54 protein-coding genes (2 of these 54 only partly in view) are annotated in these 54,992 nt (G+C 69.5%); 27 read left to right on the top strand and 27 right to left on the bottom strand.

Annotated features, from left to right (window positions below; translation table 11 throughout):
- From flgH to ACWPN7_RS08635, 7 genes are all read left to right on the top strand, one after another.
- On the top strand, window positions 1-731 hold the 3' portion of the coding sequence (gene flgH, locus ACWPN7_RS08665) for a flagellar basal body L-ring protein FlgH (RefSeq protein ID WP_040138285.1). 13 nt of this gene lie to the left of the window's left edge; the window shows 731 of its 744 coding nt (coding positions 14-744); its start codon lies beyond the left edge, outside the window; the stop codon is at window positions 729-731.
- A 19-nt stretch (window positions 732-750) separates the two neighbouring features.
- Window positions 751-1,245, top strand: a complete 495-nt coding sequence (locus tag ACWPN7_RS08660; protein ID WP_451996394.1) for a hypothetical protein — start codon at window positions 751-753, stop codon at window positions 1,243-1,245.
- Between the two features lie 211 nt (window positions 1,246-1,456).
- Complete coding sequence (locus tag ACWPN7_RS08655; RefSeq protein ID WP_145703307.1) at window positions 1,457-1,633, top strand: periplasmic nitrate reductase, NapE protein; 177 nt, start codon at window positions 1,457-1,459, stop codon at window positions 1,631-1,633.
- 7 nt (window positions 1,634-1,640) lie between these two features.
- A complete protein-coding gene (locus tag ACWPN7_RS08650; RefSeq protein WP_014200145.1) occupies window positions 1,641-1,934 on the top strand; it encodes a chaperone NapD in 294 nt (97 codons plus the stop codon).
- A gap of 44 nt (window positions 1,935-1,978) precedes the next feature.
- Window positions 1,979-4,489: a nitrate reductase catalytic subunit NapA gene (gene napA, locus ACWPN7_RS08645; protein WP_451996391.1), complete on the top strand. Its 2,511-nt coding sequence runs from the start codon at window positions 1,979-1,981 to the stop codon at window positions 4,487-4,489.
- A gap of 11 nt (window positions 4,490-4,500) precedes the next feature.
- Window positions 4,501-4,983 carry a nitrate reductase cytochrome c-type subunit gene (locus tag ACWPN7_RS08640; RefSeq protein ID WP_035682930.1) on the top strand — a complete coding sequence of 161 codons (483 nt, stop codon included), beginning with the start codon at window positions 4,501-4,503 and terminating at the stop codon, window positions 4,981-4,983.
- The gene (locus ACWPN7_RS08635) at window positions 4,980-5,600 is read left to right on the top strand and encodes a NapC/NirT family cytochrome c (protein ID WP_035682928.1); all 621 of its coding nucleotides are present in this window, start codon (window positions 4,980-4,982) and stop codon (window positions 5,598-5,600) included. Before ACWPN7_RS08640 ends, ACWPN7_RS08635 begins: the two co-directional genes overlap by 4 nt.
- A gap of 74 nt (window positions 5,601-5,674) precedes the next feature.
- On the opposite strand, the gene ACWPN7_RS08630 is transcribed toward ACWPN7_RS08635, so the two are convergent.
- The 6 genes from ACWPN7_RS08630 to ACWPN7_RS08605 all read right to left on the bottom strand — a co-directional run bounded on the left by ACWPN7_RS08630 (window position 5,675) and on the right by ACWPN7_RS08605 (window position 10,712).
- On the bottom strand, window positions 5,675-6,337 hold the full coding sequence (locus tag ACWPN7_RS08630) for a flagellar hook assembly protein FlgD (RefSeq protein ID WP_200479721.1): 663 nt from the start codon (window positions 6,335-6,337) through the stop codon (window positions 5,675-5,677).
- A 15-nt stretch (window positions 6,338-6,352) separates the two neighbouring features.
- On the bottom strand, window positions 6,353-6,994 hold the full coding sequence (locus ACWPN7_RS08625) for a flagellar hook-length control protein FliK (RefSeq protein WP_492273252.1): 642 nt from the start codon (window positions 6,992-6,994) through the stop codon (window positions 6,353-6,355).
- 700 nt (window positions 6,995-7,694) lie between these two features.
- Entirely contained in the window at window positions 7,695-8,429 is a 735-nt protein-coding gene (locus tag ACWPN7_RS08620; RefSeq protein WP_407825144.1) for a MotE family protein, read from the bottom strand.
- Between the two features lie 3 nt (window positions 8,430-8,432).
- Window positions 8,433-9,104, bottom strand: a complete 672-nt coding sequence (locus ACWPN7_RS08615; RefSeq protein WP_459197570.1) for a DUF6468 domain-containing protein — start codon at window positions 9,102-9,104, stop codon at window positions 8,433-8,435.
- Complete coding sequence (fliM, locus tag ACWPN7_RS08610) at window positions 9,085-10,194, bottom strand: flagellar motor switch protein FliM (protein WP_459197571.1); 1,110 nt, start codon at window positions 10,192-10,194, stop codon at window positions 9,085-9,087. Before fliM ends, ACWPN7_RS08615 begins: the two co-directional genes overlap by 20 nt.
- 17 nt (window positions 10,195-10,211) lie before the next feature.
- Entirely contained in the window at window positions 10,212-10,712 is a 501-nt protein-coding gene (locus tag ACWPN7_RS08605) for a flagellar basal body-associated FliL family protein (RefSeq protein ID WP_492273251.1), read from the bottom strand.
- 187 nt (window positions 10,713-10,899) lie between these two features.
- On the opposite strand from ACWPN7_RS08605, the gene fliF reads away from it, so the two are divergent.
- Genes fliF through ACWPN7_RS08570 form a run of 7 tightly spaced genes read left to right on the top strand, consistent with a single transcriptional unit; the run spans window position 10,900 to window position 16,496 of the window.
- Window positions 10,900-12,600, top strand: coding sequence for a flagellar basal-body MS-ring/collar protein FliF (fliF, locus tag ACWPN7_RS08600; RefSeq protein WP_459197573.1), 1,701 nt, complete (start codon window positions 10,900-10,902; stop codon window positions 12,598-12,600).
- The gene (locus ACWPN7_RS08595; protein WP_456526589.1) at window positions 12,600-13,331 is read left to right on the top strand and encodes a FliH/SctL family protein; all 732 of its coding nucleotides are present in this window, start codon (window positions 12,600-12,602) and stop codon (window positions 13,329-13,331) included. Before fliF ends, ACWPN7_RS08595 begins: the two co-directional genes overlap by 1 nt.
- A complete protein-coding gene (gene fliN, locus ACWPN7_RS08590) occupies window positions 13,319-13,660 on the top strand; it encodes a flagellar motor switch protein FliN (protein WP_040138274.1) in 342 nt (113 codons plus the stop codon). Before ACWPN7_RS08595 ends, fliN begins: the two co-directional genes overlap by 13 nt.
- A gap of 32 nt (window positions 13,661-13,692) precedes the next feature.
- Entirely contained in the window at window positions 13,693-14,475 is a 783-nt protein-coding gene (gene fliP / locus ACWPN7_RS08585) for a flagellar type III secretion system pore protein FliP (protein ID WP_040138273.1), read from the top strand.
- Window positions 14,476-14,479: 4 nt separating this feature from the next.
- Window positions 14,480-14,803, top strand: coding sequence for a hypothetical protein (locus ACWPN7_RS08580; protein ID WP_051658806.1), 324 nt, complete (start codon window positions 14,480-14,482; stop codon window positions 14,801-14,803).
- A gap of 9 nt (window positions 14,804-14,812) precedes the next feature.
- Window positions 14,813-15,841, top strand: a complete 1,029-nt coding sequence (locus ACWPN7_RS08575; RefSeq protein WP_014200129.1) for a flagellar motor switch protein FliG — start codon at window positions 14,813-14,815, stop codon at window positions 15,839-15,841.
- A gap of 25 nt (window positions 15,842-15,866) precedes the next feature.
- The gene (locus tag ACWPN7_RS08570) at window positions 15,867-16,496 is read left to right on the top strand and encodes a hypothetical protein (RefSeq protein WP_247881804.1); all 630 of its coding nucleotides are present in this window, start codon (window positions 15,867-15,869) and stop codon (window positions 16,494-16,496) included.
- A 146-nt stretch (window positions 16,497-16,642) separates the two neighbouring features.
- Here the strand turns inward: ACWPN7_RS08570 and ACWPN7_RS08565 are convergent, their stop codons facing one another.
- Window positions 16,643-17,422 carry a response regulator transcription factor gene (locus tag ACWPN7_RS08565; RefSeq protein ID WP_492273250.1) on the bottom strand — a complete coding sequence of 260 codons (780 nt, stop codon included), beginning with the start codon at window positions 17,420-17,422 and terminating at the stop codon, window positions 16,643-16,645.
- 354 nt (window positions 17,423-17,776) lie between these two features.
- On the opposite strand from ACWPN7_RS08565, the gene ACWPN7_RS08560 reads away from it, so the two are divergent.
- Window positions 17,777-18,595 carry a coiled-coil domain-containing protein gene (locus tag ACWPN7_RS08560; protein WP_349622029.1) on the top strand — a complete coding sequence of 273 codons (819 nt, stop codon included), beginning with the start codon at window positions 17,777-17,779 and terminating at the stop codon, window positions 18,593-18,595.
- A gap of 17 nt (window positions 18,596-18,612) precedes the next feature.
- Here ACWPN7_RS08560 and ACWPN7_RS08555 read toward each other — a convergent pair whose 3' ends face one another.
- The 3 genes from ACWPN7_RS08555 to ACWPN7_RS08545 all read right to left on the bottom strand — a co-directional run bounded on the left by ACWPN7_RS08555 (window position 18,613) and on the right by ACWPN7_RS08545 (window position 20,716).
- The gene (locus ACWPN7_RS08555; protein WP_451996370.1) at window positions 18,613-18,846 is read right to left on the bottom strand and encodes a hypothetical protein; all 234 of its coding nucleotides are present in this window, start codon (window positions 18,844-18,846) and stop codon (window positions 18,613-18,615) included.
- 123 nt (window positions 18,847-18,969) lie between these two features.
- Complete coding sequence (locus tag ACWPN7_RS08550; protein WP_459197576.1) at window positions 18,970-19,653, bottom strand: class I SAM-dependent methyltransferase; 684 nt, start codon at window positions 19,651-19,653, stop codon at window positions 18,970-18,972.
- A gap of 61 nt (window positions 19,654-19,714) precedes the next feature.
- Window positions 19,715-20,716, bottom strand: coding sequence for an alpha/beta hydrolase family protein (locus tag ACWPN7_RS08545; RefSeq protein ID WP_103041550.1), 1,002 nt, complete (start codon window positions 20,714-20,716; stop codon window positions 19,715-19,717).
- 236 nt (window positions 20,717-20,952) lie between these two features.
- Between ACWPN7_RS08545 and ACWPN7_RS08540 the strand changes: the two genes are divergently transcribed.
- Window positions 20,953-21,618, top strand: coding sequence for a MarC family protein (locus ACWPN7_RS08540; RefSeq protein WP_035682886.1), 666 nt, complete (start codon window positions 20,953-20,955; stop codon window positions 21,616-21,618).
- Between the two features lie 22 nt (window positions 21,619-21,640).
- Here the strand turns inward: ACWPN7_RS08540 and ACWPN7_RS08535 are convergent, their stop codons facing one another.
- The 3 genes from ACWPN7_RS08535 to ACWPN7_RS08525 all read right to left on the bottom strand — a co-directional run bounded on the left by ACWPN7_RS08535 (window position 21,641) and on the right by ACWPN7_RS08525 (window position 25,148).
- A complete protein-coding gene (locus tag ACWPN7_RS08535; RefSeq protein ID WP_459197577.1) occupies window positions 21,641-22,699 on the bottom strand; it encodes a Glu/Leu/Phe/Val dehydrogenase dimerization domain-containing protein in 1,059 nt (352 codons plus the stop codon).
- A 388-nt stretch (window positions 22,700-23,087) separates the two neighbouring features.
- Entirely contained in the window at window positions 23,088-23,702 is a 615-nt protein-coding gene (locus ACWPN7_RS08530) for a DUF2076 domain-containing protein (protein ID WP_040138445.1), read from the bottom strand.
- Window positions 23,703-24,029: 327 nt separating this feature from the next.
- Window positions 24,030-25,148, bottom strand: a complete 1,119-nt coding sequence (locus ACWPN7_RS08525; RefSeq protein WP_459197578.1) for an AI-2E family transporter — start codon at window positions 25,146-25,148, stop codon at window positions 24,030-24,032.
- Between the two features lie 212 nt (window positions 25,149-25,360).
- Between ACWPN7_RS08525 and ACWPN7_RS08520 the strand changes: the two genes are divergently transcribed.
- The 7 genes from ACWPN7_RS08520 (at window position 25,361) to ACWPN7_RS08490 (ending at window position 35,312) form a co-directional block, all read left to right on the top strand.
- Window positions 25,361-26,038, top strand: a complete 678-nt coding sequence (locus ACWPN7_RS08520) for an HAD family hydrolase (protein ID WP_103041554.1) — start codon at window positions 25,361-25,363, stop codon at window positions 26,036-26,038.
- A 159-nt stretch (window positions 26,039-26,197) separates the two neighbouring features.
- On the top strand, window positions 26,198-26,920 hold the full coding sequence (locus ACWPN7_RS08515) for a lipid kinase (RefSeq protein WP_492273249.1): 723 nt from the start codon (window positions 26,198-26,200) through the stop codon (window positions 26,918-26,920).
- A gap of 346 nt (window positions 26,921-27,266) precedes the next feature.
- Window positions 27,267-27,956, top strand: a complete 690-nt coding sequence (locus tag ACWPN7_RS08510) for a GntR family transcriptional regulator (RefSeq protein ID WP_014200112.1) — start codon at window positions 27,267-27,269, stop codon at window positions 27,954-27,956.
- Between the two features lie 41 nt (window positions 27,957-27,997).
- Window positions 27,998-29,755 carry an oxalyl-CoA decarboxylase gene (oxc, locus tag ACWPN7_RS08505; RefSeq protein ID WP_492273248.1) on the top strand — a complete coding sequence of 586 codons (1,758 nt, stop codon included), beginning with the start codon at window positions 27,998-28,000 and terminating at the stop codon, window positions 29,753-29,755.
- A 117-nt stretch (window positions 29,756-29,872) separates the two neighbouring features.
- Window positions 29,873-31,603 (top strand): NAD(P)H-dependent oxidoreductase subunit E, encoded by a 1,731-nt coding sequence (locus ACWPN7_RS08500; protein ID WP_051658802.1) that lies wholly within the window; start codon window positions 29,873-29,875, stop codon window positions 31,601-31,603.
- A gap of 1 nt (window position 31,604) precedes the next feature.
- Entirely contained in the window at window positions 31,605-34,358 is a 2,754-nt protein-coding gene (fdhF, locus tag ACWPN7_RS08495) for a formate dehydrogenase subunit alpha (protein WP_200775754.1), read from the top strand.
- Between the two features lie 108 nt (window positions 34,359-34,466).
- Window positions 34,467-35,312, top strand: coding sequence for an IclR family transcriptional regulator (locus ACWPN7_RS08490; RefSeq protein ID WP_051140212.1), 846 nt, complete (start codon window positions 34,467-34,469; stop codon window positions 35,310-35,312).
- Between the two features lie 437 nt (window positions 35,313-35,749).
- Here the strand turns inward: ACWPN7_RS08490 and soxR are convergent, their stop codons facing one another.
- Window positions 35,750-36,211 (bottom strand): redox-sensitive transcriptional activator SoxR, encoded by a 462-nt coding sequence (soxR, locus tag ACWPN7_RS08485; protein WP_014200107.1) that lies wholly within the window; start codon window positions 36,209-36,211, stop codon window positions 35,750-35,752.
- A gap of 97 nt (window positions 36,212-36,308) precedes the next feature.
- Between soxR and ACWPN7_RS08480 the strand changes: the two genes are divergently transcribed.
- Window positions 36,309-36,569 carry a hypothetical protein gene (locus tag ACWPN7_RS08480; protein ID WP_014200106.1) on the top strand — a complete coding sequence of 87 codons (261 nt, stop codon included), beginning with the start codon at window positions 36,309-36,311 and terminating at the stop codon, window positions 36,567-36,569.
- Between the two features lie 127 nt (window positions 36,570-36,696).
- Here the strand turns inward: ACWPN7_RS08480 and frc are convergent, their stop codons facing one another.
- Together frc and ACWPN7_RS08470 are read right to left on the bottom strand one after the other, a co-directional pair.
- Entirely contained in the window at window positions 36,697-37,947 is a 1,251-nt protein-coding gene (frc, locus tag ACWPN7_RS08475) for a formyl-CoA transferase (protein ID WP_014200103.1), read from the bottom strand.
- Window positions 37,948-38,029: 82 nt separating this feature from the next.
- Entirely contained in the window at window positions 38,030-38,458 is a 429-nt protein-coding gene (locus tag ACWPN7_RS08470) for a PAS domain-containing protein (protein WP_040138264.1), read from the bottom strand.
- A 451-nt stretch (window positions 38,459-38,909) separates the two neighbouring features.
- On the opposite strand from ACWPN7_RS08470, the gene ACWPN7_RS08465 reads away from it, so the two are divergent.
- The gene (locus ACWPN7_RS08465; RefSeq protein ID WP_451996354.1) at window positions 38,910-40,973 is read left to right on the top strand and encodes a methyl-accepting chemotaxis protein; all 2,064 of its coding nucleotides are present in this window, start codon (window positions 38,910-38,912) and stop codon (window positions 40,971-40,973) included.
- Window positions 40,974-41,024: 51 nt separating this feature from the next.
- Here ACWPN7_RS08465 and ACWPN7_RS08460 read toward each other — a convergent pair whose 3' ends face one another.
- The 8 genes from ACWPN7_RS08460 to ACWPN7_RS08425 all read right to left on the bottom strand — a co-directional run bounded on the left by ACWPN7_RS08460 (window position 41,025) and on the right by ACWPN7_RS08425 (window position 50,522).
- Window positions 41,025-42,314: an amidohydrolase family protein gene (locus tag ACWPN7_RS08460; RefSeq protein WP_459198197.1), complete on the bottom strand. Its 1,290-nt coding sequence runs from the start codon at window positions 42,312-42,314 to the stop codon at window positions 41,025-41,027.
- The gene (locus ACWPN7_RS08455; protein WP_459198196.1) at window positions 42,314-43,237 is read right to left on the bottom strand and encodes an ABC transporter permease; all 924 of its coding nucleotides are present in this window, start codon (window positions 43,235-43,237) and stop codon (window positions 42,314-42,316) included. Before ACWPN7_RS08455 ends, ACWPN7_RS08460 begins: the two co-directional genes overlap by 1 nt.
- A 5-nt stretch (window positions 43,238-43,242) precedes the next feature.
- A complete protein-coding gene (locus ACWPN7_RS08450; RefSeq protein WP_014200097.1) occupies window positions 43,243-44,292 on the bottom strand; it encodes an ABC transporter permease in 1,050 nt (349 codons plus the stop codon).
- A 201-nt stretch (window positions 44,293-44,493) separates the two neighbouring features.
- On the bottom strand, window positions 44,494-46,041 hold the full coding sequence (locus tag ACWPN7_RS08445; RefSeq protein WP_349621906.1) for an ABC transporter ATP-binding protein: 1,548 nt from the start codon (window positions 46,039-46,041) through the stop codon (window positions 44,494-44,496).
- A gap of 195 nt (window positions 46,042-46,236) precedes the next feature.
- Window positions 46,237-47,241 carry a BMP family protein gene (locus tag ACWPN7_RS08440; protein WP_149651695.1) on the bottom strand — a complete coding sequence of 335 codons (1,005 nt, stop codon included), beginning with the start codon at window positions 47,239-47,241 and terminating at the stop codon, window positions 46,237-46,239.
- A 148-nt stretch (window positions 47,242-47,389) separates the two neighbouring features.
- Entirely contained in the window at window positions 47,390-48,025 is a 636-nt protein-coding gene (upp, locus tag ACWPN7_RS08435) for a uracil phosphoribosyltransferase (RefSeq protein ID WP_459198195.1), read from the bottom strand.
- Between the two features lie 29 nt (window positions 48,026-48,054).
- Window positions 48,055-49,263, bottom strand: coding sequence for a URC4/urg3 family protein (locus ACWPN7_RS08430; RefSeq protein WP_459198194.1), 1,209 nt, complete (start codon window positions 49,261-49,263; stop codon window positions 48,055-48,057).
- Window positions 49,260-50,522, bottom strand: coding sequence for a GTP cyclohydrolase II (locus tag ACWPN7_RS08425; RefSeq protein WP_040138257.1), 1,263 nt, complete (start codon window positions 50,520-50,522; stop codon window positions 49,260-49,262). The genes ACWPN7_RS08430 and ACWPN7_RS08425 overlap by 4 nt, the downstream gene beginning before the upstream one ends.
- A 251-nt stretch (window positions 50,523-50,773) precedes the next feature.
- Here ACWPN7_RS08425 and ACWPN7_RS08420 point away from each other — a divergent pair, with 251 nt between their 5' ends.
- Window positions 50,774-51,124 (top strand): hypothetical protein, encoded by a 351-nt coding sequence (locus tag ACWPN7_RS08420; RefSeq protein ID WP_040138256.1) that lies wholly within the window; start codon window positions 50,774-50,776, stop codon window positions 51,122-51,124.
- Window positions 51,125-51,180: 56 nt separating this feature from the next.
- Here ACWPN7_RS08420 and ACWPN7_RS08415 read toward each other — a convergent pair whose 3' ends face one another.
- Window positions 51,181-51,591 carry a hypothetical protein gene (locus ACWPN7_RS08415; protein WP_247881803.1) on the bottom strand — a complete coding sequence of 137 codons (411 nt, stop codon included), beginning with the start codon at window positions 51,589-51,591 and terminating at the stop codon, window positions 51,181-51,183.
- Between the two features lie 390 nt (window positions 51,592-51,981).
- Here ACWPN7_RS08415 and ACWPN7_RS08410 point away from each other — a divergent pair, with 390 nt between their 5' ends.
- Window positions 51,982-54,054 carry a cellulase family glycosylhydrolase gene (locus tag ACWPN7_RS08410; protein WP_459198193.1) on the top strand — a complete coding sequence of 691 codons (2,073 nt, stop codon included), beginning with the start codon at window positions 51,982-51,984 and terminating at the stop codon, window positions 54,052-54,054.
- Between the two features lie 81 nt (window positions 54,055-54,135).
- On the opposite strand, the gene ACWPN7_RS08405 is transcribed toward ACWPN7_RS08410, so the two are convergent.
- Complete coding sequence (locus ACWPN7_RS08405) at window positions 54,136-54,480, bottom strand: hypothetical protein (RefSeq protein WP_247875145.1); 345 nt, start codon at window positions 54,478-54,480, stop codon at window positions 54,136-54,138.
- A 138-nt stretch (window positions 54,481-54,618) separates the two neighbouring features.
- A protein-coding gene (locus ACWPN7_RS08400; protein WP_014200085.1) for a hypothetical protein crosses the window boundary here: on the bottom strand, window positions 54,619-54,992 show its 3' portion. The gene runs 52 nt beyond the window's last position; only the last 374 of its 426 coding nucleotides appear in the window; its start codon lies beyond the right edge, outside the window — the gene reads right to left on this strand; its stop codon occupies window positions 54,619-54,621.

Here is a 54,992-nt window from a genome sequence, read left to right as displayed (position 1 = left end):
CGCCCCGCCTCCTGTTTCCGTTCCTCGCCCTGACGGTGGCGCTCGCCGGCTGCGGACGGCTGCTCGACGTGGGGCAGGCGCCGCGCCTGTCGGAAATCTCAAACCCCGCCATGGCGCCGGAGGCGCGCGTCATCTCCATGCCGATGCCGCGTCCCAACACCAACGAGCAGGTGCCGAGTTCGCTGTGGCGCACCGGGTCCCGCGACTTCTTCCGCGACCCGCGGGCCAAGCAGGTGGGCGATCTGCTGACCGTCATCATCAACATCGCCGATCAGGCGCAGCTGCAGAACCAGACGCAGCGCCAGCGCTCCAACGCCGAGTCGGCGGGCGTGCCGAACTTCTTCGGGCTGGAGTCGCGGCTGCCGGCGGTGCTGCCCGACGCGGTGAACCCGTCCAGCCTCGTCGACATGGACAGCTCCTCCTCCTCCTCCGGCACCGGGACGATCCAGCGCAACGAGCGCATCGCCATGCGCGCCGCGGCGGTGGTGACCGAGGTGCTGCCCAACGGCAACTTCGTGATCGCCGGCCGGCAGGAGGTGCGGGTGAACTACGAGCTGCGCGAGATGCGCATCGCCGGGGTCATCCGGCCTGAGGACATCACCAACGTGAACACCATCGACTACGACAAGATCGCCGAGGCGCGGATCACCTACGGCGGGCGCGGCCAGATCACCGACGTCCAGCAGCCGCGCTATGGCCAGCAGGTCTTCGACATCATCATGCCCTTCTGAGCGGCGGGGAGACGCGACCATGGCGGACCGTCCCGGACCCAGCCGATACTCGGTCTTCGTGCTCTGCGCCGCCCTGGCGGCGGCGGTGGGCTACGGCATCGGACGCCTGCAGCTGACGCTCGGCGCCGAGGAGAAGGCCGTAGAGCAGACGGCCGGCGCCGGGCCGGACCTGCCCAGCGATGGCCCCGGCCCCTTCTATGTGGAGGTCGGGCAATTGATGGTGCCGGTGCTGGTGGAGGGCCGCACCAACGCCTTTATCCTGACCCAGATCACCCTGCAGACGGGCAGCGTCGAGCAATCCAACCTGTTGCGCCGCCATCTGCCCCACGCGCGCAACGCCCTGCTGCAGGCCCTGTTCGGCATGGCGGGGGCGGGCGCCTTCGACGGCCCGTCGGTCGATCCCGCCGCCGTCGCCAAATCCCTGAAGCAGGCCGCCGCCGAACAGCTCGGCCCCGACCTCGTGCGGAGCGTGCTGATCGACCGCCTGATGCGCCAGGAAAACACCCGGTTGTAACCCGCCCGATCCCGGTTCGCTCCGTCAGCCCCTCTCTCACGCCCAGCGGGGGAGGGGTTTTGCGTTGGCGTGCGGCAAAACGTCCAAAGCAACGAAAGTACCGGTACTTAGGGATTGAGTCGGTGTCGGCACTTGACCTCGGTCAAGCCACTCATGATGCGAAAGGATGAAGCTCCGCGGCGATACCGTTCGATCAATCCATGGGATCGCCATGAACGCGCCGCCCGCCCGCACCGCCGACACCGCCGCCCCGACCCGCCGCTTCGAGGGGCTGGTCTTCTTCGCTCTCTCCATCCTGATCTGGCCGTTCCTGGCGATCGGGCTGGTCGGGGCCTACGGCTTCTCCGTCTGGATGTACCAGATCCTGTCCCTCTCCAGCGGGATGTGAGGCGGCCATGCCCGAACTGCATATTTCCAGCCTCGTCATCCAGCACGCGCCCGACCGCACCGCCGCCCTGAAGGAGGTGGTCTTGGCGCTCGACGGCGCCGACTGGCACGCGTCGGAGAACGGCAAGACCATCGTCACGCTGGAAACCGCGACGGAGGCCGAGGTCCTGGACCGCATCGCCGACATCAACGCCATGGCGGGCGTCCACACCACCACGCTGGTCTACCACCACTACGAGGATGCCGAGCGCTGCGCGGAGCCGATGCCCGCCGACACCGCTCTCGTCCCCCACGCCCATTGACGTCCGTCCAAGAAAAGACGACCCGCCCCAGGAGGCACCCCCCTATGTCCCTGACCCGCCGTGATTATCTGAAGGTCCAAGCCGCCGTGACAGCGGCGGCGGCGGCCGGTGTGAGCCTGCCGTCCGTCATCCAGCCCGCCGAGGCCGGCACCCTGACGGCCGGCGCCGACGCCAAGCTCACCTGGTCGAAGGCCCCCTGCCGATTCTGCGGCACCGGCTGCGGTGTCATGGTCGGTGTGAAGGAGGGGCGCATCGTCGCCACCCACGGCGACGTGAAGGCCGAGGTCAACCGCGGCCTGAACTGCGTGAAGGGCTATTTCCTGTCCAAGATCATGTACGGCGAGGACCGGCTGACCCAGCCGCTGCTGCGCATGAAGGACGGGCAGTTCCACAAGGAAGGCGAATTCACCCCGATCAGTTGGGACCAAGCCTTCGACATCATGGCCACCAAGTGGAAGGAGACCCTGAAGAAGAAGGGTCCGACCGCGGTGGGCATGTTCGGCTCCGGCCAGTGGACCATCATGGAAGGCTACGCCGCCTCCAAGTTCATGAAGGCGGGCCTGCGCTCCAACAATCTGGACCCCAACGCCCGCCACTGCATGGCGTCGGCGGTGGTCGGCTTCATGCGCACCTTCGGCATGGACGAGCCGATGGGCTGCTACGACGACATGGAGCAGGCCGACGCCTTCGTGCTGTGGGGCTCCAACATGGCGGAGATGCACCCCATCCTTTGGACCCGCGTCACCGACCGCCGGCTGACCCATGAGGGCTGCAAGGTCGCCGTCCTGTCCACCTACGAGCACCGCAGCTTCGACCTCGCCGACATCGGTCTGGTCTTCACGCCGCAGTCCGATCTGGCGATCCTCAACTACATCGCCAACCACATCATCAAGACGGGCCGGGTGAACCAGGAGTTCATCGCCAAGCACGTCAACTTCAAGCGCGGCCGCGACGACATCGGCTACGGCCTGCGGCCCGAGCACCCGCTGGAGCAGAAGGCGAAGAACGTCGCCAAGGCCAACGAGTCCGACCCGATCTCCTTCGAGGAGTTCGCGAAGTTCGTCGAGCCCTACACGCTGGAGAAGGCGCACGAGCTGTCGGGCGTGCCGAAGAACCGGCTGGAGGCGCTGGCCGAGCTGTACGCCGACCCGAAGGTGAAGGTCATGTCCTTCTGGACCATGGGCTTCAACCAGCACACCCGCGGCGTCTGGGCCAACAACCTCGTCTACAACATCCATCTGCTGACCGGGAAGATCAGCCAGCCGGGCTGCGGCCCCTTCTCGCTGACCGGCCAGCCCTCGGCCTGCGGCACGGCGCGCGAGGTCGGCACCTTCTCGCACCGTTTGCCCGCCGACATGGTGGTCACCAACCCGGAACACCGCAAGCACGCCGAGGAGATCTGGAAGCTGCCCGAAGGCACGATCCCGGACAAGGTCGGCTACCACGCCGTCCAGCAGGACCGCATGCTGAAGGACGGCAAGCTCAACGCCTACTGGGTCCAGTGCAACAACAACATGCAGACGGCGCCGAACACGGCGAACGAGACCTACCTGGGCTATCGCAACCCGGAAAACTTCATCGTCGTGTCGGACGCCTATCCGACGGTGACGGCGCTTGCCGCCGATCTGATCCTGCCGACCGCCATGTGGGTGGAGAAGGAAGGCGGCTACGGCAACGCGGAGCGCCGCACCCAGGTTTGGCACCAGCTCGTCGGCGCGCCCGGCGAGGCGCGCTCCGACCTCTGGCAGATCATCGAGTTCTCCAAGCGATTCGCGATCGAGGAGGTGTGGCCGGAGGAACTGATCGCCAAGAAACCCGACGTGCGCGGCAAGACCCTCTACGACGTGCTGTACTGCAACGGTCAGGTCAACGCCTTCCCGCTGTCGGACTGCGACCCGGCCTATGAGAACCGCGAATCGCAGGCCTTCGGCTTCTACGTCCACAAGGGCCTGTTCGAGGAATACGCGACCTTCGGGCGCGGCCATGGCCACGACCTCGCCCCCTACGACATGTACCACCAGGAGCGCGGCCTGCGCTGGCCGGTGGTGAACGGCAAGGAGACGAAGTGGCGCTACCGCGAGGGCTTCGACCCCTACGTTCCGGCGGGCGAGGGCGTGCGCTTCTACGGCAACAAGGACGGCAAGGCGAACATCTTCGCGCTGCCCTATGAGCCGGCGGCGGAATCGCCGGACAAGGACTACCCGTTCTGGCTCTGCACCGGCCGCGTGGTCGAGCATTGGCACTCCGGCTCCATGACGCTGCGCGTTCCGGAGCTGCGCAAGGCCTTCCCCAACGCCGTCGTCTTCATCCACCCCGACGACGCCAAGGACCTGAACCTGCGGCGCGGGCAGGAGGTGCGCATCGCCTCCCGCCGTGGCGAGGTGCGGGTGCGGGTCGAGACGCGGGGCCGCAACAAGCCGCCGCGGGGCCTCGTCTTCGTGCCCTTCTTCGACCACACGGTGCTCATCAACAAGGTGACGCTGGACGCCACCGACCCGCTGAGCAAGCAGACCGACTTCAAGAAATGCGCGGTCAAGATCATTCCTGTCGCGTGAGGAGCCCGTCCATGAAGACCCGCATCACCTTTGCCGCCCTCGCGCTGGCCGCGGCCATGCCGCTCCTGGTGTCCGGCGTGTTCGCCGCGGACGGGGCCGCCCCCGCGAAGGTTCCCTCCGGCCCGCACCCGATCACCCAGGAGATCCCCGCCGACCCGATGGCGAAGGAGATCACCGACGATCACAAGCGGGCGCGGAACTACGCCGACCAGCCGCCGCTGATCCCGCACGCGATCCGCGACTACCAGATCGACCTGAACATCAACAAATGCATGACCTGCCATGACCGCAAGAACACCGAGGGCTCGCAGGCCCCGATGATCTCGGTCACCCACTTCCAGGACCGTGACGGCCAGACGCTGGGCGCGGTCAGCCCGCGGCGCTACTTCTGCACCCAGTGCCACGTGCCGCAGACCGACGCCCAGCCGATCACCGGCAACCGCTTCCGCGACATCGACAGCATTCTGGCCGGTGGAAAGGAAGGCGCCAAATGAAAGGCCTTCTGAGTCTCGCCGGACGCTTCTGGCGCGTCTTCTCGCGGCCCAGCGTGCATTTCAGCCTGGGTTTCCTGACGCTGGGCGGCTTCCTGGCCGGCGTGATGTTCTGGGGCGGCTTCAACACCGCCCTGGAGGTCACCAACAAGGAGGCCTTCTGCATCTCCTGCCACGAGATGAAGAACAACCCCTACGAGGAACTGAAGCAGACCATCCACTTCACCAACCGCTCCGGCGTGCGCGCCACCTGCCCGGACTGCCACGTCCCGCACGACTGGACGCACAAGATCGGGCGCAAGATGCAGGCGTCGAAGGAGGTCTGGGGCAAGATCTTCGGCACCATCGACACCCGCGAGAAGTTCCTCGACAAGCGGCTGGAACTCGCCACCCACGAATGGGACCGGCTGAAATCCAACAACTCCCTGGAATGCCGCAACTGCCACAGCGCGGAATCCATGGACATCACCCGCCAGAACCCGCGGGCGGCCAAGATGCACGAGACCTACCTGTTCACGGGTGAGCGGACCTGCATCGACTGCCACAAGGGCATCGCCCACCGGCTGCCCGACATGAAGGGCGTCGAGCCCGGCTGGACCGGAACCGTGTCGGCGAAGTGACGCGCCGCTTCACAACGAAAAACCCCTTCTTCCGGTCTCGGGAGAAGGGGTTTTTCGTTTGCTGAGGATGGATTTTACGACGCGGACAGGATGTCCGTGCCCTTCACGACGGCGCCGCCCTTCAGGACGAATTCCGTCTCGCCGTTGACGCTGCGCACTTCCTTCACCGTGTCGGTCGTCACGGTGGCGGTGGTCAGCGACGCGCCGGCCTTGTCCTTCGCCGTCACGCGCACGAGGTAGGTGCCGTCCGCGGCGGTGGCCCCGTCGCTGCGCTTGCCGTCCCAGGTGAAGGTCTGACGGCCCGTCTTCGGGCTGCCGGGGGCGCTGTAGATCACCTGTCCGGCGTCGTTCACCACCTCGATCTTCACCGACGCGGCGGCCCCGTCGATGGCGTAGGCCATCTCCGCCTTGCCCTCCGACAGGCTGATGCGGTCCGACGCGGCTTCCACCTTGCGGCCCAGATAGGCCATGTCCAGCCGCATGCCGCTGTTCTTCAGCGTGTCCAGAACCTGCCCCAAAGTCTCGTTCGTGCGCACGCCCTGCTCGACGGTGGAGAGCTGGGCGAGCTGCGTCATGAACTGGGTGGCGTCCATCGGCGACAGCGGGTCCTGGTTGCGCAGCTGCGCGGTCAGCAGCTTCAGGAACGCCTCGTAGTCCACCGTCTGCTTCTTGGCGGCGGCCGAGGGGGGAGTGGTGGGGGTGTTCGAGGCCGTGTTGTTGGCCGCGGTCGTGGTCATGGCGGGTCCTTGCGGCTAGACGGAAATGTCGACGAGGCCGTCGATGGGGCGGGCGGCGCGTTCCGGCGACGGGGCGCCGATGGGATCGGCAGGGCGGAAGACCCGTCCGGGGCCGTCCCCGCGTCCGCCCTCGCCCTGGCCGGAGAAGGCGAAGCCGCGCGGCTCGCCGTCGCCGCGCAGCGAGAAGTTCAGGGTGCCGCCGTCCAGCTCGAACCCGGCGTCGGACAGGGCGCGTTCCAGGTGATGGATGTCCCGGCGCAGCAGGGCCAGCGTTTCCGGGCTTTCGGCCTGGACATGCAGGGCGACGCGGGCGCCGCTCAACTCGGCGACGACGCGGACGGGACCCAGCTCCTCCGGCTTCAGGTCAATGTGGAACTCGCCGCCGCCCGCCTCGACGACGCGCACCAGCTGGCCGGCCACCTGGGCGGCGGGCAGCCGCGCCGCGGCGCTCTCACCGGGGTGCGCCGCGTAGTGGGCCGCCGCGTGGGCCGCCGGCGGGGCGAGGGCGGAGGGCAGCGGCGCGGCGCCGACGGGGTCCGCCGGGGAGGAGAGCGCCGATAAGGCTTCCGGTCCGGCCGGGTTGCCGCGGCCTTGCCCCTGGCCCGGATTCTGGCCGGTGCCGCCGTTGGACGCGGCGTTGCCGCCCGCCTGGGCCATCGCCTGCTGAAGCTGGGGGAGGAAGCCTGCGTCGCGTCGCCCTTGGCGGGCGTCGCGGCGTCCTTGGTTTGGAACAGCGGGGCCGGGTTCGGTTTGGCGCCGGAAGCCGGCAGGGGAACGGGCGGGGTGGCAGATGCCGCGGTGTCGGTCGTGGCCTGCGGCGTCCCGTCCGGTCTGGCGTCCGGGGGTGTCGCGGCGGTGGGCACCATGGGCAGCGGCGCGGTCGGCGGCGGCGAACCGGGTTGCGCCGGAACCGGCGGCTGGGGTGCTGCGGCGTTTTCAGCCGGGGGAGCCGTGACGGGTGGCGTCACGGGCGGGCCGCTGGTCGAAGGCACGGACTCCGGCACAGCGCCGGCCGTTGCGATGCCGGGCGCCGTGGCGGGCGGCGGTGCGGTCAGCAGCGGCAGAAGGGCCGCCAGGGCGGCGTCGGCCCCGGCCGGCGCGCCACCGGTTTGGGTGCCACCGGTTTGGGCGGAGGAGTCCGCTTGCTCCCCGTCCGCCCCGGCGCCGCCGCGTTCCGCCGCGTCGTCCAGCAGGTCGGCGAAGGGCGTGCCGGACGCCTCCCGTTCGCCCGAGGATGGCGCCGCCGTTCCTTCCGCGGAACGGGCGGGGCGGGGCGGCGGGGCGGCGATGATGTCGGGAAGGCTGGGCATGATGTCTCTTGGTGAGAGAACCGCGTGTCTGGCAGCCGGGGCCGGGTTCAGTTCGTCGGCGTCTGCATCAGGCGGACGGGCAGCGGGGCGGGCGGCGGCGGGCGGTCGCCGGGCAGGGCGCGGCGTTGCAGGACGAGGCGGGTGACCTCGCGCGCCTTGCCGTCCTCAAGCTCCGCGATGATCGGGGCGGAGCGGCGCTCGGCCATGCGGTCCAGCACGTCGATGATGATGTCGGTCTCCAGGTCGTTGAAGATGCGCGCGGCGTCGCGCGGCTTCATCGTCTCGTAGATCGTCACCATGCGCTTCAGATCCTCCGCCTGGAGGTTGGAGCGCTGCTGCATCAGCGCCTCCACGTCGCGCTTGATGGCGCTCAGCTTCTGGATCTGGGCGGTGGCGCGGGTCTCGGCGGCGGTCAGCACCGCTTCCGCCTCGCCGAGATGGCGGGTGCGGGCGGTCACGTCGGCCTTCTGCTCCGCGATGGCGGCGCGCAGGGCCGGGTCGGTGCAGCTCGCCGCGGGCAGGGCGGCGTCCGCGGGCGGAGCCGCCGGGGTCGCCGGCAAGGCCGCCATGGCGGGGCCCGCCAGGGTGGACGCTGGCTCCGCCGGGGCGTCCGGAGATGCTTCCGCGCCGCCCTTCAGATCCTTGGCCCAGGGGCGTTCATGCTTGCCGAACTCGCGGTCGAACTGCTGGGCGACGACCGGCAGCCCTTCCATCAGCGAGCCGAGCTTGAGCGGCAGCACCATCAGGATCGCCACCAGCGTGATGGGAAGTACACGCAGCATGGCTCAGCGCTCCGGTCCGATGGCCCGCAGCCGGGCATAGAAGGCATTGGCGGCCTGCTGCCGTGCGCCGCCGGTTTCCACGGTGGATTCGGCGGTCTCAATGGCGGCCTCCTCCGGGGCGGGCGCCATCCCCTCCGCCGGGCGTGCGGCGACCCCGGCCAGCGCGGCGACGCGCATCGGGCGGAAGCCGTCCTCGTCCTCCGGCGCGTCGCTGTCCGGCGCCGAAGCGGCGTTCGCAGGGGCGGGTACCGGTTCCGTGACGGTGGCAGGGGCCGTGGCAGGGGCGGTGGCGGGCGTCGGGACCGGGCGGGGCCGCGGGCGCGGCGCCGGGCCGTCCTCCAGCCGGCGGACCAGGGCGCGGGCCTCCTGCACGGACGCCTCGATGCGCTTGGACGCCCGCTCGCAGGAGCCGAGCACCAGCGCCGCCTCTTCGGTCACGCCCTTGGCGCGGTCGAGCCCGTCGGACAGCTTGGCGGACGCCTCCGTCGCGGCGGCGACCAAGCGCTGCACCGAGGCCTCCGTCTCGTCGATGGTCTTGGAGAAGGTGCCGATCAGCGCGCCGATCTCGGCCTGGCTGGAGCGCATCACCTTCAGCCGCTTGTTGACGATCACCAGGAACACCGTGGCGGTGACGAGCATGACCGCCAGGACGGCGTCAATGAGGAATGAGACCATCGATCAGCTCCTGCTTGGTCTCCAGGTCGGTGTCGATCTTGACGGAGATGTTGCCGTTGCGCTGGCCCATGTGGCCGGCGAAGAGGGGGGTGGTCTTGCTTTGCAGCACCACTGGCGCGTCGGGGTCGATGCGCAGCTTCAGCGAAGTGCCCTTTTCCCAGTTCAGCACCTCGCCCAGCGAGACCTGCGTCTGCTGCAGCACCGCGACGAGGTCCAGCTTGGCGCGCATCAGCTCGGCCTTCAGGTGGCTTTCCCACACCGTGTCGTGGCCGAACTTCTCGCCCATGAAGGTCTGCACCAGCTTGCCGCGCACCGGCTCCAGCGTGGCGTAGGGGATGACCACCTCGGCATGGCCGACGCGGCGCTCCACCTCCACGGCGATGCGCACGCGGATCACCGCGTTGGTGGCGCGGGTGATGGTGGCGAATTGCGGGTTCGTCTCCAACCGGTCGAAGGTGAAGTCGATGGGCGTGATCGGGTCGAAGGACTGGCTGAGGTCCTGGAGGATGACCCGAATGAGCCGCTCGGTGATCTTGCGCTCGATGGAGGTGTAGGTGCGCCCGTCGATGCGCCGGGCGCGGCTGCGCCGTCCGCCCAGCAGCACGTCCATCATGCAGTAGATCAGCGCGCTGTCGACCGACACGACGATGTGGTTGTCCCACTGCTCCGCCCGCGCGACGCCGACCAGGGCCGGAAGCTCGATGGTGTCGAGGAACTCGTTGTAGCGCAGCCAGTCGATGCGCAGCAGGCTGGCCTCCACGCTGGTCGAGGAGAACTGGCGCAGCGACGTGTTCAACAGCCGGACCATGCGGTCGAAGACCACGTCCAGCATCGGCAGCCGGTCCTTGTTGACCGTCGTCGTGCTGATCAGCCGCTCGATGGCGCGGGTCTGCCCGGCGGATTCCGTCTGCGGCCCGACGGCGAAGTTCAGCAGGCGGTCGATCTCCTCCTGGCTCAGCTCCTTGGTGTCGGCCATCAGGGCGGCGGCCTCGGACTCACCGGAGCCGGCGTCCAGGCCCCAGTCGAGATCGTCTCCGGTGCGGCCGTCATGGTCGCCGCCGCCGTCGTCCGTGTCGATGGGAGTGCTCATCCGTTCCTCTGGGTCGGCTATTGGGTGAGAAGGCTGCGCAGCAGGACGTCGGATACCGTGTCCGGGCCGAGGATCAGGTTGAAGCGGCGGCGCAGCTCCCCGCGCAGCCGCAGCAGGCCGGCGGAACCGCGCAGGTCGTGCTGGTCGATGTTGCGCAGGAACTCCTGCTGGGCGTTGACGAGGTGGGGCATCGCCTGCTCCACCCGGCCGCGGTCCTTGGGCACCAGCGCCAGCGTCACCCCGATCTTCATGAAGCGCGACGGCGTGTCGGGGCGCAGGTTCACCAGCAGCTCCGGCATGTCGAGCGTCGCCTGGGCCGGCTCGGCGATGGGCGTGCCCTCGAACAGCCGCGCCACCCCGTCCGGCCCGACGGCCATCCAGTAGCCGCCGAACCCGGCCGCGGCGACGCCGCACAGGGCGGCCGCGCCGATTGCCAGCCGGGCCAGCGGCAGCACGATGACGTACATCCGCTGCCGGCCCGGCGTTCCCGTCCTTGCCTTTCCAGCATCTGTATTCATCGCGGCCGGCGCCTCCAAAATACCGAAAATTTGAGAGACTGTTTTAAACGATCAAGTTTTAGCGACTTCCTTCCGGTCTATCTTCGCGGCTTTTACTCCGCTTAAAAGTCATCCCGGTAGGTTGTGAAGGCTCACGGGGTGAACATTACGGTCCCCGCTTTTCGGAAACTTTAAAGGTGCGGGTGTCGTGACGGGACTGATCGACAATCTGCGGACGCTTGGGCGCACGCGCCTTCTGGTGCTGGCCGGCACGGGTGTCGGCATCGTCCTGGCGGTCGCCACCATGGCGGTTCTGCTGTCGCGGCCGCACATGACGCCGCTCTACACCGGTCTGGAACCGGCGGAGGCCGGGCGCATCGTCAAGGCGGTGGAGGCCATGGGCGTGCCGGTGTCCGCCGCCTTCGACGGCACCGCCGTCCAGGTGCCGGAGGCCGAGGTGCCGAGGCTGCGCATGCTGCTGGCCGAGAAGGGCCTGCCGTCGCGCGGCGGCATCGGCTACGAGCTGTTCGACACCGACAAGCCGCTGGGCATCACCAGTTTCATGCAGCGGATGAACCGGCTGCGTGCCATGGAAGGCGAGCTGGCCCGCACCATCGAGACGCTGTCCGGTATCGAGGCGGCGCGCGTCCATATTGTGCTGCCCGACCGCGAGGAGTTCTCGCGCGCCGCCCCCACCCCAACCGCCTCCATCGTGGTGCGCATGCGCGGCCGGGCGCCGCTGGAGCGGCGGCAGGCGCTGTCGATCCGCCACCTCGTCTCCGCCGCCGTGCCCAACATGAAGCCGAGCGCCGTCACCGTGCTCGACGCCTCCGGCGAGGTGCTGCTGACCGAGGAGGACGGCGACGCCCGCTCTTCGGCGAAGGTCGATGGGCTGCGCGCCGGGCACGAGACGCGCATCTCCCGCGCCATCGAGCAGATGCTGGTGGCGCGGCTGGGGCAGGGGAATGTTCGCGTTCAGGTTGCTGTCGACGTCGAAACCAAGCGCGAGGTCGTGCGCAGCCAGAGCTTCGACCCGAACAGCCAAGTCGTCCGCTCCACCCAGACGGTGCAGGAGCAGGACCGCAGCCTGGACAGCACGGGGGAGCCGCCGGTCACCGCCGAGCAGAACCTGCCGCAGCGCGAGGTCCGCGCCCAGGCCCAGAACAACCGCTCCTCCTCCGACTCCAAGCGCCAGGAGGAGACGGTCAATTACGAGATTTCCAACATCGCCCGCGAAACGGTGATCGAGCCGGGCGACATCCGCCGGGTCAGCGTCGCCGTGCTGGTCAACGGCACCTGGGTGACGGCGCAGGACGGCACGCGCAGCTACGAGGCCCGCGCGCCCGAGGAGTTGCAGCGCATCACTGAGCTGGTGCGCTCCGCCATGGGCTTCAGCGAGGCGCGCGGCGACCGGGTCACCGTCGACAACCTGGAGTTCGTCAATCTCGCCCCCGAGCTGGGCGCCCGCGAGCCGATGGCTGAGATCGTCGACACGCTCAGCCGCAACGTGATGACGCTGATCCAGTGGGTGATCCTGCTGGTGCTCTGTGGGCTGCTGATCGTGCTGGGGCTGCGCCCGCTGATCCGCCGCGTCTTCCCGGCGCCGGAGCCGGTGGCGGCGGAAGCCGCCGCCCCGGCGCTGGCCGCGGGAGCGGCGATGCCGCAGCTCACCGGTCCGGCCATGGGCGGGGATCCCGCCATGCAGGCGGCGCAGCTCACCGACGCGGGCGATCCGGCAACCGCGGCCCTGCCGGGCATCGAGGAGACGATGGACCAGCTCATCGAGCTGCGCACGGTGGAGGGCCGGGTGCGCGCCTCCTCCATCCGCCGGCTGGGCGACATCGTCGACCAGTACCCGGATGAGGCAATCGACATCCTCCGCTCCTGGCTCTACGAGGAGGCGGTCTGATGGGCTACCCGCGCTACCGCTTCGACCTGCGCTTCGACAGCACGGCCCAGGCCGCGGCGCAGGCGGCGGCGGAGTTCGGCGTTGCTCCCGAACCGGACCCCGTCGATCCGCTCGACGAGATCGTCCATTCCGAACGCCACCTCCAGGCCGCCGTCTACGGCGCCGAAGTCCGCGCCTTCGCCGAGGGGGTGGAGCAGGGCCGACGCGAGGGGGCGGCGGAGGCCGCGGCCCGCACCGACTCCGCCCTGGCGCAGGCGCTCTCCCACCTCAACGAGCAATTGGCCGCGCTGGACGGCCGCTTCGCCGACGCCCTGCGCGGGGTGGAGGCGCAAGGGTCGGCGGTGATGCTGGCGCTCGTCCGCCGCCTCGCCCCGGCCCTGCTGGAGCGGATCGGCGCGGCCGAGACCGAACGGCTCGCCATGGACGCCCTGCGGCTGGCCGGCGGGTCACCGCGGCTGCGGCTGCGCGTCCATCCCGATCTGGCGGAACCCGTCCGCGCCAAACTGGCCGACCCGGAATCGCTTGGCTTCAAGGGCGCGCTAGAGGTCGTCGCCGACCCGTCCCTGCCGCCCGGCGGGCTCGACGCCGCTTGGGAAGCCGGGGGACTGCGCTACGACCCCGCCGCGGTGGAGCGCGCCGTCGACGGCCTGTGCGACCGCGCTCTGGCCGCCTTGTCCACCGAACATGACCTCTTCACCGACACGGAAAGCACCGCATCATGGCCCCACTGAACCTCGACGTCCTGGAAGACGACGCCAAGCCCGCCGAGAAGGACGCCGTCGGCATCCCCGCCGCGGCCGTGGCCGGCGGATCGATGAACGCCATCTACAACGTCCCGGTGGACGTGCAGGTGGTGCTCGGCCGCACCAGCATGCTGGTGGCGCAGCTCCTGAAGCTCGGCCGCGGCGCCGTGGTGGAGCTGGAGCGCAAGGTGGACGAGCCGGTGGAGGTCCTGGTGAACCACCGTCTGGTCGCCCGCGGCGAGGTGGTGATCGTCGAGGACCAGCGGCTGGGCGTGACGCTGACCGAGATCGTGCGCACCGATCTGGCGATCGATTGATACCCCTTGTGCCGCACCCACGGGGCTCCGCCATGATCCGACGCCTGCTTCCGCCCGCCCTTGCCCTCGTTCTCGCCGTTCTGCTTCCCGCGGCGGCCTGGGCGCAGAGCAGCGGGCTGGACCTGTCCTCCATCGGCAGCGCGCTCGGCAGCGCCACGGGGGAGAGCGGGTCGCTGTCCGGGCGCGTCATTCAGGGCATCGTCCTGCTGACGGTGCTCAGCGTGGCGCCGGGCCTGCTGGTCATGGCGACCTCCTTCACCCGGATCATCGTCGTGCTGTCGCTGCTGCGCTCGGCGCTCGGGCTTCAGCAGTCGCCGCCGAACATGGTGCTGATCAGCCTCGCCATGTTCCTGACCTTCCACATCATGGGGCCGGTCTTCGACGCGGCGTGGCAGGACGGGCTGCGCCCCATGCTGAACGAGCAGGTGACCCAGGAGCAGGGGCTGGAGCGGATGGTTGAGCCCTTCCGCAACTTCATGGCCTCCCAGGTGCGGGACAAGGATCTCTCGGCCTTCGCCGGCTTCACCGGCAAGCCGGAGGCGGAGCAGCCGAAGACGGCGGCCACCGCCGACCTCCGCGTGCTGGTCCCGGCCTTCCTGCTGTCGGAGCTGCGCCGCGCCTTCGAGATCGGATTCCTGATCTTCCTGCCCTTCCTGGTGATCGACATGGTGGTGGCGGCGGTGCTGATGGCGATGGGCATGATGATGCTGCCGCCGGTGATGATCGCGCTGCCCTTCAAGATCATCTTCTTTGTCCTGACCGACGGCTGGTTCCTGATCGCCAACAGCCTGATCCGCTCCTATGGGGGAACCTGACGCGATGACCGAGCCCCGGCTGCTGCCCGCCGTTCCCTCCGCCGGTCTGTCGGCGCCGCCCGCCGCACCCCCCGCCGGGGCGTCGGGGATGGCCGACAGCGTGACCGCCTTCGCCCGACGGCGGGGCGTCACGGTGGACGACGAGACGGCCGTCGTCACCCTCCTGAACGCGCTCGACCCGAACCCGCTGGTGCCGCACCGCATGGTGCTGGTGGCCGGCAGCGTCCTCGCGAACGTCTTCCGTCACGACCGCCTGCAGGGCGACCGCCCCCTGGAGCGGGATGACGACTCCGACCACTCCACCCTGACCGCCGACCGCTTCTTCTGAGGTGCCAGCATGGGCATGCCGATCAAGATCCGAGACAATTTCAAGAGCCTGAGCGGGTCGGAGAGGACCGCGGTGATCTTCCTGGCGCTGGGCGAGGAGCGCGGCTCCCGCCTGATGGAGAAGCTGGACGACGACGAAATCCGCATGGTCAGCCGCGCCATGGCCAGCCTGGGCAACGTCACCTCCAACCTCGTCGAGGCGCTGCTGCGCAGCTTCACGGAGCGCTTCGCCAACACCGGCTCCGTCGTCGGCTCCTACGACAGCACGGAGCGCATGCTCTCCCGCTTCCTGCCCGACGACCGCGTGTCGGAGATCATGGGCGAGATCCGCGGCCCGGCCGGCCGCACCATGTGGGAGAAGATGTCCAACGTGAACGAGGCCGTGCTCGCCACCTATCTGGCGGGCGAGTACCCGCAGACGGCGGCGGTCATCCTGTCGCGCATGCGCAGCGACCACGCCGCCAAGGTGCTGCCGCTGCTGGCTCCGGCGCTGCGGCTGGAGGTGATCGAGCGGATGATCCAGATCGAATCCGTGCAGCGCGAGGTGCTGCTGGACATCGAATCCATCCTGCACAACGAGTTCATGGCGAATTACGCCCGCACCCACGGCGCCGACACGCACGAGCGGATGGCCGACATCTTCAACCGCATCGACCGCGACACCATGGCGGACATCTTCACCGACCTGGACGCGGTGATGCCGGATTCGACCCACCGCATCCGCCAGCTCATGTTCACCTTCGAGGATCTGCTGCGGCTCGACCGCGTGTCGCTGCAGGCGGTGATCCGGCGCTGCGACACCGGCCAGCTGGCCATCGCGCTGAAGGGGGCGGAGGCGCTGCAGCGCGACCATTTCCTGTCGGTCCTGTCCGAGCGTGCCCGCATGATCCTCCAGGACGAGATCGAAAACATGGGGCCGGTGCGCATGCGCGACGTCAACGAGGCGCAGGCGGAGATCGTGCAGGTCGCCAAGGCCATGGCCGACGACGGGGCGATCGTCCTTCCGCAATCGGACGAAGCGGACGCCGTCGTCTATTGATGGCCGTCTACGGATGGGTGTGCTGATGCCGGACGCGGTCGCCGAGGTTGGGCATCTGCTGGCGGTGGTCGAGGCGCTGGACCCGCGGGCGGCGCAGGAGCTGCGCGGCGGGCTGCCGCGCTGCGATTCCACCTTCGGCCTCGGGCTGGCGTTCTTCCTGGCGGCGACCGCCAACGGCGCGCGGGCGTGGCTGGGGCCGAAGCGCTGCCGGTTGCTGGAGCAGCTCGACGGCGGTGCGCTGCTGGACGATCTCGACTTGGCGCTGGCGCCGCGCCACCGCCGCACCGCCGACGGCCGGGAGTGGCGGGTGATGAGCATACCGGTGATGGACGGGACGGCGGCGGGCGGTTGCCGCGGCCTGCTCTGCGCCATTTCCGACGGGGCGGACCTTCAGACGGGAAGCGCGCTGGTGCTGCAGATGCGGCTGCCGGCGCTGGGGGCGGTGCAGCTCGTCGCGGCGGGGGAGGGGCGGCGGTTCGACGTGACGCTGCAGACCGGCGGCGGCCTGTCCTCCGCCGCGCTGGCCGACATGCAGGACGGATTCGCCGGAGCCATGGGCGACGCGGGCCTGGGCGGCGACCTGTCAGTGGGACCGCTGGCCGGGGCTTGGCTGGATCTGGAGGAGGAGGTTCTCAGCGCGGACTGGTCTGGGTGAGGGGGAGGTGGTCGCGCCGCGCCCCCTCCCTAACCCTCCCCCGCTCCGCAGGGGAGGGGATCAACTCCCTCTCCTGCGAAGCGGGGGAGGGAAGGGGCCCACGGCGTGAGCCGTGGGAAGGGTGGGGGCTCAACGCGACAACGTCTTCACCCCGCCAGCCGCGCCTCGCCACCCCCGCGCCCGAACGCCGCGTAGCCCGGCAACACCCGGCGCGCCGGCAGGGCCGGGGCAGGGTCCTCATGCTCGGGCGGGGCTTCGAACTTGTAGCCGCGTCCGTAGACGGTCTCGATGTAGCGGGCACCGCCGGTGGCCTCGGCGATCTTCTTGCGGAGCTTGCAGATGTAGACGTCGATGACCTTGTCCAGCGGGTCGGCGCCGGACAGGCCGTAGACCTCGTCGTAGATGTGCTCCTTGGAGACCACGCGGCGGTGGTGGGCGGCCAGCACGCCGAGGATGGCGTGCTCGCGCTGGCTCAGCCGCAGCCGCTCGCCACCGACCTCCGGGTCGCGCCCGTCGAGGAACACCGTGAGCTGGCCCACCCGCACCGCGTTGCTCAGCAGGCCGCGCGAACGCCGCCGCGCCACCTCGATGCGCGCCCGCACCTCGGCGCTGACCACCGGCTTAACCAGCACGTCGTCGGCCCCGGCGTGGAGCAGTTCCACCGTCGTCGCCACGCAGCGCCGGTCGAGCAGGCAGAGGATCGCCGCCCCGACCTGATGCGCCCGCAGCGCCGCGACGCAGCGCGCCGGATCGTCGACGCTGCCCAGGACGATGGCGTCGTAGCCCAGCCCGTCCGCGCCCTGCTCCCGCAGAAGCTCCTCCAGCCCGGCCCAGTCCTGGCGGTCGTAGCGGATCTTCCCCATGCCGAGCTGACGGCCGAGCGCGTCGGCGATCAGGGGGTTCGGTTCAACCAGAACAGCACGCATGGGGCTCTCCGCAGCATCGGATCGACCAGGGCGATTGTTTTGCTTTTTAGGAAAAGTCTTTTTCGCGCCTGCAAACATCATTCAAAAAACCAATCGAAATCCGTACTGTCAATCGTTGGTGTTAATACCTTGGCGAGAGGCAGGAGTCGGCGTTAAGGCGGTTTTAAAACCTGTTAACAGACCTGATTTTGGAAAATTTGCCGACGAAATCCGTGAAAATGCGAGATGAATTCTCGGCAGTGCCTTTTTGCCGGACCGTCTCCCGGCCCCGGCCTATGGAAAAAAGGTTCCTGTGCGCGGCGCGCCGGACGCGCTACTGTGGCGCTGCAGGCCCGACTGTCAGGATAAGCCGCGATGACCGAGATGATGCCGCTCTCCAACGCCGAGGATACGACGCCTCCGCCCGCGGCGCCGGCCAAGCGGACCACCCGTCAGCGCTCGGCGAAGGCGCCGTCGGAGGAAACCACGCAACTCCTGCGCGTCTACGGGGATCAGGTCGCCACGCTCGGCGAACAGATCGCCAAGGCGGAGGCCGCGGCGGACAGCGAACGGGCGGAGCGGCTGCGGGTGATCGCCGAGCACGCCTCCGAGCGCGAACGCTGGCGCGAGGCCATCGGGCAGGTGGAGCGGGCCCGCTCCGGGGAGGTCGGGACCCTCCAGGGCGACCGCGAGGCGGAACGCGACCGCATCAACCAGCTCGTCGAGACGCTGATCGCCGAGACCTCGGCGCGCGAGCAGGGCATGGCCCGTGCGCTTCATGACGCGGAGGACCGGCTGTCCGCGGTGAACGCGGAGATCGCCGCCCTGCGCCTGTCCCACGCGGTGGCGCTGGACCGTCTCCAGGCCGACCGCGAGGCCGAGCGCAAGCGCATCGGCGACCTCGTGGAACGGCTGATCGCCGACACGGAGGCGCGGGAGCGCGGCTTCCGCCAGCGCATCGAGGCGGCGGAACGCCGCAGCGAAGAGGCGCAAACGGCCTTGGAGCAGGAACGACGGACCGGCGCGGAGCTGGAGAAGCGGCTGGAGCGGCTGACCGGCACGCTGGACGGCCTGCGCCGCGACCGCGAGGCCGAGGTCGCCGCCTACGAGGCGATGCGCGACCAATGCCGCATTCTGGTGACCGAGCTGGCGCGGCGGCAGCGCCCCTGGTGGCGCCGCCTGTTCCGGAGGTGAGCGTCCGGCGCTGAGCGTTATTCGTCCTTCGTGTCGTCGCCGCCTCGGAAGGGCGCGGTCGCCACATGGGCCGTGGCCGACACCACGTCGCCCGCGACGCTGACCGCGGACCCGGCGACGCTGGCCGCCGTGTCCACCGTGGCGACCACCACACCGCAACCGGTCAGAAGCAAGGCCGTCGGGAAGAGCAGGACGGCGGCGGGCAAGCCGGCGCGGAAGAGGCCGGAGCGGGACAAGGAGGGGCGGGGCATGGTCTTCGGCCTTCGAAAGGGTGATGCCGCTCCACTATGCCCCGGACGCGCGATGGCGCGCCTGTGACCAAACGGCGGCGCTCATGCTGGCACGCCGCCGTATCGCCGCCAAGTGGTCCGTGCTTACGGCAGCCTCTTGAAGACCATGCGCCGCATCGGCTGGTCGAAGGCGGTCATCCCCTCCGCGTCGGTCCGCCCGTTGGCGGCGAAGCGGCGGCGGACCTCGGCCTCCACCGGCGGAAGGCGCTCGCGCCGCACCGGGTCCACGGCGGTGACGTGGGTCAGGTAATGATCGGCGTCGCGGTAGCGCACCACCGTGCCATAGACCGTCTCGTCCACCGCCTCCAGCGGCAGCGGCGGGTGCTTCAGCGTGTCGTAGGCGGCGGCGCGCACCTCCGTCTCGTCCTCGATGGGCAGGACGACCTCGAAATAGGCGCCCTCGGCGATGGGCTCGACCACCACCAGCGTGCCGCCGGGCTTCAGCACCCGCGCCGCCTCGGCCATCGCGTCGGCCATGACCGCCAGTGGCAGGTGGTGGAAGCTGTTGGAGTAGACGATGGCGTCCACCGACGCGTCCTCCAGCGGCAGCGCCTCGCCTTTGCCGACGCGGTAGTCGGCGCCGGCCACCGGCTCCGCCTTGCGGGCGCGGGCGAGCTGGCCCTCGCTGATCTCGATGCCGATGGCCCGGGCGCCGAGGCCCGCGAAATGGCGGGTCAGCGATCCGTCGCCGCAGCCGACATCCACCACGGTCCGGTCCCGTGGGTCCAGAACCTCGGCCAGGGCGTCCTTCAAGGTCATCGTCGTCATGGTGCGTTTCCGTTTTTCTTGATGGTTGGCAGGTGTTGGGCGGCGTTCCGGCCCCGGTGGGTCAGGGCGCGGCGTTCAGTGTCCGCCGGAAATAGTCGAGGATCTCGTCGTTCAGCCGCGCGTGGAATCCGGCGCGGTCGAAGCCCGGCGGGTCCTGCACCGTCGCGCCGAAGCGGGCGGCGGCGCTGGCCGGGACCGGCGTCAGGAAGGCGTAATGGCCGGCGCCGGGGACGAGGTCGTACTCCGGCGGCCGGGGCAGCAGGCCGCGCACCCGCGCCACCTGGAGGGCGCCGCTCTCGTCGCCCTTCTCCGCCTCGTAGAGCCGGACCGGAACGGTGACACGGGACAGCGCGCCGTCCCCGAACAGCGCGCCGACCGGGTCCATCAGCAGCAGCGAGCGGATGCGGGGGTCGGTGGCGGCCTCCAAACGCTTCGGCGTGGCCGCGGCGTTGGTCTTGGCGCCCGCCGGGCAGAGGGTCCGGTCGTCGGGATGGGCAGCGCAGACCTGGGCCAGCCGACCCGGATCGGCGACCCCGCCCGCCGCCGCCAGCGCCGCATGGCCACCCGCCGCGTAGCCGAGCACGCCGATGCGCTGCCGGTCCACCCGGAAGCCCATGGGTGAGGAGTCCAGCACGGCGTCCAGCGCGGCGCGGAGCTGCAGCGGCAATTCCGGCCACAGCGGGACGGTGCCGACCCGGTCGCCCTTGCCGGCCCTGGGGTCAGCGCCCGGTTCCATGCCGCCGAGATGGGTCACGATGGCGGTCATCATCCCGCGGCGCGCCAGGAACAGGGCGACGCTGACCATCGCCAGCCCGTTGCGCGCCGGCCCCTGGGTCATCATCACCAGCGGCATGGAATCCAGCGCCGGCCCGCCTTCCGGGGCGACGTTCAGGTGATAGGGTCCCCGGCGGATCGGCTGGACGTGGTCGCGCGTCGGGTAGAGCAGCAGGATCGGCACCGTCTTGCCCGTGCCCGGATCGGCATAGGCGATTTGCGACACCGCCGCCCGGAACTGGGCCGGTGTTTCCGCCCGCGCGGGCAGGACCGGAAGCAGCCCGGTCATCAGAAGAGCCAGAACCCACCGTCGTGTTCGCCGACCCATCGCAACTCCTCCGGCATCACGTCAAGAAGACTTCCCCGCTGGGGGGAGTGTGGCCGTCTTGCCGGTCGAACGGCAAGCACGGTGTTTCCAGCCTGAACAATGGGGTCCGCAAATCATGGCGCCTTGCCAAGAAACGGGCCGGCCTGTACCACGGCGGTGCGCCCCGCCAACCGCCAAGGCACAGGTCGGCCCGTCCCATGTTCGACAGCTTTCTTCTCGCCTTCACGGCGCTGTTCTCGATCGTCAACCCCATCGCCATGGCGCTGATCTTCAGCCAGGTGACGGCGGAGCGCAGCCCGAAGGAGCGCGCGCAGCTCGCTACGCTGGTCGCCGTCTATTCGGCCATCGTCATGCTGACCGCCTTGTGGGCGGGGTCCTATGTGCTGAACTTCTTCGGCATCTCCCTGGCGGCGCTGCGGATCGCCGGCGGCTTCGTGGTGGCGGAGCGCGCCTGGGCGTTGCTGAGCGCGCCGGAGGCGCATGAGGCCCGCAAGCAGGAACAGGCCGCACCGGCGGAGGAGGCCGGGGACTCCGATGTCGGGGAATCGGCCTTCTTCCCCCTAACCATCCCCTTCACCACCGGGCCGGGCACCATCTCCGTCGCCATCGCGCTGGGCGCCACCCGCCCCCGGGGCACCGAAGGGCTCACCGAATTCTTCATCGGGGTGTCGGCGGCGGCGCTGGCCATCGCGCTGCTGATCTGGCTGTCCTACCGCTCCGCCGACCGGCTGGTGGCTCTGCTCGGCCACACCCGCGCCCGCGTGCTGACGCGGCTGTTCGCCTTCCTGCTGTTCTGCGTCGGCGTCCAGATCCTGCTGACCGGCCTCCTGGACGCCTTCCCCGTGCTGGCCTCGGGGCGCTGAGCCTGATTCAGCGCGGCACGGTTCAACGACTTCGCCCCACGCGCTGCCGGGCCATGCGGTCGGCGACGGCGGCGGTCGGTTTGCGATCCATGTCGGCGCGGGCAAAGATCTCCGTCAGCGTGTCGGCGATCCGCTCGATGTGGGTCATCACGCGGCCATGATCATAACCGGCGCGCTCGTGATAGACGTCGATCACCCCGCCGGCGTTGATGACGTAGTCGGGGGCGTAGAGGATGCCGCGGTCGGCCAGCGCCTGCCCGTGCCGTGCCTCGGCGAGCTGGTTGTTGGCAGCACCCGCGACGACCGGGCAGGTCAGCCGCGGGATCGTGGCGTCGTTCAGAACGGCGCCCAGCGCGCAGGGGGCGAAGACGTCCACCTCCAGATCGAGGATGGCGTCGGCGGGCACCGGCGTGGCGCCGACGCGGTCGGCCACGCGGCGGGCCTGCGCCTCGTCGATGTCGGCGACCCACAGCCGTGCCCCGGCCTCGGCCAGATAGCGGGCGAGATGCCCGCCGACGCTGCCCACGCCCTGGATGGCGACGGTCAGCCCCTCCAGGTCGGTGCGGTGCAGGCGGTGGAGTACCGCCGCGCGAAGCCCGACGAAGACGCCGTAGGCGGTTGAGGGGGAAGGGTCACCGCTGCGCGTGCCGCCGCCCGCGGTCGCCTTCTCGACCACGCCGGAGACATGGGCGGTTTCCAGTGCCATGGTCTTGATGTCGGGAACGCCGGTGCCGGAATCCTCGGCGACGATGTAGCGTCCGCCCAGCCGTTCGACGTGGCGGCCCATGGCGCGCAGCAGGGCCTCGCTCTTGTCGGTGCGCGGGTTGCCGATGATGACCGACTTGCCGCCGCCCAGCGGCAGACCGGCCAGGGCCGACTTGTAGGTCATGCCGCGCGACAGGCGCAGAGCGTCGCGCAGGGCCTCGTCGTCGTTGGCGTAGGGCCACATGCGGCAGCCGCCCAGCGCCGGGCCGAGCGCGGTGTCGTGGATGGCGACGATGGCGCGCAGGCCGGATTCGGCGTCGGAGCAGAAGACCACCTGTTCATGGTCGTCGAAATCGGGATGGTCGAACAGCGGCACGGTTTCCTCCAAAATCTTTTTCTTTTTGAAAAGCGGGAATCACCGTGACGCAAAGCTCGGGCGTTGCGCGCAGCAGGGTTCCGCGCGCCGTGCGATGGTTCGGCGTGTCCGCTTTTCCTTGCCCTGTGCTTCACCCCTTCTTGAACAGGCGGGGGAGCGACGGGGCGTTCTCTTGAAGGAAACTAGATGCGCATGAAAATGCTGGCAAGGCGGACGGTTGACCGGCCTGCAAAAAGCAAGGAGATGAGCGCGGGAACGGTTCCGCGTCGGAAAAGTGTCGCGGACGGGGCCGCGAACGATGATTTCCGGTCTGCTCTCAAGACGGGAGAGGGTGGCCGGGGACCGGCCGGGCGGTGGGAGGAGGCCGCCCGACCGGTCCCCGCGGGGATCAGAACTCCTCGTCCCCGCCGAAGCCGCCCCACGAATCCTCTTCGCTGGGGATGTCCTCGGCCACCTGATCGACGGCGCCCTGGGCCTCCTGGGCGATGGCCTCACCGCCGCCGGAGAAGGCGCTGGACAGCGCGCTGCCGATCAGCATGCCGCCGGCCACGCCCATGGCGGTCTGCATGGCGCCGGCCATGAAGCCGCCGCCGGCCCGCTGCGGCTGCTGGGCGTAGGCGGCGACGCGCGGGTCGCCGTAGGCCGGGGCGGCGCCGGGCGCCTGACCCCAGGGGGAGCCGCCGGGGCGCTGCTGCGGGGCCGGGGCGGGCTTGGCGGCGGCGCCGCCACCGAACAGGCCGCCGAAGATGCCGCCGCCACCGGCCGCCGCGGCCGGGCGCTCCTGAAGCTGGCGCTCCAGCTCCTGGTTCTGGTTCTGCGAGGCGGCCAGCGCCTGCTCCAGCATGACGATGGCCTGCGCCATCAGGTAGGGCGCGCCCGGCTGGCGGGCGATGGTGTCGCGGATGTGGGCTTCGGCCTGCGGGTCGCGTGGGCCGGACTGGGCCTCGGCCTGACGCAGCTTGGCGAAGAGGTCGTCAATGATCTGGCGTTCGGTCTGGTCCATGGCGGTGCTCGTGCTCTCGGTGGTTTGAGGGATGGTCCGGGCGTGCCCCGGCGCGTCGTCCATTGGGTGGGCGGCGGCGTCCGGAGGGGGCCGGAACGATGTGGAGGGTGTGGGAGAGGTCTGGGGATCGCGGGTCCATGGGAGCATTCAGTCCCTCCAAGTGCGGTCACGCCCGTCGGCGCAAGAGCAGGTGAAGAGATCCGACATCGCGACCACGTCTAAGTCGCCAGAGGGGCCCGGATCACAGGTCCCGGAGACGTGGGGAGGGCCGGGAAACCTGTCAAGAGAGGGGGGCGCCAGAAAAATGGCGGAAAAAACAGCGCTGCGTTATTCCGGCCGGGTGCGCGCCTCGAAGCGGCGGCGGTCGCTCTTGTCGCTGAGCACGAAGGCGAAGGGGCGCAACGCGTCGATGTGGCTGAGCGCGATGGCGATCAGGACGGTCATCGGCACTGCCAGCACGGTCCCGGCGGCCCCCCACAGCCAGCTCCACAGCAGCAGCGAGCTGACGATCACCAGGGGCGAGATGGCGAGCTGCTTGCCCTCCAGCCGCGGCCCGATGAAATTGCCCATCACCTGCTCGATCACCAGCAGCCCACCCGCGACCATCAGGGCGGTGGTCGATCCGCCCTGGGCCAGCGCCATCAGCACAGGCAGCGTGGCCGCTCCCACCGACCCGATCACCGGGATGTAGTTCAGCAGGAAGGCCAGGAAGCCCCACAGGAACAGGAAGTCGATCCCGAACAGCGACAGCCAGCCGATGTAGAGCGCCCCGGTGATCAGCCCCAGCGTCGTGCTGACCAGCAGGAAGCGGCGGAACTGCTGGGCGATGGCGGTGACCGCGGTGACGGTGGTGGCGCAGCGCTCCGGCCCCAGCGTCTTGACGATCTTCTCCCGCCAGACCGGGGCCTCGACCAGCATCAGCAAGGCGAGGAACAGCACGATGACCACCGTCGAGACGGCCTCCCGCGCCGCCGCCAGCACCGACGCGACGAGGCCGGACAGCGCCTCCGCTCCGCCGCCTCCGCCGTCGGAGTCGCCACCCGAATCGCCGAGAAACCGTTCGCGCAGCCCGTCGATCCAGCCGCTCGCCTGCCCCCAGAGGCGTTGCAGCTCCTCGGCGTGGCGCGGCATCTCGCCGGCCACGCGCTGGCCGATGAACCACAGGCCTCCGGCGAAGACGGCCAGAACCAGCAGCACCGTCAGCATGGCGGCGAGCGGGCCGAGCAGGGCCAGCCGCGGCGGCACCCGGTCGCGCACCCAGCGCCCCACCGGCGCCACGGCGACCGCCACGAAGAAGGCGCCGGCCAACGGGATGAGCACCGGCGCGGCGGCGCCGAGGCCCCACAGGACGGCAAGGGCGGCCAGCAGGCCGAGCAGCCAGAGGCCGAGCGTCCTCCGATCGATGGACCAGCGCCGATTCCCGTCCGCGTCCTCTCGCTGTGCCAAGGTCGTCCGCTCCCCGCCCATGGTTTCGTTGTGCCGCGCTGCCGGTCGGGCAGCATGAGCTTGACGCGAAACCGGCCGTGAAGTTCCGCAACGCCCCGGTCCCGGCCGGAGCGCAGAATTGCCATCCGGGGGACGTTGCGGCGCAGCGGGGCTGCCACCAACTCACTGGGGCCGGCTCCGCCGGAGCGGGATTCAGCCTGGGGACACACGCCATGGACCGCATCAACACGGCTTTCCTGTTCGACCTCGACGGCACGCTGATCGACAGCGTCTACCAGCATGTGCTGGCCTGGCAGGAGGCGCTGGACCATGAGGGGATCGAGCTGTCGGTCTGGCGCATCCACCGCAAGATCGGCATGAGCGGCGGCCTGTTCGCCAACATGCTGCTTCGCGAGACCGGCCTCGCCATCAGCCCGGAGCTTCTGGAGCGGCTGCGCCGCCGCCACGCCGAGGCGTTCCGCGGGCTGGCCGGGCGCGTCCGCCCGCTGCCCGGCGCGCAGGAACTGCTGTCCCACCTGACGGCGGCGGGCATCCCCTGGGCCATCGCCACCAGCGGGCGGATCGAGACGGCGCGCTCCGGGCTGGAGGCTCTGGGCGTCGACCCGGACCAAGTGCCGGTGGTGACGCGCGATCAGGTGAAATACGCCAAGCCCGACCCCGACCTGTTCCTGGCCGCGGCGGAGCGGCTCGGCGTCGCCATCGAAACGGCCATCGTGGTCGGCGACAGCGTGTGGGACATCCTCGCTGCGCGGCGTGCCCGCGCGCTCAGCATCGGGCTGCTGTCCGGCGGCTACGGGCAGGACGAGCTGGAGCGGGCCGGCGCCTTCCGCGTCTATGAGGACCCCGCCAGCCTGCTGGAGCATCTGGACGAGGTGGGAGGCCGACGCTGAGCGCCGACCGACGCCGTGCGCTGCTGATCGTCAACGGGAAGGCCCGCCAGGGGCAGCGCGCGCTCGACGACATCCGGGAGGAGGCCGCGACGGCGGGCGTCACCCTGATCCGCGCCGAGTGCCGCGAGCGGGAGGACATCGCCGAGGCGATCCGCGACCATGCCGAACTCGGTGGACATGGTCATCATCGGGGGCGGCGACGGCACGCTGAACGCCGCCGCTCCGGCGCTGGCCGACACCGGCCTGCCGCTCGCCATCCTGCCCATGGGCACGGCGAACGATCTGGCGCGCACGCTGGGAATCCCGCTGGATGTGCGGGAGGCGGCGAAACTCGCCGTCAGCGGCCCGATTCGCCGGATCGACTTGGGCGAAGTCAACGGCGTCCCCTTCTTCAACGTCGCCAGCATCGGACTCAGCGTCGAACTGGCCCGCGAACTGACGCGCGAGATGAAGCGGCGCTGGGGCGTGTTCGGCTACGCCGTGGCGGCCTTCCGCGTGGCGCGGCGCATGGCGCCCTTCCGCGCCGAGATCCGCATCAACGGGGCGCGGCACCGCGTCAAGTCGGTGCAGATCGGAGTCGGCAACGGGCGCCATTACGGCGGCGGCATGACCGTGCAGGAGAACGCCGCCCCCGACGACGGGCAGCTTGACGTCTACAGCATCGACCTGCGCGGCTGGTGGGAGTGGCCCCTGCTGTACCCGGACTTCCGGCGCGGGCGGCACGGGCATTGGAAAAATGTCCACGCCTGGTACGGGCAGGAGGTGGAGATCACCACCCGTCACCGCCGCCCGGTGAACACCGACGGCGACATCACCACCCACACCCCGGCGCGCTTCCGCGTGCGGCCCGGAGCCGTCGCGGTCATCGCGCCGCCGCGGTGAGGCCTTGCCCCCTCCATAACCCTCCCCCGCTCTCGCAGGGGAGGGGACTGCCGCCGCTTCGCGATCATCTCCCTCCCCCGCCCAGCGGGGGAGGGCCGGGGTGGGGGCCCGTTTCCCTCCATGACACCCCGCAACCCCGGCGCGACATTCCCCCTAACTCCCTGTGCGTTCGTGAAACAGTTCGCTGAGCGAACATAATCGCTTGCGGGCTAGTGGTATCTGGTATACCGTATCACCAATCCAAGCCGCTTCCCTTCTCCGGGGCAACGAAACCGCGGCCCAAACCCCTTCAGCCGGGGGGCCCTCCCACGCGAGGGGAAAGAAGAGTCAGGGACGGGAACAGCCAATGCAGACGATGAGTTTCTCGGTCGCGCCACTGGATCAGGGGATGAGCTTCAAGGCCAAGGCCTACCAGGCGCTGCGCCAGGCCATCACCCAGATGGACATCTACGGCGGGCCGAGCGAGATCCGCCTCGACGAGCGCCAGCTCTGCGAGGCGCTGGGCGTCAGCCGCACCCCGGTGCGCGAGGCCATGGCGCTGCTGGAGCAGGAGGGCTTCATCCGCTCCATGCCCCGCCGCGGCATCTTCGTGGTCCGCAAGACCAAGGCGGAGATCATCGAGATGATCACCGTCTGCGCCGCCCTGGAGGGCATGGCCGCCCGCCTCTTCGTCGAGCGCGCCGACGAGCGCGGCATGGCCGACCTGCACGAGACCTTCGACCGCTTCGCCGAAGGCGAACTGGCCGACCACGTGCTGGAGTATTCCGACGCCAACGTCGCCTTCCACCAGTCGATCATCCAGGCCTCGGGCTGCACGCTCATCGCCGACCTGACCGACCGCTTCTTCATCCACATGCGGGCCATCCGCCGCGTCACCATGCGCCGCGGCGGCCGGGCCGAGACGTCCATCGTCGAGCACCGCGACATCATCGACGCCCTGACCCGGCGCGACGCCGACCTGGCCGAGCGGCGGGTGCGCGAGCACACGCTGGGGCTGGCCCGCCATGTCGAACAGCACTGCGATTTTCTCGATTGACCGATCGTGAACCGAATAAGAGTCGGGGAGGAGTAACCCTTATGTCAGCCGTCACAGTCCTCAACAACCAAGCCACGGCCGCCACCGATGCGGAACCGGCGCTGACGGATGGTTTCCAGCTCGTCATCGATGCCCTCAAGCTCAACGGCATCGAGAACCTCTACGTCGTGCCGGGCATCCCGATTTCCGACCTGCTGCGCATGGCCCAGGGCGAGGGGCTGCGGGTCATCTCCTTCCGCCACGAGCAGAACGCCGGCAACGCCGCGGCGATCGCCGGCTTCCTCACCAAGAAGCCGGGCGTGTGCATGACCGTCTCGGCGCCGGGCTTCCTCAACGGCCTGACCGCGCTGGCCAACGCCACCACCAACTGCTTCCCGATGATCCTGATCTCCGGCTCGTCGGAGCGCGAGATCGTCGACCTGCAGCAGGGCGACTACGAGGAGATGGACCAGCTGGCCATCGCCAAGCCGCTGTGCAAGGCGGCCTTCCGCGTGCTGCACGCCCAGGACATCGGCATCGCCGTGGCCCGCGCGATCCGCGCCGCGGTGTCGGGCCGTCCGGGCGGCGTCTACCTCGACCTGCCGGCCAAGCTGTTCTCGCAGGTGATGGACGCCGCCGAGGGGGCCCGCTCGCTGGTCAAGGTGGTCGACGCCGCGCCGGCGCAGCTGCCCTCGCCGGACTCGGTGGCGCGCGCTCTGGAGGTGCTGAAGGGCGCCAAGCGGCCGCTGATCATCCTGGGCAAGGGCGCGGCCTACGCGCAGGCCGACGAGGCGGTGCGCGAACTGGTCGAGAAGTCGGGCATCCCGTTCCTGCCGATGAGCATGGCCAAGGGCCTGCTGCCCGACACCCACCCGCAGTCGGCGGGGGCGGCGCGCTCGATGGTGCTGAAGGACGCCGACGTGGTGGTCCTGGTCGGGGCGCGTCTGAACTGGCTGCTGTCGCACGGCAAGGGCAAGACCTGGGGCGAGCCGGGGTCGAAGACCTTCATCCAGATCGACATCGAGCCGCGCGAGATGGACAGCAACGTGGCGATCGTGGCGCCGCTGGTCGGCGACATCGGGTCGTGCGTGTCGGCCCTGACCGCCGGGATGGCGAAGGGCTGGACGCCGCCGCCGGCGGAGTGGACGGGGGCGGTGTCGGCGCGCAAGGAGGCGAACATCGCCAAGATGGCGCCCAAGCTGATGAGCAACGCCTCGCCGATGAACTTCCACGGCGCGCTGGGCGCGCTGCGCCGGGTGGTGCAGGAACGTCCCGAGGCGCTGCTGGTGAACGAGGGTGCCAACACGCTGGACCTGGCGCGCGGGATCATCGACATGCACCAGCCGCGCAAGCGCCTGGACGTCGGGACCTGGGGCGTGATGGGCATCGGGATGGGCTTCGCGGTGGCGGCGGCTGTGGAGTCGGGCAAGCCGGTTCTGGCGGTGGAAGGCGACAGCGCCTTCGGCTTCTCGGGCATGGAGGTGGAGACGATCTGCCGGTACAAGCTGCCGGTGTGCATCGTGGTGTTCAACAACAACGGCATCTACAAGGGGACGGACTTGAACCCGACGGGCGGGTCGGACCCGTCGCCGATGGTCTTCGTTCCGGACTCGCGCTACGACAAGATGATGGAGGCCTTCGGCGGCGCGGGCGTCAACGTGACGACGCCGGACGAGCTGTACCGCGCGGTCAGCGCGGCGATGGACAGCGGCCGGCCGACGCTGATCAACGCGGTGATCGACCCCAACGCCGGGTCGGAGAGCGGCAACATCGGCAGCCTCAACCCCACCAGCGCCGTCCGCAAGGGTCCCAAGACGTAACGCCTTCCTAAATTATAAAAACAAAGCCCCCCGGAAAAATCGGGGGGCGGTTCCAAACGACTGCACGACATCCCAACGTTACGAAGAATCAGCCTGAGACGAGAGGGGAGGGCGGACATGGACACGGCCATCGTCGCCAAAGACGACACGAAAAGGCGCTCCATCCATCCCGGTTCGGGGCGCCGGAACACCCGGCCCCAGCCGAAGGGCCGGCAGGTCGATCCGGCGGCCCTGGCGGAGGTGCAGGAACTTCTCGGTGACCGGTCCCGGCAGCGGGACCTGCTGATCGAGCATCTGCACCTGTTGCAGGACACCTATCACGGGCTGCACGCCCGCCATCTCGCGGCGCTCGCCCACGAGATGCGGCTGGCCCTGGTGGAGGTGTACGAGGTGGCGTCCTTCTACGCCCACTTCGACATCGTGATGGACGGGGAGGAAGCCCCTCCGCCCGTGACCGTCCGGGTCTGCGACAGCCTGTCCTGCTGCATGGCCGGCGGCGAGACGCTGCTCGACGAGCTGAAGGCCGCCGACATGGGGCCGGACGTCCGGGTGGTGCGCGCCCCCTGCATGGGCGCCTGCCACAACGCCCCGGCGGTGGCCATCGGCCACGCCCTGCACGAGAACGCCACGGTCGAGAGCGTGGTCACCGCCGTGAAGAATGGCGAGACGCACCCGCAGCTCCCCACCTATGTCAGCCTGGAGCAGTACAAGGCGGAGGGCGGCTACCGCCTGCTCGCCGACTGTCTGACGGGCAACGTCCCGGTGGACGACATCCTCGGCAAGCTGGAAGGCGCCAACCTGCGCGGCCTCGGCGGCGCCGGCTTCCCGACCGGCCGTAAGTGGCGCTTCGTCCGCCACGAGCCCGGCCCCCGCCTGATGGCGGTGAACGGGGACGAGGGCGAGCCGGGCACCTTCAAGGACCGCTACTATCTGGAGAACGATCCGCACCGCTTCCTGGAGGGGATGCTGATCGGCGCCTGGGTGGTCGAGGCGACCGACGTCTACATCTACCTGCGCGACGAGTACCCGCACATCCGCGAGCTGCTGGAGCACGAGATCGCCGCCGTGGAGAAGGCCGGCCTTGCCGGGCACACCCGCATCCATCTGCGGCGCGGCGCCGGGGCCTACATCTGCGGCGAGGAGTCCGCGATGCTGGAGAGCATCGAGGGCAAGCGCGGCCTGCCGCGGCACAAGCCGCCCTTCCCGTCGGTCGTCGGCCTGTTCGGCCGCCCGACCCTCATCAACAACGTCGAGACGCTGTTCTGGATCAGGGACATCCTTGAGAAGGGCGCCGACTGGTGGGGCGGCCACGGGCGCAACGGCCGCAAGGGCCTGCGCAGCTACTCCGTCTCCGGTCATGTGAAGGACCCGGGCGTGAAGCTGGCCCCCGCCGGCCTCACCATCCGCGAGCTGATCGACGAGTATTGCGGCGGCATGGCCGACGGCCACACGCTCAAGGGCTATCTGCCCGGCGGCGCGTCGGGCGGCATCCTGCCCGCCAGCATGGACGACATCCCGCTGGACTTCGGCACGCTGGAGCAGCACGGTTGCTTCATCGGCTCCGCCGCGGTGGTCGTGCTGTCGGACCAGGACGACATGCGCAAGGTCGTGCGCAACCTGCTGGACTTCTTCGAGGACGAGAGCTGCGGCCAGTGCACGCCCTGCCGCGTCGGAACGGAGAAGGCGGTGGCGCTCATCAAGCAGCCGGTGTGGGATGAGCCGCTTCTGACGGAGCTCGCCCGGCTGATGGGCACGGCGTCGATCTGCGGCCTGGGTCAGGCCGCGATGAACCCACTCAAGAGTGCGCTGAAGCACTTCCGCGACGATCTGCGCGGGGAGGTCCGGTGATATGAGCGACCGCATCCTGTTCCACCTCGACGACGAGCTCGTCGAAGCCCACGCCGGCGAGACCATCTGGCAGGTCGCCAACCGTCTGGGCACCGAGATCCCGCATCTCTGCTACGCCGACGAGCCGGGCTACCGCGCGGACGGCAACTGCCGGGCTTGCATGGTCGAGATCGACGGCGAGCGCGCCATGTCGGCCTCCTGCGTGCGTCACCCGACGCCGGGCATGCGCGTCCGCTCGGCCAGCGAGAACGCCAAGTTCGCCCGCAAGATGGTCATCGAGATGCTGGTCGCCGACCAGCCGAAGCGGGAGGAGGCCCACGACCCGGACAGCAAGTTCTGGCGCTGGGCCGACCGTCTGGAGGTCTCGGACAGCCGCTTCCCCAGCCGGGAATGCGCGCCGAAGCCCGACTTCAGCCACCCGGCCATGGCGGTGCAGCTCGACGCCTGCATCCAGTGCAACCTGTGCGTCCGCGCCTGCCGCGAGGTCCAGGTCAACGACGTCATCGGCATGGCGCTGCGCGGCCACAAGGAGACGATCGTCTTCGACTTCGCCGACCCGATGGGCGACAGCACCTGCGTCGCCTGCGGCGAATGCGTCCAGGCCTGCCCGACCGGCGCGCTGATGCCGAAGACCCAGGTGGACATGACCAGCGGCGTCTTCGCCGCCGCCCCGGACCGTCAGGTCGACAGTGTCTGCCCCTATTGCGGCGTCGGCTGCCAGCTCACCTACAACATCAAGGACGAGAAGCTGCTGTCGGTGACGGGCCGCGACGGTCCCGCCAACAAGAACCGGCTGTGCGTGAAGGGCCGCTTCGGCTTCGACTACATCCACCACCCGCACCGCCTGACCAAGCCGCTGATCCGCAAGGAGGGCGTGTCCAAGCACGACGTGGACATCGACCCGCTCAACCCGCTGACCCATTTCCGCGAGGCGAGCTGGGAGGAGGCCCTGGAGGTCGCCACCGCCGGCCTGCGTAAGATCCGCGACGAGCGGGGCGGTTCGGCGCTTGCCGGCTTCGGCTCGGCCAAGGGCTCCAACGAGGAAGCCTACCTGTTCCAGAAGCTGGTGCGCGTCGGCTTCGGCACCAACAACGTCGACCATTGCACCCGGCTGTGCCACGCCTCCTCGGTGGCGGCGCTGATCGAGGGCATCGGGTCGGGCGCGGTGACGGCTCCCTTCATGGCGGCCAAGGACGCCGAGGTGATCGTCGTCATCGGTTCCAACCCGACGGAGAACCACCCGGTCGCCGCGACCTTCTTCAAGAACGCGGCCAAGCGCGGCGCCAAGCTGGTCATCATGGACCCGCGCGGCCAGGTGCTAAAGCGTCACGCCAGCCATATGCTCCAGTTCAAGCCGGGCCGCGACGTGCCGATGCTGAACGCCATGCTGAACGTCATCATCAGCGAGGGGCTGTACGACGCGCAGTATGTGGCGGAGCACACCCAGGACTTCGAGGAGCTGCGCGCCCACATCGCCAGCTTCACCCCGGAGGCCATGGAGCCGGTCTGCGGCATCCCGGCGGAGCAGCTCCGCGAGGTTGCGCGCCTCTACGCCACCTCCAAGGGCTCGATCATCTTCTGGGGCATGGGCGTGTCGCAGCACACCCATGGCACCGACAACGTGCGCTGCCTGATCGCCCTGTCGCTGGTCACCGGCCAGATCGGGCGCCCCGGCACCGGCCTGCACCCGCTGCGCGGCCAGAACAACGTCCAGGGCGCCTCCGACGCCGGCCTGATCCCGATGATGTTCCCGGACTACCGTCCGGTGGACGATCCCGAGGTCCACGCCTTCTACGAGGATTTCTGGGACACCAAGCTCGACTCCAAGCGCGGCCTGACCGTCGTGGAGATCATGGACGCGATCCACGCCGGCTCGCTGAATGGCATGTACGTGATGGGCGAGAATCCGGCCATGTCCGACCCGGACGTGGAGCACGCCCGCGACGCGCTCGCCAAGCTCGACCATCTGGTGGTGCAGGACCTGTTCCTGACCGAGACGGCCAAATACGCCGACGTGGTTCTGCCCGCCTCGGCCTGGCCGGAGAAGACCGGCACGGTGACCAACACCAACCGCCAGGTCCAGCTCGGCCGGCAGGCCCTGCCGCCTCCGGGCGAGGCCCGGCAGGATCTGTGGATCGTCAACGCCATGGCCCGCGGCCTGGGTCTGGACTGGAACTACGAGCATCCGCGCGACGTGTTCCGGGAGATGAAGGGGGCGATGCCGTCGCTCGACAACATCACCTGGGAGCGGCTGGAGCGTGAGCGTTCGGTCACCTACCCCAGTCTGTCCGCGGACGATCCGGGTCAGGAGATCGTCTTCGGCGACGGCTTCCCCACGGCCACCGGCCGCGGGCGTCTGGTCCCCGCCGACGTGATCCCGCCGGCCGAGGAGCCGGACGCCGAGTTCCCGATGGTCCTGACCACCGGGCGCCAGCTGGAGCATTGGCACACCGGGTCGATGACCCGGCGCGCCCAGGTTCTGGACGATCTGGAGCCGGAGGCGGTGGCCTACATGAGCCCGGCGGACCTGCGGCGGATGGGCGCCAAGGGCGGCGACCGCATGAAGGTCACTACCCGGCGCGGCACCATCGAGCTGAAGGCGCGGTCGGACTACAACGTCCCGTCCGGGCTGGTGTTCGTGCCCTTCTGCTACGCCGAGGCGGCGGCCAACGTGCTGACCAACCCGAAGCTGGACCCCTACGGGAAGATTCCCGAGTTCAAGTTCGCCGCGGCCCGAATCGAGCCGGCGGCATAGCCAACCGGCGGCCCCCGCTCCCCGCAAGGGAGAACCGGGGGCCGCCACACCCGAGGACGACAACGGCGCGATGCAACAGCGCCGGACGATTTCGAGAGGGATGGAGCGATGAAGACGCAAGCGCTGATGATGGCACCCCCGGCCCCGCGGGCCGAAGGCCGCGCGGAAACCGTGGACCGTGCGGCGAAGGGCAATCTCGTGCAGTCGCTGTCGCGGGCACTGAGCATCATGACCATCCTCGGCCAGTCGGACAGCCCGATGAGCCTGACCGCGGTGGCCGAAGCGGCGCATCTCTCGCCCTCCACGGCGCACCGTCTGCTGACCACCCTGCAGGAGGAGCGTTACGTGCGCTTCGACCAGGGAAAGCGCGGCTGGGCGGTCGGGGTGCAGGCCTACATGACCGGCACCGGCTTCCTGAAGACGCGCAGCCTGCTCGACGTCGCCCGCCCGCGGATGCGCCGGCTGATGGAGGAGACCAGCGAGGTCGTCAATCTGGCCATCGAGGAGAACGGCGAGGCCATCTATCTGCACCGCGTCGGCGGTCCGCGCGTCGCCCAGGCAGCGCTGCCCGTCACCGACCGCACGCTGCTGCACTGTTCCGCGGTGGGCAAGGCGCTGCTCGCCGGCATGCCCGACACGCGGGTGCAGAGCATCGTGACCCAGCGCGGCATGCGCCAGTTCACCCGGACCACCGTGTCGTCGATCCCGGCGCTGCACCGGGAGCTGATCCTGACGCGCGACCGCGGCTACGCCGTGGACCAGGAGGAGCGGGTCAGCGGCCTGCACTGCGTCGCCGCGGCGATCTACGACGAGCAGGCCCGCGTCATCGGCGCCCTGTCGCTGTCGAGCACCAACCGGCGCCTGGACGACGCCCGCGTCGTGGCCTTCGGCGAGATGGTCAAGCGCACCGCCGCGGCGGTGACCGCCGAGATCGGCGGGCGTTTTCCCACCTGATCCCCGGGCCTGATCCCTGGGCCTGATCCGGAACACCCTTACGGAATTCGAATTCGCGCCGGCCGGGAGGCGCGATCCGCCCCGATCCGCAAATCCTTCGGATTGGGTTGGGGCGGCTGTTACCCCGGTTTTCCTTCCTGTCACGTAGTGCTGCCCTGAAGAAACTGACCGCGCCCGCAACGGCGCGGTCTTTTTTTGGCAAAATACTTTGTTTCCGCAATGTGGAAACTTAAGATTCCTTGTTGCGTCCCGACGAAGACTCGGGCATCATTCTTCTTACACAGGGTTCATCACCCTTTGTATCGGGCGGGTTGTTGCTCCGCATTATATGCGAGCCTCTCGGATACTGGCCGTGCTGGAAACAGCACGGCCTTTTTATTGCCGAGGCGGAGCCGGATGAGGAGGCCATGCTGCGGTGCGGCAAAACAGCGCGGATGTCACCGCGGATCGAGCAGGCGCGGGCCGGGCCCGTCCTCCGACAGCTCGTCCCAGGGATTGCGCAGCGGGCACTCACCGAGCGACAGGCAGCCGCAGCCGATGCACCCCTCCAGCCCGTCGCGCAGCTTGGTGAGCACGGCGATGCGCTCGTCCAGGTCCGCTTTCCAGGCTGCGGACAAGCGTTTCCAGTCCTCTGCGGTGGGGGTGCGGCCGTCCGGCAGGGTCTTCAGCGCCTGCGCGATGGTGGCCAGGGGAACGCCCAGGCGCTGGGCCACCTTGATGACGGCGATGCGCCGGAGCACGTCGCGGGGGAAGCGGCGCTGGTTGCCGCTGCTCCGCCAGCTCGCGATCAGCCCCTTTGATTCGTAGAAGTGGATGGTGGACACTGCCACACCGGAGCGTTCCGCGACCTCGCCCACGGAAAGGTCCTTGTCCATGTCGGCGGGATCGAGAATCGCCATCGCCGGGCCTCCCCTGGGGTTCGGAACCTCTTGACCTCAAGTGAAGTTGAGGTCGTATCGAGAGAGAGTCAACAGCGCGCCGCATCGAGGGTAGCCGATGATTTCACCAACCTCCGTCGACTGGACTTCGCTCAACACCCTGCGCGCCACGCCGGGGCCGGAGGTGACGGCTCTGCCGGCCTCGTTCCTGACGATCACCAAGGCCGCGAACCTGAAGCCGGCCATCGTCCGCCCGGTGTTGGACGGGCTGCTGCGCCAGGGCTTTGTGCGCGAATACGAGACCCAGTACGGCAAGGCCTACGCCCGCACGCCGGAGGGCAACCAGCGCATCCGTGAAGTGAGGGAGTGGCTGCGCTGAAAGCGCTCTCTCTCCCTGGAGAGAGCGGGCCCTGGAGAGAGCGGGGCGCCGGGCGCACAAAAAGGAACGGCGCCCCTTTTGGGGGCGCCGTCTTCGCGAGGTGTGCCGTCAGACTGTCGGGAAGCGATCAGACAACCTTGTTGGCGTGCAACTCGGCGATCTGCTGCGGGGTGTAGCCGAGGCTGGCCAGAACCTCGTCGGAGTGCTCACCGAGCAGCGGCGACCCGGTTACTTCGACGGTCATGTCGGAGAACTTGATCGGGCTGCCGACGGTCAGGTACTTGCCGCGGGCCTTGTGGTCGACCTCGACGATCGTGCCACTCTTGCGGAGCGACGGGCACTCGGCGATTTCCTTCATGGTCAGCACCGGGGCGCACGGGATGTCGAACTTGCGCAGGATGTCGACCGCCTCGTACTTCGTCTTGTCGGCCAGCCAGCCTTCGATGAAGGCGAAGATGTCGAAGATCTTGTCCTGACGCGCCTGGGCGGTGTTGTAGGCCGGATCGTCGATCCACTCCGGCTTGCCGAGAGCCTTACAAATCGGCGCCCAGGCGTGGCCCTGGATGGTGAAGTAGATGTAGGCGTTCGGGTCGGTCTCGGCGCCCTTGCACTTCAGGACCCAGCCCGGCTGACCGCCGCCGCCGGCGTTGCCGCCACGCGGAACCACGTCGGAGAACTCGCCGTGCGGGTACTGCGGGTACTCTTCCAGGTAGCCGACGCGGTCGAGACGCTGCTGGTCGCGCAGCTTGACGCGGCAGAGGTTGATGACCGAGTCCTGCATCGACACGGCGACCTTCTGGCCCTTGCCGGTCTTCGAACGGCCCATGAGGGCGGTCAGGATGCCGATGGCGAGGTGCATGCCGGTGTTGCTGTCGCCGAGAGCGGCGGCGCTGACGGTCGGCGGGCCATCCCAGAAACCGGTGGTCGAAGCCGCACCGCCGGCGCACTGGGCGACGTTCTCGTAGACCTTCAGGTCTTCGTAATGGTGGCCGTCGCTGAAGCCCTTCACCGAGGCGACGATCATGCCCGGGTTCAGCTCGTTGATGCGCTCCCAGGTGAAGCCCATGCGGTCGAGCGCGCCCGGACCGAAGTTCTCCACGAGGACGTCGGACTCCTTGATCAGCTTCTCAAGGATTTCCTTGCCCTGCGGGGTCTTGGTGTCCAGCGTCAGCGAGCGCTTGTTGCTGTTCAGCATCGTGAAGTAGAGCGCGTCCGCTTCGGGAATGTCACGGAGCTGGTTGCGGGTGACGTCGCCGGAACCCGGCCGCTCCACCTTGATGACGTCCGCGCCGTACCAGGCGAGGAGCTGCGTGCAGGCGGGGCCGGCCTGAACGTGGGTGAAGTCGATGATCTTGATTCCTTCGAGCGGCTTGCTCATGGCTCGTTTACTCCCTCTCACTTATTGCGATGCCGTTGTTGAGCACTGGACAACACGGACAAACTGGCGGGATGGGTTGTGGTTACTGGCTTGCGGACTCCAACTCCGACAGGCGTCGGCGGAGCTTGCGCTCCTCGGCCCAGCGGCTGCTCTCGTCGCGGATGATGGCGACGATTCCGGTCACCGAGCCGTCCGGCGCGGTCAGCAGGGCGACCGTGAAGGCGATGGACAGGGCGTGCCCGTCCTTGTGCAGGGCCGGGACGCGCAGCACATCGCTGCCGTAGCGCGTCTGGCCCGTGCGCATGGTGTTGGCGTAGCCGTCCCAATGGCGCTGGCGCTGGCGTTCCGGGATGATGATGTCGAGCGATTGCCCCAGCGCTTCGCCCTCCGCGAAGCCGAACATCCGCTCGGCCGCCGGATTCCACAGGGTGATGGCGCCCTGCGCGTCGGACACGACGATCGCGTCCCCGGCGGCCATGACCAGCTGTGCGAAATCGACTGTTGCGCTCATGAAAGCATTCGCTCCGACACCGGACCCGAAACCTTCCGACGCCGTCATGTTTTCTTCAAAACACGCCCGCGCCCTTGGTTTTGCACTTCGTTTCCGAAGCGCGATGGGATGTGAGATACCGTATACCAGATGCGAAATGCCTGGCAAGCCCTTTTGTGCGTTAGGCGAACTAATCGCGCTTCGGACCTTTTGCGGCAAATGCCGGAGACTGGGAGAGGGGGCGGCCCGATGCGCGCATCCGGGTCCGTTCCGGCACCAGGGAGCCGCCATGAAGCCTCCGGTATAAAACCGGCACCCGCCTCGTCCGTGGCGGATGAGGGGGAGGGAGGGCGCTCGCCACCGTTGAGCCGGCGGATGATCCGTAGCCGGCAGATATGGCCGTTCGGTTTTCGGTGTGCCAAGATGGCCGACCGCCTCTGATCCGGGGCGGCGGCTCGAACAGGGTAGGGGCATGACGGGGCGTTTCAGAACCAAGATCATCATCGGCATGACCGCTGTCCTGGCCGTGGGAGCGGCGGCGGTCACCTCGGTTTCCCTGTTCCTGTCGCGCGACGCCGCGGAGCGGGCGGTCACGACCCTGGTGGCCGAAACCGCCGACCATCACGGCGCGCGGGTGGCCGCCGACATCTCCGCCGCCCTGGCTGACGCCCGTTCCGCCGCCGCGCTGGTGGAGGTGGAACGCTCCACCGGCGCCCCGCGCCGGGAGACGGTCAACCGCTACCTCAACCGCCTGATGGCGGTCGGCCCCCTCTACGCCGGGGTGTGGGTGGACATGGCTGACGACGGCTTCGACGGGCGCGACCGCGAGGTAGCCGGGCTGGACCGCGCCGCCGAGATTCTGGGGCTGCCCGGCACCGGGCGGATGAGCCTGCTGTGGCTGCCCGGCCCCAAGGCCGACGACAGCGAGGGCTATCCCTTCTCCGACGTGAAGGAGAAGGAATATTACCGGGCCGCCGCCGCGGCCGGGAAGCCGGTGCTGACCGAACCCTATCTGGACGATCTGACCAAGACGCTGATGACCAGCGCCGCAGCACCGGTGAAGGACGGCGACCGGGTGATCGGCGTCGCCGGCGTCGACCTGACGCTGAGCGGACTGACCGATCTGGTCCGCCGCGTGAAGCCCTATGGCGACGGCCACGCGGCGGTGCTCACCGGCGCCGGGGTCTATGTGGCCCATCCCGACGCCAGCCGCCTGTCCCATCCCGCCGACGACCTGCCGGAGGAGGCGCGCCGCGCCATCGCCGAGGGGCGGGCCTACGACGGCGTCGTCACGCTCGGCGGTGCCCCCTATTACCTGCGCCTGTCGCCGGTGCGCTTCACCGGCGCCGACGGCGCGTGGTCGTTCCTGGTCGCCGCGCCGCAGGCCAGCGTGATGGCTGACGCCAACCGGCTGACCCTGCTGACCGTCCTGGTCGGGGTGGGCTGCATCCTGCTCGGCGGTCTGGTGGCGTGGCGGGTGGGCGACGGCATCGCCCGGCCGATCGCCGGGCTGACCGTCACCATGGACCGGCTGGCCGCCGGCGATCTGGCCGCCGCCATCCCCGGCGCCGACCGCAAGGACGAGGCGGGCGCCATGGCCCGCGCGGTCGGGGTGTTCAAGCAGGGTCTGGTGCAGGCCCGCGACCTGGGCCGCCAGCAGGAGGCGGAGTGGCGCGCCAGGGAGGCGCGGACCGCCACCCTCCTCGACCTGCAGCGCGGCTTCGAGGAGCGGGCGGGCGGCTTGACCGGGGCGCTGGCCTCGGCCGCGCAGCAGCTCGAATCCACCGCCCGCGCCCTCACCGGCATCGCCGAGCAGACCCACGGCCGGTCGGAGCGGATGACGCTCTCCGCCCATTCCGCCGCCGACAACGTGCAGACCGCCGCCGCCGCGACCGAGGAACTGTCGGCCTCGGTGGAGGAGATCGGGCAGCAGGTGGGTGAGTCCGCCCGCATCGCCGAGGCGGCGGTGGCCGACGTGAAGCGCGCCGACTCGGCGGTCGTCGTGCTGGCCGACAGCGCGGAGCGGATCGGCGCCGTCGTCGGCCTGATCAACGACATCGCCGGCCAGACCAACCTGCTGGCGCTCAACGCCACCATCGAGGCGGCCCGCGCTGGCGAGGCCGGCAAGGGCTTCGCTGTGGTTGCCGGCGAGGTCAAGAGCCTGGCCAACCAGACCGCCCGCGCGACCGAGGACATCGTCGGCCAGATCAAGGGCATCCGCGACGCGACGGGCGAGGCGGTGGAGGCGGTGCGCGGCATCAGCCAAACCATCGCCCAGGTCAGCCGCATCGCGTCCGGCATCGCGGCGGCGGTGGACCAGCAGTCCGCCGCCACCCGCGACATCGCCCGCAGCGTCCTGCAGGCCGCCGACGGCGCCCGCGAGGTCAGCGGCGGCATGGGCGAGATCCGGGCCGGGGCGGGCGATACGGGCGCCGCCGCCGACCAGCTCCTCGCCGCCGCCGCCGGGGTGGCCGGTCAGTCCAAGGAACTGGCGCGCGAAATCGACCGCTTCGTCGCCGGTGTCCACAAGGCGTGATCCGCGGGGCCTTCCATCTCCCCGGAAGTGAGAGGGAAGGATTGCGGGACGTTACCGCGCCCGCGCCGTAGGCAGGGTGAAGGACACCGACTCCGGGCGGCCCGGCAGGGAAAGCTGGGCCTCCACCGGGGCGCAGCGGCTGACCACGGCGCCGCGGCGCAGGACGAACAGGCGGGTGGCGCGGGTGCGGATCGCCTCCACCGGGTCGGCGGCCTGGAGCACCACCAGATCGGCGTGGCAGCCCACCTCCAGCCCGTAGCCGTCGAGGTGCAGCAGCTTGGCCGGCGCCTCGGTCACCGCGCGGAAGCAGGCGAGCATCCCATCATAGCCGGTCATCTGCCCGACATGCAGGCCCATGTGCGCGACCTCCAGCATGTCGCCGGAGCCGAGCGGGTACCAGGGGTCCATCACGCAGTCGTGACCCAGCGCCACGGTCAGGCCGGCACCCATCAGCTCCGGCACGCGGGTCATGCCGCGGCGCTTGGGATAGGTGTCGTGGCGGCCCTGGAGCGTGATGTTGATGAGCGGGTTGGCGATGACGCCGAGCTTCGCCTCGACCATCAGCGGGATCAGCTTGGAGACGTAGTAGTTGTCCATGGAATGCATGGAGGTAAGGTGCGAACCGGTCACCCGGCCCTGCATCCCCAGCCGCTGCGTCTCGTAGGCCAGCGTCTCGACATGGCGGGACAGCGGGTCGTCCGACTCGTCGCAATGCATGTCGACCAGAAGCCCGCGCTCCGCCGCGATCTCGCAAAGCAGCGTCACGGAGGCGGCACCGTCGGCCATCGTCCGCTCGAAATGCGGGATGCCGCCGACCACGTCCACGCCCATGTCGAGCGCGCGTTTCAGCAGCTCCACCGCGCCGGGCGCGCGCAGGACGCCGTCCTGGGGGAAGGCGACGAGCTGCAGATCCAGGTAGGGGGCGACCCGCCGCTTGACCTCCAGCAGCGATTCCACGGCCAGCAGGCGCGGGTCGCAGATGTCCACATGGCTGCGGATCGCCAGCAGGCCACGCGCCACCGCCCAGTCGCAATAGGCTAGCGCCCGCTCGACGATGGCGTCCTGGACGAGTTGCGGCTTCAGCTCGCCCCACAGCGCGATGCCCTCCAGCAGCGTGCCGGAGCGGTTGACCCGGGGCAGGCCGTAGCTGAGCGTGGAATCCATGTGGAAGTGCGAATCGACGAAGGGCGGCGTGACCAGCCGGCCCGTGGCGTCGATCTCCTCCCCGGCGGGGCCGGGCAGGTCCTTTTCCACCGCGGCGATGCGGCCCTCGCGGACGCCGATGTCCATGCCGGTGCGGCCGTCGGGCAGCGTGGCGCGGCGCAGGATCAGATCGAACATCAGCGTTCTCCTTTGCGGTACGGGATCATCAGCGCCCGCGGGTAGGAGGCGCGGCGCGCCACCAGCACCAGCGCCAGGATGCTCAACAGGTAGGGCATCATCAGGAACAGCTGGTAGGGCAGGACGCCCCCCGCCACCTGCTGAAGCCGCAATTGCAGCGCGTCGAAGGCGGCGAACAGCACCGCGCCCAGCAGCGCCTTGCCGGGTCGCCAGGAGGCGAAGACGACCAGCGCGATGCAGATCCAGCCGCGCCCGTTGACCATGTTGAAGAAGAAGGCGTTGAAGGCCGACAGGGTGAGAAAGGCCCCGGCCAGCGCCATCAGCGCGCTTCCCGCCACCACCGCGCCGATGCGCACCGCGGTGACGCTCAAGCCCTGGGCCTCCGCCGCCGCCGGATTCTCGCCGACCATGCGCACCGCCAGACCGACCGGCGTGCGGTAGAGGACGTAGGCGACCACGGCCACCAGGATCAGCGCCATGTAGGTCATCGGCGTCTGGGCCAGCGCGCCGGGCAGGGCCAGCGGCTGGAACGGCTCGACGGTCGGCGGGGTGCTCGCCTGCGGCAGGACGAGGCGGTAGACGAAGTAGGACAGGCTGGTGCCGAGCAGGGTGACGCCGATGCCCGCCACATGCTGCGACAGGCCCAGCGGTACCGTCAGGGTGGCGTGCAGCAGCCCCATCAGCCCGCCGCACAGCGCCGCCACCAGCACGCCGGTCCACAGGTCGGCGCCCTGGTAGACGGCCATCCAGCCGGCCATGGCGCCCATCGTCATGATGCCCTCGATGCCGAGGTTCAGCACGCCCGCCCGCTCGCACAGCAGCTCGCCCAGCGTGCCGAGGATGTAGGGGGTGGCGATGCGCAGCACCGCCGTCCAGAAGGCGGCGGAGACCAGGATGTCGAGGATCGTTTGCAACAGCTCCATGGCGCTCACCCCCGCCGCAGCCGGTAGCGCGTCAGCAGCCCGGCGACCAGCATGCACAGCAAGCTGGTGGCGACGAGCACGTCGGCGATGTAGTTGGGCACCGGCATGGCGCGGCTCATGGCGTCGGCGCCGACGAAGATGCCGGCGATGAAGACCGCGGCTCCGACCACGCCCACCGGGTGCAACTGCGCCAGCATGGCGACGACGATGCCGCTGTAGCCGAAGCCAGGCGACAGGTCGAGCGTCAGGTAGCCCTTCAGCCCGCAGACCTCGATCACCCCGGCCAGACCGGCCAGCCCGCCGGACAGCAGGGCGGTGCGCAGCATGACGCGGGTCACCGGCATGCCGGCGAAGGCCGCGGCGCGCGGGTTGGCGCCGACCGCCCGGTTCTCGTAGCCCCAGATGGTCCGGGTGTCGATCAGCCAGAGCAGGGCCGACAGGCCCAGCGCGACCAGCAGGCCGGTGTGCAGCCGCGTGCGCTCCACCAGCTTGGGCAGCTCGGCCGCCTCAACGACCGGGGCGGACTGCGGCCAGCCCATCCCCATGGGGTCCTTCAGCGCGCCCTCCAGCAGCATGGAGACGAGCAGCAGGACGATGAAGTTCAACAGCAGCGTGGTGACCACCTCGTCCACGCCGAAGCGCACCTTCAGCACGGCGGGGCCGAGCAGCGTGGCGCCCCCGGCGGCGGCCCCGGCGATCATAACGGTCGGCAGCAGCAGCCAGGCCGGCAGGTCCAGCATCCCGCCGCCCAGCACGACGGCGGCGAGCGCGCCCATGTAGAGCTGCCCCTCCGCCCCGATGTTCCACAGCTTGGCGCGGAAGGCGACGGCGGCGGCGAGGCCGGTGAGGATCAGCGGGGTGGCGCGGGTCAGCGTCTCGGTCAGGGCGAAGCGGGAGCCGGCGGCTCCCTCCAGCAGCAGGCCGTAGGCGCGCAGCACCGGCGCGCCGGTCCAGGCGACCAGCAGCGCGCAGAGCGCCAGCGCCGCCACCACTGCCGCCACAGGCGCCAGCAGGCGGGCGGCCAGCGGGGTATGCTCTCGCGGTTCAAGCCGCATGGTTTTTTCCTTGTTCGTTTTCCCTGCGGCGGCATTCAGGCACCGCCGCTGCCCCCTCCCTAACCCTCCCCCTCTTCGAGGTGGAGGGGACTGCCGCCGCTTCGCCCAAGGCACCCTCTCCCGCAACGCGGGGGAGGGTCGGGGAGGGGGCAACGGCGCCGGCAGTGCCCCTTCGCGGCAATGACGGTGGACGGTGTTGGTTCACTGGACGCCCTCCCCGACGATCTCCGGCAAAATCTCCCAATGCCCGGCCATCAGCAGGCCGAGCTGGCGGACCGACACGCGGCCGTGGGGCAGAACGGGGGTGAGGCGCCCGTGATAGGCGACGGTGATGCCGTCAGCCAGCGCCAGGATCTCGTCCAGATCCTCGGAGATCACCAGCACCCCGGCCCCGGCGGCGCGGGCCTCCAGCAGCCGCCCATGGACGTAGGACACCGCGCCGACGTCCAGGCCGCGGGTAGGCTGGCTCGCCAGGATCAGGTCCGGCCCGTGGGCCAGCGTGCGGCCCAGGATCAGCTTCTGCATGTTGCCGCCGGACAGCAGCTGCGTGCGGGCGTCCGGCCCCGGGCAGCGCACGTCGAACGCCTCGATCACCTCCTCAGCGTAGGCGCGGGCAGCCCCCCGGCGGATCAGGCCGAAGCGCTGGAAGGCGGGGTCGTGGTAGCGCTCGGCGATCAGGTTTTCCCACACCGCCATGGCGCCGACGAGGCCGGCGGCATGCCGGTCCTCCGGGATGCGGGCGACGCCGCGCCGGACCATCTCCGCCGGGCTGGCGTTCCCGGCGGCTTCTCCCTTCAGCGCCATGGTGCCGGAGTCGGGGTGGATCAGGCCGCTGATCAGCTCGGCCAGCGCGGTCTGCCCGTTGCCCGACACGCCGGCGATGCCGACGATCTGACGACGGCGCACGGTCAGGTCCACGCCGTCGAGCAGCGGGCGCCCGTGGCCGGAGGCGACGGTGACGCCGGACAGCGTCAGCACCGGCTCGCCCGGCTCCAGCGGGGCGGGGGTGGGCGGCTTCAGGGCGCGCCCGACCATCAGCTCGGCCAGCTCCTCGCGGTCGGTCTCGGCGGTCCTGCGGGTGGCGACGAGGCGCCCGCCGCGCAGCACGGCGACGGTGTCGCTGGCCGCGAAGACCTCGTTCATCTTGTGGCTGATGAAGACCACGGCCAAGCCGTCGGCGGTCAGGCGGCGCAGCGTGTCGAACAGGCTGGCCGATTCCTGCGGGGTCAGCACCGCGGTCGGCTCGTCCAGGATCAGGACGCGGGCGTCGCGGTAGAGCGCCTTCAGGATCTCGGCCCGCTGCCGCTCGCCCACCGACAGGTCGCCGACCAGCGCGTCGGGCCGCACCTCCAGTCCGAAGCGGCGGGCGAGGTCGAGCAGCTTGGCCTTGGCGGCGGCGCGGTCGGAGCGCGGTCGCCATAGCGACTCCGTGCCCACGGCGATGTTGTCGAGCACCGACAGGTTGTCGGCGAGCGTGAAGTGCTGGTGGACCATGCCGATCCCGGCGGCCAGCGCCGCGCGGGGGGAACCGGGGGGAAGCGGCTGGCCGAACGCCTCGATGCTGCCCTCGTCGGCCACGTAATGGCCGAACAGGATGTTCATCAGAGTCGTCTTGCCGGCGCCGTTCTCGCCCAGCAGGGCCAGCACCTCGCCCTTGTGGAGCGTCAGCGAGATCGAGTCGTTGGCGACGAGCGGCCCGAACCGCTTCGTGATGCCGGAGAGGCGGAGGACGATGGGGGGTGATGTCATGGATGTCCGCGGGGTGCCGGGGAGGCAAGAAACATATTCCCTCTCCCCTCCGGGGAGAGGGTTAGGGTGAGGGGGTTGCGCGTCTCGGCACGTCCGGCAAAAGCGCAACCCCCTCACCGGCCCTTCGGGCCACCCTCTCCCCAGAGGGGAGAGGGTTCGATGGCCTCCCTCACAGGAGGGAGAAGGAAATGTGGATCACATCGTCGACTTGGGCTCGTTGTCGTTCACCTTCACGGTGAACTTGCCGTCGAGGATCTCCTGCTCGCGGGCCTTCACCTTGGCTATCACCTCGGCAGGAACCTTGCCCTCGAAGGTGCCGAGCGGGGCGAGGCTGGAGCCCTTGTGGACCATCTGGCTGTAGGGGCCGTAATCCTCGGCCTTGTAGCTGCCGGCCTTCACGGCGGCGATGGCGCGGTCCACCGACGGCTCCATGTGCCACAGCGCGCTGGCGACCACCGTGTCCGGGTACTGCGGCTGGGTGTCGATGACGTTGCCGATGGCCAGGACCTTGCGCTCCTTGGCGGCGTCGGACACGCCGAAGCGCTCGGCGTACATCACGTCGGCGCCGCGGTCGATCATGGCGAAGGCGGCTTCCTTGGCCTTCGGCGGGTCGAACCAGGAGCCGATGAAGCTGACCATGAACTTCACGTTCGGGTTCACCTCCTTGGCGCCCTCCATGAAGGCGTTCATCAGGCGGTTCACCTCCGGGATCGGGTAGCCGCCGACCATGCCGATGACGTTCGACTTGGACACCGCACCCGCGATCATGCCGGTCAAATAGGCCGGCTCCTGGATGTAGTTGTCGAAGACCGAGAAGTTCGGCTCCTGCGGCTTGAAGCTGGAGCCCATGACGAAGGCGGTCTTGGGATAGTCCTTCGCGACGGCGCGGGCTGCGCGCTCGACGCCGAAGACCTCGCCGAAGACGAGCTGCTGGCCGCCCTCGGCGTACTGGCGCATCACGCGCTCATAATCGGTGTTGGCGACCGACTCGGCCCAGACATACTCGATCTCGCCGCGGGCCTCGGCGGCCTTCAGGGCGGTGTGGATGCGGCTGACCCACTGCTGCTCGATCGGCACGGTGTAGATGCCGGCGACCTTGACCTTCGACTGAGCCCAGGCGGGCAGAGCCATCACCGCGACGGCGGCCGCCGCCGCGCCGCACAGGACGGCGCGCCGCGCCACGCCCAACAGATTCCCCATTTTGCAACCCCCTCCGTCTGCTTTGCTGTTTCGGCACAGATGTGCAGCAGAGGCGTTGCAACGGCAATGCCATTCCGTGCGCGTCAGCCCTGCTGCGGCTCTCACGGGTCGGCAGGGTGGCATGTGACCAAATGGGCGGCAACGATTCTCAGCGGGTGCCGTAAAGCCGGTCGCCCGCGTCGCCCAGGCCGGGCAGGATGTAGCCGTTCTCGTCCAGCCGCTCGTCCACCGCGGCGGTGAAGACCGGCACGTCGGGGTGCGCGTCGTGGAAATTGCGCAGGCCCTCCGGGGCGGCCACCAGCACCGCCAGCTTGATCGAAGCCGCACCCGCGTCCTTCAGCCGGTGCACCGCCGCGACCGCCGTGTGGCCGGTGGCGAGCATGGGATCGACCAGGATGACCATCCGCTCCTCGATGTCCTCCGGCACCTTGAAGAAATACTCGACGGGGGTCAGCGTCTCCTGGTCGCGGTAGAGGCCGATATGCCCGATGCGGGCCGACGGCAGCAGCGTGCGCATGCCGTCCAGCAGCCCTTGCCCGGCCCGCAGGATGGAGACGAGGCACAGCTTCTTGCCGGTCAGCAACGGCGCGTCGAAGCTGGCCAGCGGCGTTTCCACCGAGCGGTCCTCCAGGGGAAGGTCGCGCGTCAGCTCGTAACCCATCAGCTGCGACACCTCCCGCATCACCTCGTGGAACCGGGCGGTGGGGGTCTCCCGCCGCCGCAGAAGGGTCAGCTTGTGCTGGACCAGAGGATGGTCGATGACGGTGAGTGTCGGAATGGGCATGGGCAACCCTTCGGGTGGTTGGCGTCACATCAGAAGACGGTTCCGTCGCTGCGGATGCGGATCGGCGGGCCGCCGCCGGGGCGGCGCTCGCGGGCGATCCGGCGTCCGGCGGTCCAGGTCCCGCCCTGGAGAACCTTGGCGAGCGGGAAGCTCTCCGCGGGCACGCCCAGACGGGCGCGCACGTCGTCGGCGAGGCGGTCGAGCAGGGCGACGGTCAGGGCGCGCCACTCCACCACCGCCTCGTCCCCCACCTCCAACTCGTCGGTGAGAAGGCGCGGGTCCTTGGGCACCAGAACGCCGCTGTCCACCAGCAGCCCGCCATTGCGGTATTCCGGCAGGCCGGTCAGCCGGTCCAGCCCGGTGACGGCGATGCCCGCCCCCTCCAGCGGCTCGACCAGCGAGTAGCTGAGCCATTGCGACAGCTTGTGGAAGGGGACGAGGCCGACCGCCGAATGGGTCCAGCTGTCGCCGAGATTGATGCCGCCGCGCTCGATCCGGCCCGGCCAGATCGGTCCCAGCCCGCGCAACACCGCGTCGAGGATGGCGGAGGCGGGAAGCGTACCGTCCACGGCCCGCGACTTCAGCGCGTCGTAGAGGGTGCCGACCCGCCCCGGCGTGCCGAACAGGTCGGGCGCGGCGGTCAGCGCGCTTCCCAGACGGTGCAGCAGGGCGGCGCGCCCCTCCAACCCGACCAGCGGGTTGTCCGGCCCGGCTTGGAAGCCACGGGCGAGCGCCGTCTCGGTCATGGCGGACAGGGCCGCCGCGTCGGCGCGCAGAGGGGCGTGGACTGGATCGTCGGCAAAGCCGCCGGAGCGGAACAGGTCGAAGCTGGCGATGGCCAACCCTTCGGAGCGGGCCAGCTCCACCCCCGCGGCGTCGCGGTAGCGCCAGCGGTCGCCCGCCCCGGCGTCGAGCAGAACGCTGGTCACCGCGAGGTCGAAGCGGATGCGCGCGGTCTCGTCGGCGTCCGCCCTCAACCCGGCGGCAAGCGTCGCCCAGCGGTCGTCGCCGTTCACCACGAAGTGCCGCCAGCGGCTGTGGTAGGGAACGTCGAGGTCCGGGTAGGACTCCCGCGTTACCGCGGCGACCAGGGCGGCGGCATCGAGCAGCCGCTCCGGGCGAAGCTCGAAATGGGCGAGGTCGCCGTGCTCGGCCTTCGCCAGGATCGCGTGGGCGCGCTGGCGCACCGCGTTGGCGGAGAGCAGCCACCCCACATCGTCGTCGCTGACGGCGCTCAATCGGTCAGCCCCCGGCCCTTGGCGACGGTCAACTCCTCCGCGGTCGGCACGGCGGGGGTGAAGTAGCCGGCGGCCTTCTTGGCGTCCATCTCCACCTTGGCGTCGTCGGGGATCAGCTCCTCCGGGATCGGGATCTGCTCGACAATCTCGATGCCGGCGCGGCGGATGGCGTCGGACTTCATGTTGCTCATCGACACCATGCGGTCGATGCGGGTGACGCCCAGCCAGTGGAAGACGTCGGGCATCAGTTCCTGGAAGCGCATGTCCTGAACGCCGGCCACGCACTCCGTCCGCTCGAAATAGGCCTCCGCGCGGTCACCGCCGGGCTGGCGCTTGCGCGCGTTGTAGACCAGGAACTTGGTCACTTCGCCGAGGGCGCGCCCTTCCTTGCGGTTGTAGATGACCAGGCCGGCGCCGTTCTCCTGGGCGGTGCGGATGCACTCCTCGACGCCGTGGGTCAGGTAGGGGCGGCAGGTGCAGATGTCGGAGCCGAAGACGTCCGACCCGTTGCACTCGTCATGGACCCGGCAGGTCACCTTGCGCGCCGGGTCGGTCAGCGCCGCCACGTCGCCCAGGATGTAGACGGTCAGCCCGTTGATCGGCGGCAGGAAGACCTTCAGGTCGGGGCGGGTCACCAGCTCCGGGAACATGCTGCCGGTGTGCTCGAACAGGCCGCGGCGCAGCGCGCTCTCGGTGATGCCGAAGCGCTTGGCGATGCCGGGGAGGAACCACACCGGCTCGATGGCGACCTTGGTCACGCGGGCGTCGCCGCTGGGCAGCAGGATCTGGCCGTCCGCCGCCAGCCGCCCGGCGCGCATGGCGTCCACCAGCTCCGGCATCTTGATGCGCGCCTTGGTCACGGCGATGGTCGGGCGGACGTCGACACCGCGCGCCAGATGATCGCCGAAGGCCTCGCTGACCATGTGGCCGAAGGGATCGATGGAGACGATCTTCTCCGGATCGCCCCATTGCGGGTGCGGGCCGATGGGCTCCGCCGGGGCGGTGTTGGTCAGGTCCGGCACGTGATAGGCGCTGAGCTGACCCGCCGCGACGGCGAGCGCCCGGTAGACCGCATAGCTGCCGGCGTGGGCGCCGATGGAATTGCGCTGCGCCGGATCGGAGAGGGAGGCGACGACCGGCCCGCGCTCCGCAGCGGTGGGGGCGCCCCAGTGGACCGGGGTGTAGCGCGGCTTGGCGCCGCCGGTCGGGTGCGAGGCGAGAACGATGTGACGTTGCGGCTGGTTGCGGCGGCTTTCCATACGGACGCTCCCGATGCCATTCACCATGCGACAGTGTGACACAGTTTCGGCGCCTGCGAACACCAAATCGAATGGCCGCAACCTCTGACGTTCGTTCGGTTTTCGACCCGCCATTTCCGCCGGGGGGCACCACCTTCGGGGAATAAGGGGTGCCCGAAATTTGTCCCAGCGCGGATGGTTGGAGCCAGAGCTTGGGCACACGATCTGCTGTTAGGATCGGGTCAACCGATCGCAGAAAAAGGATGCAGGGAATGTCCGTCCACTCAGGCGCGGGCCATTCAGGCAATGGTGGTTTCGGCAAGCGTGTGCCCGGCAAGCGTGGCTGGGGCGTGGCGCTGGGAGGCTTGGTGCTGACCGTGGCGCTGGCTGCTCCGGCCATGGCCGACGACCATGGGCGCTGGAAGAAGCACAAGCACAAGCATCACCACCGCGACCACGGCCCCGTGGTGATTTACGAGCCGCCTCCGCCGGTCGTGGTGATGCGCCGCCCGCCGCCCGTCTACTACGCCCCGGCCCCGCGTGTGGTCTACGCACCGCCGCCGCCGGTCTATTACGCGCCCGCCCCGGGTCTCAGCGTGCAGATGAACATCCCGCTGCGCTGAGTCCGCCGTCCTGCGGAAGGCGGCCCGCGACCGGGCGCGCCTTTACCGCAGGACCTTCATCGCAGGACGCGGCAGGGGTCCACGATCAGCATGTCCACCGGCTCGTCCTCGCCCTTGGCGGGCATGTCCTCGTGCTTGGGGATCAGCAAGCAACGTCCGTCCTGAAGCAGGACGGCCTTGACCCGGAACCACATCGTCTTCGGGTTGCTGCCGAAGGTGATTTCAAACGAATCGCCCGCCGCGATGCGCGCCGGCACCGGCACGTTGCCGTACTCGCGGCAGGTGTGGGTGAAGACCCAGTTGCGGCACAGCTTGAAAGTGGCTGACCCGCTGGTGGTTACCAGCGACACGCTCTGCCCCATGGCGGGGGCCGGAGACGCCTGAGCCGGCGCGCTGGCAAGCGCGGTTGCCAGGGCTGTCGCCAAAGCCGCTGTCCAAAGCGCCGCCACCATCCTCATGCTCGTCATCATCCACCATCCGTCGTGGCGCACAGTGTAGCACGCGCGGCTTCGCCCACGGGTTGACACTTCGGAAGGGCGGACTCCGCGCCGGCTCGCACCACGCTGTCCATACCGGGACGATGGGGGCATCCCGGATGTGAATGGGGTGACCTCCCGCCTGTGACCAGACTGGGGCACGGGCACCGAACGGTCCTGCGCGAGGGCGGCGGCGGTGTCCCCGGCACGTCCCCCGCAAACCCAGGGCTGGCCTGCTGTTGCGCCGCCGCATCAGGCAATGCCTGCGGTCGGCCGCTCCTATTTGCCACAAATGGTTAATTCATTTTAAAGGAATTGTTAGTATCTCGTTAACGATCCGGGGTCACGGTCTAGCCATCGAAACCGCAATGGAATAGACAAATGGCGACGACCTCCACTGGTTTGACCAAGTCCAAAATCGTCGTGAACGCCTATGGCACCTCTTCGGACGCTGTGAATCCTCACTTTCGTCTGATGATCGACGGCAAGGATGTTGGTCAGGCGTCGGTGGGCTCGGCCGAGCCGAAAGCCTATACATTCGACGTTGACGTTTCCTCTGGTCAGGCACACAAAGTCCAGGTTGTTTATGACAACGACGATGTGAACGCAGGGTCGAACCGCGACCTGGGCATCAAGTCCATCGTCATCAACGGCCACACGCTGAGCCCGACCGACGCGAGCTACGAGCGGCACGACGATGCCGGCGGGACCATGGCCGGCCAGGAAGGCCTGTGGTGGAACGGGGCGCTGAGCTTCTCCACCCCGGCGTCGCTCTACGGTGCCACGCCCGACACGGCCACCAATACGGCCACGTCCGGCAGCACCCCCGCCGCGCCGGAGGCCGACAGCGCCGCCACGGGCGGCAGCGACGCCTCCGCCGCCACCGGCTCCTCGAACATCACCATCAACGCCCGCGGCACCGCCGCGGCGGGCCAGAACGCGCACTTCACGGTGCTGGCGGACGGCAAGAAGATCGGTGAGGGCACGGCCGGCACCGAGTCCAAGGACTTCTCCTTCAAGACCGATCTGGCCGCCGATCAGGCGCACAAGATCCAGGTCCAGTACGACAACGACGCCACGGTGAACGGCCAGGACCGCAACCTGCACGTCGGCAGCGTGACCATCAACGGCCACGAATACGCCCCGACCGGCTCCGCGGTCAGCTACGACAAGGGCGCGCTCGACGGCAAGGACGTCATCAAGGGGCAGGCCGACCTGTGGTGGAACGGCACGCTGGTGGTGGAGGCCGACAAGGGCCTGTTCACCTCCGGCTCCGCCTCCGCGCCCTCCACGTCGCCGAGCACGACGCCGGCCGCCCCGGTGACCACCCCCTCCACCGACAGCGGGGCCGGGTCAAGCAGCGGCTACCTGCACACCGAAGGCAGCCAGATCGTCGACAGCGCCGGCAACAACGTGAAGCTGACCGGCGTCAACTGGTTCGGTGCGGAGGGCTATGCCTTCGCTCCGCAGGGCTTGTGGCAGGACAGCTACAAGAACATCATGAACCAGATGCAGGACCAGGGGTTCAACACCATCCGCCTGCCCTGGTCGGACGCCATGCTGGACAACGGCCGCATGCCGACCGGCATCGACTATTCGAAGAACCCGGAGCTTCAGGGCAAGACCAGCCTCGAGGTGTTCGACAAGATCATCGAATACGCCGATCAGACCGGCATGAAGATCATCCTCGACCACCACCGCTCCGGCGACGGTGCCTCGGCCAACGAGAACGGGCTCTGGTACACCGACCAGTACCCGGAATCGAAGATGATCGAAAACTGGAAGATGCTGGCTCAGCGCTACGCCGATAACCCGTCGGTCGTCGCCGCCGACCTGCACAACGAGCCGCACGGCCAAGCCACCTGGGGTGACGGCAACCAGGCCACCGACTGGAAGGCCGCGGCGGAGCGCATCGGCAATGCCGTGCAGTCGGTCAACCCGAACTGGCTGCTGATCGTCGAGGGCGTCGAGAACTCGTCCGAGGGCACCTACTGGTGGGGCGGCAACCTGGACGGCGTGAAGACCAACCCGGTCGACTTCAACGTCGACAACAAGCTGGTCTATTCCGTCCACGACTACCCGCCGTCGATGGCCGGCTTCGGCTGGTTCAACGATCCCAGCTATCCGAACAACATGAAGGACATCTGGACGGACGCCTGGGGCTGGATCGTCCAGAAGGACATCGCGCCGGTCCTGGTCGGCGAGTTTGGCACCAAGCTGGAGACCAGCCAGGACAAACAGTGGCTCGACGCCATGGTCAAGTACATGGACGGCGACTACAACGGCGACGGCAAGTCCGACCTGGCGGCGGGCGACCAGGGCGTCAGCTTCACCTACTGGGCCTGGAGCCCGGGCTCGGGCGACACCGGCGGCATCATGACCGACGATTGGACGGTGAACACGGCGAAGATGCACGCCATCGAACCGGCCCTGTTCGACGGCACCATCGCCTGATCGCACGCGTGGTCCGTTGAGGAAGCGCCCGGCATCGGAGAATCTCCGGCGCCGGGCTTCTCCCGTTTTCCAGCGCCGCCGTTACGCCGAGGCCGCTCCGCGCGGGCGGAACAGCGCTTCAGCCTCGGCCCGCGGGTCGCGGAAGAGGCTGGCCGGCTGCCCCGGACGCCCGCCGCCGGCCAGGATGGCGACCGTCTCGGCCAGCCACAGATAGGGCCCGCTGCGCCCGGCTTCGGGAAGGCGGGACAGGTCGCGCAGGTAATTGCCGACCGCCTGGGTCAGCGCCTGCTCGCCCGTGGCGCCCTGCACCCGCCCGGCGGCGGCGGCGAAGCGGCGGCGTTCCTCCGCATCCGTCTTCACCCGTTCCTCCACGGCTTTCAGAAGCGCCGCCCGGGTGCGGGAACCGTTCAGCAGGTTCAGAGCCATCACGACCGGATCGACCGGCCTCGCGGGGCGCGAAGCGGAGTCCCCCACCGTACGCCGCGGCTCGGCCCCGCGGCGCGTCGAATGTCCGTTCTGCATGGAATGTCTGGCTTTCTTTCCCCGGAAGGGCCGAGCAGCCCTTCAGATGGTGTAGGTTCCCTCGAACAGGTCGCCGAGCGCGAGGCGCATCAGGGACCGGGTCCGGGTGACGCGCCGATGCTCGTCGCGCGCGGTGACCATATGACAACGCCGGCACAGCCACCGCCGTTCCATCGCCTTCTCGGCCATCGCCTTCTCGGCGGACCGTTCGATCGCCGCGGCGCGGCGGTATTGTCCGACGATGCTGCGCGAGGTCCGGACCCCGGCATACTCGACCACGTCCGGCCAGGGGGCCGGATCGCCTTCGTCGCTGAACCAGATCCCGTCGGGCGACAGCCAGCGGCCGTCCGGCAAACAGCGCAACGTATGGCCGTGCGGCCGCCCGCAATGCTCGCACCGCGGAGCGGCAGGGCTGG

This window comes from Azospirillum sp. UENF 312511, from assembly GCF_058780635.1.
This window is presented reverse-complemented; position numbering and strand designations above follow the sequence as displayed.

What these genes read in the sequence shown, in the direction of transcription:
- ACWPN7_RS08660 (WP_451996394.1), top strand. Translation starts at nt 751, where the DNA reads ATGGCGGACCGTCCCGGACCCAGCCGATACTCGGTCTTCGTGCTCTGC.
- ACWPN7_RS08655 (WP_145703307.1), top strand. Translation starts at nt 1,457, where the DNA reads ATGAACGCGCCGCCCGCCCGCACCGCCGACACCGCCGCCCCGACCCGC.
- ACWPN7_RS08650 (WP_014200145.1), top strand. Translation starts at nt 1,641, where the DNA reads ATGCCCGAACTGCATATTTCCAGCCTCGTCATCCAGCACGCGCCCGAC.
- napA (WP_451996391.1), top strand. Translation starts at nt 1,979, where the DNA reads ATGTCCCTGACCCGCCGTGATTATCTGAAGGTCCAAGCCGCCGTGACA.
- ACWPN7_RS08640 (WP_035682930.1), top strand. Translation starts at nt 4,501, where the DNA reads ATGAAGACCCGCATCACCTTTGCCGCCCTCGCGCTGGCCGCGGCCATG.
- ACWPN7_RS08635 (WP_035682928.1), top strand. Translation starts at nt 4,980, where the DNA reads ATGAAAGGCCTTCTGAGTCTCGCCGGACGCTTCTGGCGCGTCTTCTCG.
- ACWPN7_RS08630 (WP_200479721.1), bottom strand. Translation starts at nt 6,337, where the DNA reads ATGACCACGACCGCGGCCAACAACACGGCCTCGAACACCCCCACCACT.
- ACWPN7_RS08625 (WP_492273252.1), bottom strand. Translation starts at nt 6,994, where the DNA reads ATGGCCCAGGCGGGCGGCAACGCCGCGTCCAACGGCGGCACCGGCCAG.
- ACWPN7_RS08620 (WP_407825144.1), bottom strand. Translation starts at nt 8,429, where the DNA reads ATGCTGCGTGTACTTCCCATCACGCTGGTGGCGATCCTGATGGTGCTG.
- ACWPN7_RS08615 (WP_459197570.1), bottom strand. Translation starts at nt 9,104, where the DNA reads ATGGTCTCATTCCTCATTGACGCCGTCCTGGCGGTCATGCTCGTCACC.
- fliM (WP_459197571.1), bottom strand. Translation starts at nt 10,194, where the DNA reads ATGAGCACTCCCATCGACACGGACGACGGCGGCGGCGACCATGACGGC.
- ACWPN7_RS08605 (WP_492273251.1), bottom strand. Translation starts at nt 10,712, where the DNA reads ATGAATACAGATGCTGGAAAGGCAAGGACGGGAACGCCGGGCCGGCAG.
- ACWPN7_RS08595 (WP_456526589.1), top strand. Translation starts at nt 12,600, where the DNA reads ATGGGCTACCCGCGCTACCGCTTCGACCTGCGCTTCGACAGCACGGCC.
- fliN (WP_040138274.1), top strand. Translation starts at nt 13,319, where the DNA reads ATGGCCCCACTGAACCTCGACGTCCTGGAAGACGACGCCAAGCCCGCC.
- fliP (WP_040138273.1), top strand. Translation starts at nt 13,693, where the DNA reads ATGATCCGACGCCTGCTTCCGCCCGCCCTTGCCCTCGTTCTCGCCGTT.
- ACWPN7_RS08580 (WP_051658806.1), top strand. Translation starts at nt 14,480, where the DNA reads ATGACCGAGCCCCGGCTGCTGCCCGCCGTTCCCTCCGCCGGTCTGTCG.
- ACWPN7_RS08575 (WP_014200129.1), top strand. Translation starts at nt 14,813, where the DNA reads ATGGGCATGCCGATCAAGATCCGAGACAATTTCAAGAGCCTGAGCGGG.
- ACWPN7_RS08570 (WP_247881804.1), top strand. Translation starts at nt 15,867, where the DNA reads ATGCCGGACGCGGTCGCCGAGGTTGGGCATCTGCTGGCGGTGGTCGAG.
- ACWPN7_RS08565 (WP_492273250.1), bottom strand. Translation starts at nt 17,422, where the DNA reads ATGCGTGCTGTTCTGGTTGAACCGAACCCCCTGATCGCCGACGCGCTC.
- ACWPN7_RS08560 (WP_349622029.1), top strand. Translation starts at nt 17,777, where the DNA reads ATGACCGAGATGATGCCGCTCTCCAACGCCGAGGATACGACGCCTCCG.
- ACWPN7_RS08555 (WP_451996370.1), bottom strand. Translation starts at nt 18,846, where the DNA reads ATGCCCCGCCCCTCCTTGTCCCGCTCCGGCCTCTTCCGCGCCGGCTTG.
- ACWPN7_RS08550 (WP_459197576.1), bottom strand. Translation starts at nt 19,653, where the DNA reads ATGACGACGATGACCTTGAAGGACGCCCTGGCCGAGGTTCTGGACCCA.
- ACWPN7_RS08545 (WP_103041550.1), bottom strand. Translation starts at nt 20,716, where the DNA reads ATGACCGGGCTGCTTCCGGTCCTGCCCGCGCGGGCGGAAACACCGGCC.
- ACWPN7_RS08540 (WP_035682886.1), top strand. Translation starts at nt 20,953, where the DNA reads ATGTTCGACAGCTTTCTTCTCGCCTTCACGGCGCTGTTCTCGATCGTC.
- ACWPN7_RS08530 (WP_040138445.1), bottom strand. Translation starts at nt 23,702, where the DNA reads ATGGACCAGACCGAACGCCAGATCATTGACGACCTCTTCGCCAAGCTG.
- ACWPN7_RS08520 (WP_103041554.1), top strand. Translation starts at nt 25,361, where the DNA reads ATGGACCGCATCAACACGGCTTTCCTGTTCGACCTCGACGGCACGCTG.
- ACWPN7_RS08515 (WP_492273249.1), top strand. Translation starts at nt 26,198, where the DNA reads ATGCCGAACTCGGTGGACATGGTCATCATCGGGGGCGGCGACGGCACG.
- ACWPN7_RS08510 (WP_014200112.1), top strand. Translation starts at nt 27,267, where the DNA reads ATGCAGACGATGAGTTTCTCGGTCGCGCCACTGGATCAGGGGATGAGC.
- oxc (WP_492273248.1), top strand. Translation starts at nt 27,998, where the DNA reads ATGTCAGCCGTCACAGTCCTCAACAACCAAGCCACGGCCGCCACCGAT.
- ACWPN7_RS08500 (WP_051658802.1), top strand. Translation starts at nt 29,873, where the DNA reads ATGGACACGGCCATCGTCGCCAAAGACGACACGAAAAGGCGCTCCATC.
- fdhF (WP_200775754.1), top strand. Translation starts at nt 31,605, where the DNA reads ATGAGCGACCGCATCCTGTTCCACCTCGACGACGAGCTCGTCGAAGCC.
- ACWPN7_RS08490 (WP_051140212.1), top strand. Translation starts at nt 34,467, where the DNA reads ATGAAGACGCAAGCGCTGATGATGGCACCCCCGGCCCCGCGGGCCGAA.
- soxR (WP_014200107.1), bottom strand. Translation starts at nt 36,211, where the DNA reads ATGGCGATTCTCGATCCCGCCGACATGGACAAGGACCTTTCCGTGGGC.
- ACWPN7_RS08480 (WP_014200106.1), top strand. Translation starts at nt 36,309, where the DNA reads ATGATTTCACCAACCTCCGTCGACTGGACTTCGCTCAACACCCTGCGC.
- frc (WP_014200103.1), bottom strand. Translation starts at nt 37,947, where the DNA reads ATGAGCAAGCCGCTCGAAGGAATCAAGATCATCGACTTCACCCACGTT.
- ACWPN7_RS08470 (WP_040138264.1), bottom strand. Translation starts at nt 38,458, where the DNA reads ATGAGCGCAACAGTCGATTTCGCACAGCTGGTCATGGCCGCCGGGGAC.
- ACWPN7_RS08465 (WP_451996354.1), top strand. Translation starts at nt 38,910, where the DNA reads ATGACGGGGCGTTTCAGAACCAAGATCATCATCGGCATGACCGCTGTC.
- ACWPN7_RS08460 (WP_459198197.1), bottom strand. Translation starts at nt 42,314, where the DNA reads ATGTTCGATCTGATCCTGCGCCGCGCCACGCTGCCCGACGGCCGCACC.
- ACWPN7_RS08455 (WP_459198196.1), bottom strand. Translation starts at nt 43,237, where the DNA reads ATGGAGCTGTTGCAAACGATCCTCGACATCCTGGTCTCCGCCGCCTTC.
- ACWPN7_RS08450 (WP_014200097.1), bottom strand. Translation starts at nt 44,292, where the DNA reads ATGCGGCTTGAACCGCGAGAGCATACCCCGCTGGCCGCCCGCCTGCTG.
- ACWPN7_RS08445 (WP_349621906.1), bottom strand. Translation starts at nt 46,041, where the DNA reads ATGACATCACCCCCCATCGTCCTCCGCCTCTCCGGCATCACGAAGCGG.
- ACWPN7_RS08440 (WP_149651695.1), bottom strand. Translation starts at nt 47,241, where the DNA reads ATGGGGAATCTGTTGGGCGTGGCGCGGCGCGCCGTCCTGTGCGGCGCG.
- upp (WP_459198195.1), bottom strand. Translation starts at nt 48,025, where the DNA reads ATGCCCATTCCGACACTCACCGTCATCGACCATCCTCTGGTCCAGCAC.
- ACWPN7_RS08425 (WP_040138257.1), bottom strand. Translation starts at nt 50,522, where the DNA reads ATGGAAAGCCGCCGCAACCAGCCGCAACGTCACATCGTTCTCGCCTCG.
- ACWPN7_RS08420 (WP_040138256.1), top strand. Translation starts at nt 50,774, where the DNA reads ATGTCCGTCCACTCAGGCGCGGGCCATTCAGGCAATGGTGGTTTCGGC.
- ACWPN7_RS08415 (WP_247881803.1), bottom strand. Translation starts at nt 51,591, where the DNA reads ATGACGAGCATGAGGATGGTGGCGGCGCTTTGGACAGCGGCTTTGGCG.
- ACWPN7_RS08410 (WP_459198193.1), top strand. Translation starts at nt 51,982, where the DNA reads ATGGCGACGACCTCCACTGGTTTGACCAAGTCCAAAATCGTCGTGAAC.
- ACWPN7_RS08405 (WP_247875145.1), bottom strand. Translation starts at nt 54,480, where the DNA reads ATGGCTCTGAACCTGCTGAACGGTTCCCGCACCCGGGCGGCGCTTCTG.